47 protein-coding genes (1 of these 47 running past the window's edge) are annotated in these 57,671 nt (G+C 60.9%); 7 read left to right on the forward strand and 40 right to left on the reverse strand.

Features of this window, described 5'->3' with window-relative positions; translation table 11 throughout:
* Positions 1–623: 623 nt before the first annotated feature.
* From IEX40_RS09805 to selD, 6 genes are read right to left on the reverse strand one after another with little or no spacing between them, the layout of a single operon-like run.
* Complete coding sequence (locus IEX40_RS09805) at positions 624–1,472, reverse strand: mechanosensitive ion channel family protein (protein WP_188747767.1); 849 nt, start codon at positions 1,470–1,472, stop codon at positions 624–626.
* 4 nt (positions 1,473–1,476) lie between these two features.
* Positions 1,477–3,021, reverse strand: coding sequence for a PhnE/PtxC family ABC transporter permease (locus IEX40_RS09810; RefSeq protein ID WP_229680687.1), 1,545 nt, complete (start codon positions 3,019–3,021; stop codon positions 1,477–1,479).
* Entirely contained in the window at positions 3,018–3,749 is a 732-nt protein-coding gene (locus IEX40_RS09815; protein WP_188747769.1) for an ATP-binding cassette domain-containing protein, read from the reverse strand. Before IEX40_RS09815 ends, IEX40_RS09810 begins: the two co-directional genes overlap by 4 nt.
* A 20-nt stretch (positions 3,750–3,769) precedes the next feature.
* Positions 3,770–4,630, reverse strand: coding sequence for a putative selenate ABC transporter substrate-binding protein (locus IEX40_RS09820; protein ID WP_373286481.1), 861 nt, complete (start codon positions 4,628–4,630; stop codon positions 3,770–3,772).
* A 43-nt stretch (positions 4,631–4,673) separates the two neighbouring features.
* A complete protein-coding gene (mnmH, locus tag IEX40_RS09825; protein ID WP_188747773.1) occupies positions 4,674–5,780 on the reverse strand; it encodes a tRNA 2-selenouridine(34) synthase MnmH in 1,107 nt (368 codons plus the stop codon).
* The gene (selD, locus tag IEX40_RS09830; RefSeq protein WP_188747775.1) at positions 5,777–6,832 is read right to left on the reverse strand and encodes a selenide, water dikinase SelD; all 1,056 of its coding nucleotides are present in this window, start codon (positions 6,830–6,832) and stop codon (positions 5,777–5,779) included. Before selD ends, mnmH begins: the two co-directional genes overlap by 4 nt.
* Before the next feature lie 172 nt (positions 6,833–7,004).
* On the opposite strand from selD, the gene IEX40_RS09835 reads away from it, so the two are divergent.
* Positions 7,005–8,324 carry a GGDEF domain-containing protein gene (locus IEX40_RS09835; RefSeq protein ID WP_188747777.1) on the forward strand — a complete coding sequence of 440 codons (1,320 nt, stop codon included), beginning with the start codon at positions 7,005–7,007 and terminating at the stop codon, positions 8,322–8,324.
* A gap of 15 nt (positions 8,325–8,339) precedes the next feature.
* On the opposite strand, the gene IEX40_RS09840 is transcribed toward IEX40_RS09835, so the two are convergent.
* The 9 genes from IEX40_RS09840 to IEX40_RS09880 all read right to left on the reverse strand — a co-directional run bounded on the left by IEX40_RS09840 (position 8,340) and on the right by IEX40_RS09880 (position 22,172).
* Positions 8,340–9,326 (reverse strand): diguanylate cyclase domain-containing protein, encoded by a 987-nt coding sequence (locus IEX40_RS09840; RefSeq protein WP_229680688.1) that lies wholly within the window; start codon positions 9,324–9,326, stop codon positions 8,340–8,342.
* Between the two features lie 283 nt (positions 9,327–9,609).
* A complete protein-coding gene (locus IEX40_RS09845; protein WP_188747781.1) occupies positions 9,610–10,194 on the reverse strand; it encodes a 3TM-type holin in 585 nt (194 codons plus the stop codon).
* Complete coding sequence (locus IEX40_RS09850) at positions 10,194–10,733, reverse strand: glycoside hydrolase family 108 protein (protein ID WP_188747782.1); 540 nt, start codon at positions 10,731–10,733, stop codon at positions 10,194–10,196. Before IEX40_RS09850 ends, IEX40_RS09845 begins: the two co-directional genes overlap by 1 nt.
* Before the next feature lie 111 nt (positions 10,734–10,844).
* Positions 10,845–11,930, reverse strand: a complete 1,086-nt coding sequence (locus tag IEX40_RS09855; protein WP_188747784.1) for a tRNA-queuosine alpha-mannosyltransferase domain-containing protein — start codon at positions 11,928–11,930, stop codon at positions 10,845–10,847.
* 94 nt (positions 11,931–12,024) lie between these two features.
* Positions 12,025–13,287 carry a methyl-accepting chemotaxis protein gene (locus IEX40_RS09860; protein WP_188747786.1) on the reverse strand — a complete coding sequence of 421 codons (1,263 nt, stop codon included), beginning with the start codon at positions 13,285–13,287 and terminating at the stop codon, positions 12,025–12,027.
* Positions 13,288–13,757: 470 nt separating this feature from the next.
* The gene (locus IEX40_RS09865; protein ID WP_188747788.1) at positions 13,758–15,482 is read right to left on the reverse strand and encodes a hypothetical protein; all 1,725 of its coding nucleotides are present in this window, start codon (positions 15,480–15,482) and stop codon (positions 13,758–13,760) included.
* 28 nt (positions 15,483–15,510) lie between these two features.
* Positions 15,511–20,601, reverse strand: coding sequence for a diguanylate cyclase (locus tag IEX40_RS09870; RefSeq protein ID WP_229680689.1), 5,091 nt, complete (start codon positions 20,599–20,601; stop codon positions 15,511–15,513).
* 24 nt (positions 20,602–20,625) lie between these two features.
* A complete protein-coding gene (locus IEX40_RS09875) occupies positions 20,626–21,339 on the reverse strand; it encodes a hypothetical protein (protein WP_188747790.1) in 714 nt (237 codons plus the stop codon).
* 11 nt (positions 21,340–21,350) lie between these two features.
* Positions 21,351–22,172: a gamma-glutamylcyclotransferase family protein gene (locus IEX40_RS09880; RefSeq protein ID WP_229680690.1), complete on the reverse strand. Its 822-nt coding sequence runs from the start codon at positions 22,170–22,172 to the stop codon at positions 21,351–21,353.
* 240 nt (positions 22,173–22,412) lie between these two features.
* Here IEX40_RS09880 and IEX40_RS09885 point away from each other — a divergent pair, with 240 nt between their 5' ends.
* Positions 22,413–23,432 (forward strand): deoxyribonuclease II family protein, encoded by a 1,020-nt coding sequence (locus IEX40_RS09885; protein WP_188747792.1) that lies wholly within the window; start codon positions 22,413–22,415, stop codon positions 23,430–23,432.
* A 51-nt stretch (positions 23,433–23,483) separates the two neighbouring features.
* On the opposite strand, the gene IEX40_RS09890 is transcribed toward IEX40_RS09885, so the two are convergent.
* The 10 genes from IEX40_RS09890 to IEX40_RS09935 form a co-directional block, all read right to left on the reverse strand.
* Entirely contained in the window at positions 23,484–25,682 is a 2,199-nt protein-coding gene (locus tag IEX40_RS09890; protein WP_188747794.1) for an alkaline phosphatase family protein, read from the reverse strand.
* A gap of 87 nt (positions 25,683–25,769) precedes the next feature.
* Positions 25,770–26,252, reverse strand: coding sequence for a cupin domain-containing protein (locus tag IEX40_RS09895; RefSeq protein WP_188747796.1), 483 nt, complete (start codon positions 26,250–26,252; stop codon positions 25,770–25,772).
* A gap of 20 nt (positions 26,253–26,272) precedes the next feature.
* Complete coding sequence (locus IEX40_RS09900; protein ID WP_188747798.1) at positions 26,273–26,590, reverse strand: antibiotic biosynthesis monooxygenase family protein; 318 nt, start codon at positions 26,588–26,590, stop codon at positions 26,273–26,275.
* Positions 26,591–26,630: 40 nt separating this feature from the next.
* Positions 26,631–27,026, reverse strand: coding sequence for a VOC family protein (locus IEX40_RS09905; protein WP_188747800.1), 396 nt, complete (start codon positions 27,024–27,026; stop codon positions 26,631–26,633).
* A 271-nt stretch (positions 27,027–27,297) separates the two neighbouring features.
* Positions 27,298–28,788: a glycoside hydrolase family 32 protein gene (locus tag IEX40_RS09910; RefSeq protein WP_188747803.1), complete on the reverse strand. Its 1,491-nt coding sequence runs from the start codon at positions 28,786–28,788 to the stop codon at positions 27,298–27,300.
* A gap of 43 nt (positions 28,789–28,831) precedes the next feature.
* Entirely contained in the window at positions 28,832–29,965 is a 1,134-nt protein-coding gene (locus tag IEX40_RS09915; RefSeq protein ID WP_188747805.1) for an ABC transporter ATP-binding protein, read from the reverse strand.
* 68 nt (positions 29,966–30,033) lie between these two features.
* Positions 30,034–30,903, reverse strand: a complete 870-nt coding sequence (locus IEX40_RS09920; protein WP_188747808.1) for a carbohydrate ABC transporter permease — start codon at positions 30,901–30,903, stop codon at positions 30,034–30,036.
* A 3-nt stretch (positions 30,904–30,906) separates the two neighbouring features.
* Positions 30,907–32,031: a carbohydrate ABC transporter permease gene (locus IEX40_RS09925; RefSeq protein ID WP_188747810.1), complete on the reverse strand. Its 1,125-nt coding sequence runs from the start codon at positions 32,029–32,031 to the stop codon at positions 30,907–30,909.
* A 76-nt stretch (positions 32,032–32,107) separates the two neighbouring features.
* A complete protein-coding gene (locus IEX40_RS09930; RefSeq protein ID WP_229680691.1) occupies positions 32,108–33,379 on the reverse strand; it encodes a sugar ABC transporter substrate-binding protein in 1,272 nt (423 codons plus the stop codon).
* A gap of 46 nt (positions 33,380–33,425) precedes the next feature.
* A complete protein-coding gene (locus IEX40_RS09935; RefSeq protein ID WP_188747812.1) occupies positions 33,426–34,436 on the reverse strand; it encodes a LacI family DNA-binding transcriptional regulator in 1,011 nt (336 codons plus the stop codon).
* A gap of 236 nt (positions 34,437–34,672) precedes the next feature.
* On the opposite strand from IEX40_RS09935, the gene IEX40_RS09940 reads away from it, so the two are divergent.
* The 3 genes from IEX40_RS09940 (at position 34,673) to IEX40_RS09950 (ending at position 37,671) form a co-directional block, all read left to right on the forward strand.
* Entirely contained in the window at positions 34,673–35,695 is a 1,023-nt protein-coding gene (locus tag IEX40_RS09940; protein WP_188747814.1) for a sugar ABC transporter substrate-binding protein, read from the forward strand.
* Positions 35,696–35,781: 86 nt separating this feature from the next.
* Positions 35,782–36,855, forward strand: a complete 1,074-nt coding sequence (locus tag IEX40_RS09945; RefSeq protein ID WP_188747816.1) for an ABC transporter permease — start codon at positions 35,782–35,784, stop codon at positions 36,853–36,855.
* A gap of 15 nt (positions 36,856–36,870) precedes the next feature.
* A complete protein-coding gene (locus IEX40_RS09950) occupies positions 36,871–37,671 on the forward strand; it encodes an ATP-binding cassette domain-containing protein (protein WP_188747817.1) in 801 nt (266 codons plus the stop codon).
* Between the two features lie 89 nt (positions 37,672–37,760).
* Here the strand turns inward: IEX40_RS09950 and IEX40_RS09955 are convergent, their stop codons facing one another.
* The 15 genes from IEX40_RS09955 to IEX40_RS10025 form a co-directional block, all read right to left on the reverse strand.
* Positions 37,761–38,768 (reverse strand): aldose epimerase family protein, encoded by a 1,008-nt coding sequence (locus IEX40_RS09955; protein ID WP_188747819.1) that lies wholly within the window; start codon positions 38,766–38,768, stop codon positions 37,761–37,763.
* Positions 38,768–39,646 carry an SMP-30/gluconolactonase/LRE family protein gene (locus IEX40_RS09960; RefSeq protein ID WP_188747821.1) on the reverse strand — a complete coding sequence of 293 codons (879 nt, stop codon included), beginning with the start codon at positions 39,644–39,646 and terminating at the stop codon, positions 38,768–38,770. Before IEX40_RS09960 ends, IEX40_RS09955 begins: the two co-directional genes overlap by 1 nt.
* Positions 39,640–40,251 carry a 2-dehydro-3-deoxy-6-phosphogalactonate aldolase gene (locus IEX40_RS09965; protein ID WP_188747823.1) on the reverse strand — a complete coding sequence of 204 codons (612 nt, stop codon included), beginning with the start codon at positions 40,249–40,251 and terminating at the stop codon, positions 39,640–39,642. Before IEX40_RS09965 ends, IEX40_RS09960 begins: the two co-directional genes overlap by 7 nt.
* A 4-nt stretch (positions 40,252–40,255) precedes the next feature.
* The gene (locus tag IEX40_RS09970) at positions 40,256–41,182 is read right to left on the reverse strand and encodes a 2-dehydro-3-deoxygalactonokinase (protein ID WP_188747825.1); all 927 of its coding nucleotides are present in this window, start codon (positions 41,180–41,182) and stop codon (positions 40,256–40,258) included.
* 7 nt (positions 41,183–41,189) lie between these two features.
* On the reverse strand, positions 41,190–42,704 hold the full coding sequence (locus tag IEX40_RS09975) for an aldehyde dehydrogenase (NADP(+)) (protein WP_188747827.1): 1,515 nt from the start codon (positions 42,702–42,704) through the stop codon (positions 41,190–41,192).
* Positions 42,705–42,729: 25 nt separating this feature from the next.
* Positions 42,730–44,475 carry an L-arabinonate dehydratase gene (gene araD, locus IEX40_RS09980; RefSeq protein ID WP_188747829.1) on the reverse strand — a complete coding sequence of 582 codons (1,746 nt, stop codon included), beginning with the start codon at positions 44,473–44,475 and terminating at the stop codon, positions 42,730–42,732.
* On the reverse strand, positions 44,472–45,251 hold the full coding sequence (locus tag IEX40_RS09985; protein ID WP_188747832.1) for an SDR family NAD(P)-dependent oxidoreductase: 780 nt from the start codon (positions 45,249–45,251) through the stop codon (positions 44,472–44,474). The genes araD and IEX40_RS09985 overlap by 4 nt, the downstream gene beginning before the upstream one ends.
* Complete coding sequence (gene araD1 / locus IEX40_RS09990) at positions 45,248–46,219, reverse strand: AraD1 family protein (protein WP_188747834.1); 972 nt, start codon at positions 46,217–46,219, stop codon at positions 45,248–45,250. The genes IEX40_RS09985 and araD1 overlap by 4 nt, the downstream gene beginning before the upstream one ends.
* A 13-nt stretch (positions 46,220–46,232) precedes the next feature.
* A complete protein-coding gene (gene mmsB, locus IEX40_RS09995; RefSeq protein ID WP_188747836.1) occupies positions 46,233–47,447 on the reverse strand; it encodes a multiple monosaccharide ABC transporter permease in 1,215 nt (404 codons plus the stop codon).
* A 42-nt stretch (positions 47,448–47,489) separates the two neighbouring features.
* The gene (gene mmsA / locus IEX40_RS10000) at positions 47,490–49,013 is read right to left on the reverse strand and encodes a multiple monosaccharide ABC transporter ATP-binding protein (protein WP_188747838.1); all 1,524 of its coding nucleotides are present in this window, start codon (positions 49,011–49,013) and stop codon (positions 47,490–47,492) included.
* Between the two features lie 103 nt (positions 49,014–49,116).
* A complete protein-coding gene (gene chvE / locus IEX40_RS10005) occupies positions 49,117–50,190 on the reverse strand; it encodes a multiple monosaccharide ABC transporter substrate-binding protein (RefSeq protein WP_188747840.1) in 1,074 nt (357 codons plus the stop codon).
* A 463-nt stretch (positions 50,191–50,653) separates the two neighbouring features.
* Entirely contained in the window at positions 50,654–51,637 is a 984-nt protein-coding gene (gene yjfF / locus IEX40_RS10010; protein ID WP_188747841.1) for a galactofuranose ABC transporter, permease protein YjfF, read from the reverse strand.
* Entirely contained in the window at positions 51,627–52,679 is a 1,053-nt protein-coding gene (locus IEX40_RS10015) for an ABC transporter permease (RefSeq protein WP_229680692.1), read from the reverse strand. Before IEX40_RS10015 ends, yjfF begins: the two co-directional genes overlap by 11 nt.
* Positions 52,676–54,181, reverse strand: coding sequence for a sugar ABC transporter ATP-binding protein (locus IEX40_RS10020; RefSeq protein WP_229680693.1), 1,506 nt, complete (start codon positions 54,179–54,181; stop codon positions 52,676–52,678). The genes IEX40_RS10015 and IEX40_RS10020 overlap by 4 nt, the downstream gene beginning before the upstream one ends.
* A 120-nt stretch (positions 54,182–54,301) precedes the next feature.
* Complete coding sequence (locus tag IEX40_RS10025) at positions 54,302–55,264, reverse strand: ABC transporter substrate-binding protein (protein ID WP_229680694.1); 963 nt, start codon at positions 55,262–55,264, stop codon at positions 54,302–54,304.
* Between the two features lie 189 nt (positions 55,265–55,453).
* On the opposite strand from IEX40_RS10025, the gene IEX40_RS10030 reads away from it, so the two are divergent.
* Positions 55,454–56,416: a LysR family transcriptional regulator gene (locus tag IEX40_RS10030; protein WP_188747844.1), complete on the forward strand. Its 963-nt coding sequence runs from the start codon at positions 55,454–55,456 to the stop codon at positions 56,414–56,416.
* A gap of 159 nt (positions 56,417–56,575) precedes the next feature.
* Positions 56,576–57,671, forward strand: partial view of a methyl-accepting chemotaxis protein gene (locus IEX40_RS10035; RefSeq protein ID WP_188747845.1) — the 5' portion only. The gene runs 923 nt beyond the window's last position; only the first 1,096 of its 2,019 coding nucleotides appear in the window; the start codon lies at positions 56,576–56,578; its stop codon lies beyond the right edge, outside the window.

Raw genomic sequence — 57,671 nt, forward strand, 5'->3', positions numbered from 1 at the left:
ACCGAAATACCAATCACATCTTTGACGGCAGCCTGAAAGCACTCCGTATCAAAATCGTATGATTCGACCAGCGTACCGTCTATGTCAAACATGACTAGATGCACGAACTCTCCCTTGGCTTATAACAGTCCATTTATGAGGTATTTCTACCTCATAATAATTATTAGCAAGAATACCTTTTAATTACCTTATATGAACAGTCAGGTACTCTAACCCCATGATAATTAAAGGGTCTATCACCACTCAACAGACGCTCCGTCATGAAAAAGGTATACCTTTTCCCGTTCAATGCAGTTAAAGGGTATTTATTACGTACCTCATCGCGCGGGAAGAGTCGTGGCGTACAGCGTCGATTGGATATAACGGCAGTGAGGCAACAGCCAACAGGAGCGACACCGTCGATGGGTGTGTATTGTTGAACTGGGCTGCTGAGAAGTGTTCCTGTCATCATCCTGATTCCCGCTTGAGCGGCCGTCCTACCGGCGCAACGATTCCTGTACGGCCACTCCTTGTGACACGCTTATCGGACTATAAAACAGATTGAGCGCTGGTTGCCATAGCGCTGTTGTAGGAAGGGCTAGTGGTCCCCTGCAGTAAATACAGGGGATCGGGGAGAGCGATGATTAAGCTGCGGGCACCGTATTGAGCAGACGTACTTCACGCTGCGGGAAGGGAATCTCGATGCCCTCGGCCTTCAGCGCGTTGAACATCGCCAGGTTGGCCTTGTAGAGCAGGTCGTAGTAGCGCTCGGTGGGAAGCCAGATGCGGATGCCCAGGGTGATGCCGCTCTCGCCGAACGCTTCGATACCCACCTGAGGCGCGGGTTCCTGGCAGATCTCGTCGCTAAATTTGACCAGCGTGGATTTGAGCAGGTTGCAGGCGTGCTCGGGGTCGGCGCTATAGGCGATGTCGATGGAGACTTCGGCCAGGGTATTGGCGTGGGAATTATGGATGATCTCGCCGACCACATGCTTGTTCGGGATCGAGATCTCGACGCCATCTTCGTTGGTCAGCAGGGTATGCGACAGGTGCACCTCTTTCACCTGGCCGGTGACGCCCTGCACGCTGATAGTGTCGCCGACCACGTAGGGGCGCGTCAGCACGATGGTGAGACCGGCACTGTAGTTGGAGAGCAACCCCTGTACGGCCAAACCGGCACCCAGGCCGACAGCACCGATCATCGCCAGCAGCGGGGTGACGCTGATGCCCAGCTTGCCGAGGGCCACCACAGCGACCATGGCGATAATCAGTATCTTCACGCAGCTGGCAACAAAACGGCTCAGCGTGATATCCAGATTATGACGCTGCATCAGCGCCAGCGACCAGTTGGATACCTTGCTGGCGACCCATAGCCCCAGCAATAAAATAATGATCGCGCCGACGATCTGGAAGCTGTATGTGACGAAGAACTCGACCACCAGGTTATAGATCTCCTGCACCTGTTCCAGCTCCTGCTTTACCGACTCATCCATTCTCTTACTCCAGTTTCAAACACGACATATCCTGTTGCCGAGCCGGCTCCGCGTGCGCATGGCGACGCAGCCGGCGCGATACACTATCAACCAGCACATTAAGCAGCGCCGTCACCGCGATCAGCAGGAAGGCGCGGTCATAGTGGATCTCCTCGAACGCCGAGTCGATATAGAACCCCAGCGTAGTGATACCGAGGATGCCCATGATCGCACTTTCGCGCAGGATCACCTCCCAACGGTAGAACAGAAACGCCAGCATCGCCGGGAAGCGGCGCGGCGTTTCGATATAAGCGTAGCGTACCAGCCCACGCGGGTCGTCGGGGCGGTCACTACGGCTGCCCCGCTCGGCATCGCTGGCGTTAGCCACCAGAAACGCGATCAAACCGCCATTGTGCAGCGCCAGCGCCAGTACCGCAGGCAGCCCCGAGGGGCCGAACAGCAGCAGGAAGACAAAGGCGAGGATCATCTCCGGGGTCGAGCGCAGCACCAGCAGCAGAAACCGCCCCGGCCAGCGCAGCAGCGGACCGGCCATTGAGCGCGTCGCCAGGGGGTAGATCAGCAGGACCACCAGCGCCGTCAACACCAGCGCGATCTGCGTCAGCAGCAGCGTCTGCACCAGCCCCGGCCACACCTGCTCACTCAGCATCTCGCCATACCAGCTCAGTGCACCGCCTAGATCCCCCTCGCGCAACGCCGAGGGCCAGATATCCTGGCCGACGAACTGCCAGAGGTAGCCGCCGTTGCTGAAGCCCAGCGTTTCCGGCAGCAGCCAGATCGACAGCGCCAGATAGAGCGGAATTAACTTTGGCCGTACCCAGAAACGGATGCAGGCGATCAGCAGCACGAAGGCCCAGAGCAGCGCACCGGCTTCGGCGTACTGGCCCTGCTTGAACGCGGTCTCCAGGTGGAAGCCCAGCGTCGGCAGGCCAATAAAGCCGAGAATGGCACTGGAGCGCAGCGCGCACTCGAAGCGGTAGCGAGTATAGCTGAGCAGCGCCGGCCAAGACTGGGAGATCAGGGTGTAGACGTAGCGTTTGACCGGATTCAGCCCAACCGCCAGCGTCAGCCCCGGATCGCGGGACTGCTGCTCGAAGATCTCGGCGAACACCTTGGCGAACACGCCGGCAAAGGGCACCAGGATCGCCAGCAGCCCGGTGGTCGCGCTCAGCCCGTAGAGCTGCATGAAGATCAGCCCCCAGAACAGTTCGTGTACCGAGCGAACCGCCGCACAGAGCACCCGCACCGCGCGCCAGTGGAACAGCATCGCCAGCCCCAGCCCAAGCGGCGCCGCGATCGCCACCGCCAGCAGCGCGAAGGCGACGGTCTGGCCGAGCGCTTCCAGCAATACTCGGGGTTCCTGCCAGGCGGGCATCAGGATCCCCTGCCCGACGCGAGCCAACTCCTGCCAGGGATCCACCGGGTAGATGGCCAGATCGGCACCGATCAACGCGAGCAAAGCAACCGCGACCAGCAACAGGCAGACCCGGTTCAGGTTCAGGACACTGGATTGAGCAGCGCCGGTGAACAGCGAAGGCGCGCGGGCGGTCATGACTTGACCATCGCCCAGCCCTGAAGATCTTCGGGCGGCGGTTCGGGATGGGGTGAAGGCTCCTGTTGGTAATAGGCGTCCAGCCCCTCTTCCGACAGTTCGCCGGCCGGACAATCGCAGCAGATGCGCCCATCGCGCATGACGATGATGCGATCGAAGTGGTTCAGCGCGAGCTGGCGGTTGTGCAGGCTGACCACCGCCGTTTCGTGCTGGTGCAGCAGATGTTCGAGCAGCAACCTGGCCTGCAATGGATCCAGCGAGGAGACCGGTTCATCACCGAGAAATACCGGCTGCTGACGGTACAATGCGCGGCCGATCGCCACCCGTTGGCGCTGACCGCCGGAGAGCCGGTCCACCGATTGCCAGAGTTTCTCCTCCAGCCCCAGTGTCTGCACCAGCTCTGCTACTGCCTTCCGGTGCGCCGCGAGTGGCCGCACCAGGTTCCACAACGCCGGCAGGGTGCCGACCCGCTCCAGCGCACCGATAAAGATGTTCTGATAGACCGACAGCAGGTCGACCAGGCCGCCGGATTGCGGCTGTAAAGCGGTCTGCTCCGGCCGCTGCTGGAACAGCAGGTGCAGCAGCGTGGTTTTGCCCGCGCCCGACGGCCCCACCAGCGCCACCTTTTCACCCGCTTTAATCTGCAGGCTGATGTTGTCCAGCACCCGATGATCGCCATACACCAGCGACTGACCGGAGAGTTGAAACAGCGTGTGTTGCTCGCTCATCCAGGCTTTTTCTTCCAAGCTTATTCGTCCAGCAGGCCGATCGCTTTTGCCGTCGCTTCGATCGGACCATAGTCGTCATTGCTGGCCGGTACAAAGCTCTCACGTGGGAAGCTGGCCAGCAGGTCCGGATCCTTCATATTGAGCAGCGCTTCGCGCACCTTGACCTTGAACCCCTCACCAAAGTGCTGATCCACGTCGCCGCGCACGGTCCACTGGTAATCCGGATAGGTCGGGGTGGTCCAGATCACTTTGACCTTGCTGGTGTCGATCTTGCCCTCGGCCAGCTCGGTCTCCCAAACGGCGTAGTTCACCGCACCCACCTGGTAGGCGCCGGACTGCACCTGGGCAATGGTGCGGCTGTGATCGCCGGAGAAGCCGACCCGCTCGAACACCGCTTCAGGCGCCATACCGAACTGCTCGCGCAGGTAGAATTCCGGCATCAAGCGACCGGAGGTCGAGCCCTTGGAGCCGAAGGTGAAGGTCTTGCCCTTCAGCGCATCGCTCAGGCTGTCGGCCGCTTCCAGCCCGGTGCTGGTATGGGCGATAAAGTAGCTCTTGAAGAACTGATCCTCGTAGCCCTGAGCCAGCGCCTCGGAGTCGGGCACCAGGCGGCGTGCCTGCACACCGGACAGACCGCCGAACCAGGCCAGCTGCACCTGATTGTTGCGGAACGCGGTGATCGCTGCGGCGTAGGATTTCACCGGAATATACTTCACCTCCACACCCAGCTGCGCACTGAGGTAGTCGGCCACCTTGCCGAAACGCTGCTGCAAACGGGACTCATCAGCATCGGGGATGGCGGTAAAGACGAAGGTTTCTGCGTGCGCCAATGCCGGCAATAGCAGCAGGCTCAGGGCCAAAAGGCGGCGAATCAGTGACATCATTGCTCCTTGATTATGTCTAATTGAATCAGTGTATTACTGTTTACTCTCGAACCGATGCCAGATACTCCCGTACCGCATCGCGATCGCCACGGAAGACGACCCGCTCCTCGCGCTTTTCCAGCTGGTAGTCGTACATCGGATCGTAGTAATCGACCAGCATCGCCAGAATCCAGTCCCAGTGCCGATCGGGACTCCCCTGGCGATGCTCGCTCAACGCTACCTGCATCAACTCGGAGATCTCCTTGTAGCGAACGCCGCCCAGACGCTTGCGCACGCGGTACAGCGACTGGGTCAGGTCATCGGCGAACGCATCGAAGCCCGCCTCTTCACCCAGTGTCTGACGCCACTCATCCAGCTTGTTGAGGATGTAGTTGCGGTAGCTGTGCTCGACCCGCTCCTCCAGCGATACCTCCAGCACCACCAGCGGGCTCTCGGTCATTCGGCGCTGCAACGGCAGCGGCATGCTGCAACGTCCGACCAGCCGACCCTCATCCTCCAGCACGATGGCCGCACCGGCCTGCACGGCAGCACTGTGCTCCACCTTGAGCATCGCCACCGCCAACCCATTTTCGAAGCTGAGCTGGGTCGGCTGACCGCCCGGACGGCGGCCAAAGCTGGAGCCGCGATGGTGTGCCAGCCCCTCCAGATCCACCGCGTTGGGCAGCTGCTCGACCATCTCGGTCTTGTTACAGCCGGTGCGCCCGCCGAGCAGCAGCATCGGTCGCTGCTCGCATATCCGCTCGAACTCACGGATCAGAAACTGGCGCATCGCCTTGTAGCCGCCGCGGATGCGCGGGTAATCACAGCCCGCTTCGCGCATCCACTGCTGACAGATCTGGCTACGCAGGCCGCCGCGCCAGCAGTACAGGTAGCCCTCGGGATGGGCGTTGGCGAACTCGACCCAGGCCCGTACCCGCGCCTCTTTGACCTCGCCGCTGACCAGCTGGTGGCCGAGCTCGATCGCCGCCTGCTGCCCCTTCTGCTTGTAACAGGTGCCGACCTGAGCTCGCTCTTCGGTGGTCATCAACGGCAGGCTGTGGCTGTTCGGAAACGCGCCCTTGGCGAACTCTATCGGCGAGCGGGTATCGATCAGCGGCACATCGTTCAGGAACAGCGGCAGAAACTCGCTGCAATCGGCACGGCTCACAGGCTAACCTCACCCCGTACCCGGATGTACTGTTCACCGTCGGCCGGGCTCAACACGCCTATCGCCTGGTGACACACGCCCTGCTCTGCCAGCAGCTGTTCCAGCGCATCGGCATGCTCGGGGTTCACCGCGATCAACAGTCCGCCGCTGGTCTGCGGGTCGCACAGCAGGTGCTGCATCGCCTCCGGCATCGCGGCCAGCTTGTGGCCGTAGCTGTCCAGGTTGCGTAGCGTGCCACCCGGTACGCAGCCTTGCGCCAGGTAATGTATCGCCTCCGGGATCAGCGGTACGCTGCTGGCATCCAGCTCCGCTTGCAGCACGCTGCCCTCACATACCTCCAGCAGATGCCCCATCAGACCGAAACCGGTGACATCGGTGATCGCGGTGACGCCCTCAAGCTGAGCGGCCAGGGCACCAACGCTGTTGAGCTGACACATGATATCCCGCGCCAGGTGGGTATGTTCAGGCTTCAGTTTCTTCTGCTTCTGTGCCGTGGTCAGGATGCCGATACCCAATGGCTTGGTCAGGTAGAGCTTGTCGCCCGCCTGTGCCCGATTGTTCTGCTTGAGCTGCTCGCGGGTGGTCAACCCGGTGACCGCCAGGCCAAAGATCGGCTCCGGGGCATCGATGCTGTGGCCACCGGCCAGCGGAATGCCGGCATCGGCGCAGGCCTTGCGCCCACCCTCGACCACCTGTTGCGCGACCTCGGGCGGCAGCTGGCTGATCGGCCAGCCGAGGATCGCTATCGCCATCAGCGGTTTGCCGCCCATGGCATAGATATCACTGATCGCATTGGTCGCGGCGATACGACCGAAGTCGAACGGATCGTCGACGATCGGCATGAAGAAGTCGGTGGTACTCAGCACCACCTGTCCATTGCCCAGATCGTAAGCCGCCGCGTCATCCTTGCTGCTGTTGCCAACCAGCAGATTCGGCGCATCGGGCACCTCCAGCTGGGAGACCAGAATGCGATCCAGCACCTTGGGCGATATTTTGCAGCCACAGCCCGCACCGTGGCTGTACTCGGTCAGACGAACGGGGGTTTCGGACATGCCTGTGTATCTCCAGCATTAACTCAGGGGTGAGAATGATACGAAGTGACGAGCGATTTGTCAGTGAATCCTGACACCGACAATGTAATATAGGGCGCTGTAAACGGGGTTCAGGCAAGCGTACACCATGCATCGCGACTATATGCAAAGCGGCTCTATGCAAAGCGACTATATGCAACGAGATTATAGTCATCTGGTCCACATCCAGTCCCACGACGAACTGGCACTCTATGAGCTCATTCCCGATGTGGTGTGGATCTTCGATCTCGACAAACACGGCTGGTGGTGGGGCAACAGTGCGGCGCTTAGCTTTTGGGGCCTGGACACCCTTGAGCAGCTGATCAACAAGGATCTCTCCGGCGATACCCAGGGCGCCCGCGACCGTACCCTGCAAACCTTCGAGCTGGCGGCCAAGAACGGCCTCACCGTCGACCCCTGGACCACCTATCCCAACGGCAAACCGAAGACCCTGTACATGCGCCATCGGGCCGTATTGGTCGGGCCCGAGCGGCACCGCGCGATCATCGCCTACATCAACGAGGAGGTGAGCCTGGGTGAAACGCCGGAGAATCTGCTGCTGGTGGAAGCGATGCGCTACACCACGGTACTGGTCACCAGTTTCACCCTTGACGGCGATATCGTGATCGAAAACCCCGCGGCAACCGAAGCCTACAAACATATCGACCGACAGCCCCTCCCCGAAGGCCGCTGTTGCTTTGCCGCCCGTTTTCTCGATCCCCTCGAGGGCGAGCGCAGGCTCGCGGAAGCGCTGGCGCAGAAAGGTGGACGCTGGACCCATCTGATGAACACAGGTTTGGGGGTACGCCGCCACACCCTGGATATCCGCATGACCCGCCACCCGTTAAGTGGTGAGTTCCTCATTCTCGTCGCCGAATACGATGTAACCGATCTGCACACGGCACTGGACGAGGCCCAGCGCGCGCAAAGCGAACTCCAGCATCTGGCTCACCACGATGCGCTGACCGGTATCCCCTCGCTTCACTACCTGTCCGCCAGCGCGCGGAACCTGCTTGCCCACGCCCAGCGCAACGGGCGCAAGGCAGCACTGTTGTTCATCGATCTCGACCGTTTCAAGGAGGTGAACGACCTGTGGGGGCACGGAGCCGGCGATCAGGTACTGGTTGAGATCTCCAAGCGCCTGTCACGAAGCGTGCGTCGGTCCGATATTGTCGCCCGTATTGGCGGTGACGAGTTTGTCATTCTGCTCAACGATATCGACGACGAGCAGGACGTAGAGATCATCTGCCAGAAGGTTATCACGGCGGTACGACAGCCGGTGCCGATTACGCTGGAGGATAACCCTGATCTGCAGGCCAGCGTCAGCACCAGCATCGGCGTCGCGCTTTATCCGGATCACGGCCGGGAGTTGGAAAGCCTGATCAAGGCAGCAGACCACTCGATGTACGGGGTCAAGAAACGCGGCAAGAATGGCTACGCTTTTGCAGACACCCTCGGAGCAGGTAGCCGATAGTGTAAAGGCGCGGTATCAGATCGCTTGGTGCAATGTGGTTCCACACTTGTGTTGGCGTTTGATCGCATACATCCGCCGGTCGGCGGCATCGAGTAAACCGCTGACATCCGTCCCATCCTCGGGATAGTTGGCGGCCCCGATACTGGCATGCATGTGATAGACCCGGTGCTCAAACTGGAAGGGTGTTTCGATCATCTCGTACTGGCGTTGGATAGCGGCGTCAATCCCGTCGGGCAGCTCAACCGGCTTCAGCAGCACACCAAACTCGTCGCCCCCCAAACGGGCGACGGTGTCCGAGGATCGAGCCCCGGCCCTGCTGCGGATGGCAAACTCCTTTATAACGGCATCTCCAACTCTGTGACCGTAGGTATCGTTGATCTTCTTGAGGTCATCCATATCGATCATCAGCACACCCACAGGACGTTTATCGCGAGTACCCAGCGCGATGGCGCTGCGCAGGCGGTCGAGAAACAGCGCACGATTCGCCAAACCCGTCAGGCTGTCATGGGTCGCTTTGAAGAAAAGGTCATCACGACCGTATTTGGTGGCGTAGAAGATCGTCGCGCCCACCAGTTCGGATAAAAGCCCCAGCAGGGTCATCTGCGGGGTAGCGAACTGGCCGGGTTTTCGCGACAGCGCCTTGAGTACGCCGACGGTTACATCCTTGTATTTCAACGGCACCAGGATCATCGAGCGCGCGCCGATCTGACGGCAGTACTCCCGGTTCACTCGCGGGTCCAACTCTGCGTCGTCACAGCGCAGGGTCGCACCTGTCTCGACACATAACCCGGAAAGACTGCTCTCGCGGCACAGTTTCAACCCCTCGCGTGACCGCGCTATTCCGGACGCTGCGCGATAGACGAGGTATTCATCTTCGATCAACTCAATGACCGCACCGTCTGCACCGGTAAGCGATAGCGCCCTGTCGACGACCAGATCCATCACCTCACGCAGATCGAGCCCGATCTTGGCGATGTCAGTCTGCAGTTTGATGATTTCCATCAAGCTCGCTTGAGAAGGCATAAGACTACCCTCTTCGCGTTGATAATATCCGGCCGTAAACATAACCTCCCTATCCTGAAGACACAGAGGCTACGAAGCATTCCCTGCTGCGATGTACCATTCAAGTATAAGCGTTCACTGCTTTAGTACATTCGTGGGAAAGCGCTGAAAATCGGCTTACATGAATAGAATTCCTGATAAAACAAGCACTTGTATCTCAAGCGTTACAACGCGACTAGACAGCAGAGCGATTGTGTTAAAAAGTTGAAACGAAAATGCCCTGTCACTGCATCTCCCGCTCTTTCAGCCACTGCTCAACCACTTTGTTGTTAAGGATTGCTTCACCTTTCATGACCGCCGTATCAAAAATTTTTGATTCGGCACTCTCCTGTTCATCCGCAAGTTGGCGGAATTCCCGCTTCATCGCGATCAATTCCTTGGCAGCGGTGACGGCATCTTTTCGCAGCTTCAAATCCTGCGCCTTCAACTGCATGCGGCCACCAAAATAGAAGCTGATGATCACGCTTAACAGTGCCCAATAGCCCGGTGGCATCAACTCAAAGGATTTGGCGATCAGCAAAAACCGCTCCGGATCGATCGGTGCCAGCACGAAGAAGCTCAATACCGCCACCGTCAGCAATGGGCGCGGCAGTCGATTCAAGCCATCCACCAGAGAGTCCCACCAGGTGCGGTGCAGGCGGTTATGAAACTCAGCGGAAAACTGCTCCAGCGATGCGCGATCCCTTTCGACATCAGCCAGTTGCTGTTCATGTAGTCGCTGCCCGCGATTCTCCCTGTTCTCGACAAAGACTTCGGCAACCTCTTTTCCGCCACTAAAGATATCGGTAATGAAGTTCCACCAGGCCATCAGGCAAGCTCCTTCTCAAACTCGTTCACACGATTCATCCAGCCTTTCAGGAATACGCTCTGAGATGGACGAGATTCCACTATCACCCGATAGAAATTTCGTCGCTCCTCGATCAGTGCCTTGAGCAGAACACTGCCCATCTCCCGCTCGGCCCAGCTAGCCGCACGCCGGGTATTGGGCCCAACAGCGCCATCCTCGGATAGCCTGGGACTGTACCGAGCCTGGTTGCACACGCTTTGCAGAAAACGCACGGCGCGACGTGGCCCGTGGTTGACCGCACTGTCGAACAGGAAGGGTTGAATGGGATCGGGCAGGGTATTCAGACTGGGCGCTATGTAGTAGTTGCGCTCGTATATCTCGCGCGCCACGTCAACCGCCAGGGATTGTACTTCGGCGGCGGTGACCGCACGTCCGTAATAACGGGACAGGGTGGACTGGGTGATACCGAACTTGGTCGGGCCGCCGCGATCGTCGGGATGGTCCACATAGCCGCCTTCGCGGATCAGAATATCGTCGATCATCTCCTCAACTGTTTTCACCGCCACCTCCTGTGCGCCTTTCTTCTTGGATTTATGTCGCCTTTCAGCGTCATTTAAACAGGGAGAATAACGAAACCGGGCGCTACAGTGAAGACAGTGGCGGATATGGCACTAATCCCGCTTCAGCGCCATCGCCTCAGCCCAGGCGGGCCTCATGGATCGCCAGCTCAAATGGGAGATATCGGAAACATCCAACGCCACCCCCTCCACTTTTCGCTGCGCCAGCTGCGCGACCATCTGCGACAGCGATCGGCTCTCATCCACCTCGGCATAACGACAGTCGTCCGGAAACAGCTCGGGGTAGGCCAGGCGATCGGGCACCACCGGCCGACAGCCCGCCGCCACCGCCTCCAATACCGCGATCCCCTGGAAATCGTGCAGGGCGGTGGAAAGCACCACATCCGCCCGCTGCAGCAGCCGCCGGTACTCGCCGATCCCGTCGATATGCCCCCAACAGCCCAGCTGACCAGACTGTGCAAGCCGTTGGTGCAACTGCTCGAACACCGGAGGTGTGGAGCGAAACTGCTGCCCCACCACATGCAACCGAAACGGCACCTGCGCTGCCTGCAGCTCGGTGACGGCCGCCAGCAGCAGCTCCGGTCCCTTATCGAACTCCCAGCGATGGTTCCAGACCATCTCCAGCGGCCCGGTCACCGGCTCATGAGGTAAGAAGGCAACGTCGGGCAGGGGCACATGAAGCACCTGGGAACGGGCGCGGATCTGATCGACCAGTCCCGGCGGGACCTGATCCGGCAGTTTGCGCAATAAGGCGTCGGCACCGGACAGCAGGGTGTCGCGGTTATAGGCCGAGTTGAACAGCACCCTGTCGGCGCAGAGCGCGTTATACAGGTTGAGGATCTGGGGCTCGACGCTGCGGTACTCCCGGCCTGATTCCGGGTAGTCAAACTGATTCTCGTGGAAGTACACCAGAGTCGGAGTCGCGGCCAGCGACGGCACAAACCCGCGCAGTGCGCTCAGGTCGACCATCGAGGTGGCGATTACCAGATCATAGGGTTGGCTCAGCCGTTCTCGCTCACCGAATGCCCAGCTCAGACTGTTGCCGCGAATACGCCAACTGAAATAGCGCGCCGGCAGCGAGAGTACAGTCCACTGATGCTCGGGGAACGCATTTACCAGCCCCTGCCGCCAATAGCGGTGGCTTACCGCGTCATAGGCCGATAAAAGAAGAATCCGCATGCTCACCCCAGCTTCCACCATCCAGATAACTCGGAGCGGAGTCTATCAGGAGTGAACCGAAGGCGTGACACCGAGGCGAACGATTATTCTGCGATCAGCTGTCCGGCTCATAGATGCCACAGGCGATATAGGCATCGTTGCCGAGCTTTTTGACAAAGCTGTGTTTCGGTTCCGCCCTGCCGGTGTGAGGATTCATGAAGCTGTAGCTGTACCATCCCTGTCCCTGTGAGCGGGCGGTTTCAACCAAAGGCGGGCACAGCGGCTTGCCGTCCGCATCCTTGGACTGGGCCAGATTCTTGCCGACCAGATCGCTATTGCCGCCGTGAGCCAGCATGACACCGTTAAAATCCTGCACCAGCACGTAAAGTTCGCCCTGCACGAACTCGCCTGCGGGGTTGTTGAACTCGGCCAGCGCCTTCTCTCGCCCATACCGCTGTACGTATTCATACGCCCTGTGCACCAGTGCCTCCGCGTCGGCTTTGGTTACCAGGCGAAACTGACCGATCAGGTGTTTCATCTCTTTCGCCGAGCTGGACAGCCCGGTGACGATCTGGCCATTACGGTTGACGTTGGTGGCGGTCTCATCCATCAATTTCGCCACCTGGTGCAGGCTGTTGGACAGCTCCTCTGTGGTGGCGGTGGTCTGCCTGGAGGCAACGGCGATCTGCTCGATCTCACCGACCAGCGAGGCGATATGGCTCAAGATATCGCTGAGCGCAGTCTCGGACTTTTGCGCCTCCTCGGCGCCGCTCTGCACAATACCGACTCCCTGCTCCATTGCCACGACCGCGTCGTCGAGCTCCAGCTGCATCGCTTCGACGGTTTGGCGTATCTGCTCGGTCGCCTTTGCAGTCTTCTCCGCCAGCTCACGCACCTCGCCGGAGACCACAGCAAAACCTCGCCCCTGGTCACCGGCTCTGGCCGCCTCAATCGCCGCATTGAGGGCGAGCAGATTGGTTTGCGAGGCGATGTTGCTGATCAGGTCGATAATCTGACCAATTTCGCCGGAGCGCTCGCCGAGCTTGCGGATTACACCAGCCGACTCGGTGACGATGCCGGTGGTCTTATGCATCGTCTCGATCGTCTTATTGACGATAACCTGCCCCTGAAGTGCCACCTGGTTGGCTTCACGGGAATTTTCCGACGCGCCGGTACAGTTTCTCGCCACCTCAGCCGCGGCGGCCGACAGCTGCTCGCTGGCGGATGCCGACATATTCAGTTGGTTGACGATCTCATCGGTGGCATGATCGATACGGTTTAGATTGGCATCCAGGCCCTGCGCCGAATGCGCCAGCAGGACACTGCTGTGTGAGAACTGGCTAAGGGTCTGCTTGAGCTTGTCGATCGCTCTGCTCAAATCGGCAGCGTCCCCCTGCCCATCGTCTGCGGAGATCGAGCAAGTAAGATCGCCTCGAACCAGGCGTTCGACCATCGTTTTTAGTGCGTGCTGCGATCCCCGCTTGCCGCCATCTTTAAACCGGTAGCCGACAATGGCCAGCAACACCAGGCCCCAGGCAATCGAACTGATTGCGAAGGCATCAGGGATACTTCTCGAGTCAGGCGGGACAATATAGATCTGATAGGCCAGGAAGCACCAAGCCGTGATGGACGGGACGATAGCGAGCGCGATTAAGGGTCTCTTCGACAACATACATTCCCCGGGGACAGGCCCTATTTTTTATAATTCTTGGTGAATGTATATAACCACAACAGTTTTGCTACGTAAACATTGCAGATAAAAACATGATTAGACTTCGGCAAGCCGTGTAGATCAGACCGAACAAGCAGGCGCTACCCGCTGAGAATCTGGGGCAGCGCCTGCTTGAATCAAGACTGCAAGAAACTGACCTGGAGAGCATCACCTACGATGGCGAATGTCGGCTCCACGCCATCCAGGCTGTTGCCAGCGAACTGCGCCGCGCTGAAGCTGGAGAGGTTGGCGTTGGTCAGCAGGGTGTAGGGCGTATTGAAGGCGAATCCGCCACCCTGTTTTTTCCAGAACGAGAACACGACCCGGCTGGCGTTGATCGAGAGCGCCCCGGATACGTTGAGCCCGGTCGCCTCGCCGCCAAGCTGAACAGAGAGGATACCGCCGCTCAGATCGAGTTCACCAATGGTCAAACCGCCATTGTGATTACCGATATCCAACTCCCCGTTGCCCAGCAGCTGCACGCTGGCCGTTCCGCCCGACGCCTCATCGTAGAATGCGATCTTGCCGCCATAGCCGCCGTTAGTGCCACCGTAAGCGATCAGCCTGGCATTGCCGGCAGTCGATGCACCGGAGAATACCGTATAGCCGCCGGCTGCCCTGTCGGAATAGCCACCGAGGTTGAACAGCACAGCGTCGCCGGCGGTGGGCAGGTTGCTGCCTGCGCAGCCCTTGCCGTACACCGAAAATTCGGTGAAACCGGCAGCGGCCTCTGCGCCCTCAGCCGGATGGTTCCAGATACTGGCGTTACCGGCGGTGGGGAAGTATTCCGTAGGCAGGTTGATGGAGAAGATCGTATGGCCGGCGCTGGACTTGCTGGCGATAGCACTTCCGTAGTTGACGATGCAGGCATTGGCCCCGGTCGGGGAGCCGTAGCGGGCACTGAACTCCAGGTGGCCGCCACCGCCCTGTTCGCCCTGGCGCGCGCCGTAGTTGATATAGGTGCCGTTACCTGCGGTAGCCCCCTGGGTGTTCATGTGCGGCGGATTGTTGTTGAAGCTGGTCACGCCACCATAAGCCCCGGCAACAGGGGCCGCGAAGTTATGAAAACGTCCCTGGCCGCCGGTAGCCGTCGCATCGAACGCCACGTCGCCGCCGTTGGCCTTTGCGTGAGTACCGCCCCAGTTGTTGTAGACACCGTAGGCCGCCGTCGAATTGCCGTAGAATTGGGTGTTGCCGCCATCGCCGCCGGACACGGTGCCGCCCACATTGGTGAAGCTGGCATTGGCCGCTGTCGCGCTGTCGTGAAACACCACATTGCCGAAGGTATCGCCGTCGGCACCAAGCGAGCCGTAGATGGTAAAACTGGCGTTATCCGCAGAGGAGGAATCGCAGAACGCCACCTCGCCACCGACGGTGTTGTGTTCCGGCGGTGCCCCGGCGCCGGTCCAGACCTTGAACCAGGCTGAGCCGGCCGTCGCTTTATCGTGGAAGCAGATCACACCGCCACCGTAGCCCTGTTCCGATTCGGGTCCGGCGCAGTAGTAGGTATCATTCCCCCCGGCCGATGCCGAGTTGATGAACTGCAACTGCGGGTTCCTGAAGCCGCTGCTGGTAGAGGCGACGATAAAACTCTGCTGTTGTCCCGAACGGTTACTGACCCCGGCACCGGCGATGGTCAGTGCTGGGGTAGTGCAGGGCCCAAAAGTGAAGGTATAAGCTGAGGCGTCCTCGGTAAATTCGATCGCCTCAATCCTGGCGTTACTTGTCGCAGAGAAGCTGATCGCCGTCTGCGACGAGCTCCCAAATGCGGCACTTTGCGTTGGTTCCCCGGTAGGCGTCCAGTTGGCTGCCGTGTTCCAGTCGCCGCTTTCCGGCTGTGTATTCCAGGTCGACGTGGTCATCTACTCCTCCTGAGTTTGCTTGGTATTGTTATTTTGCAATCGCTGAATCGTCAGGTACCGAATGCACCTGGTTGCGTCCCATCCGTTTGGCCTGGTAGAGCGCCACATCCGCTGCACGCAGCAGGCGTTCCGCGCCACCCTTGGTTTCGGGCACCGCGGTGGCAACCCCGACACTGACGGTGACAACACTGCTCGCCGAGGAGTGGGCATGGCTGATAGCCCTTGCCTCCACTCCGCTACGAATCTTCTCTGCCACCAGCGCACCACCCTCGGGGCCGGTATCGGGCAGGATAACGATGAACTCCTCACCACCGTAGCGGGCCACCAGATCGGCCGGCCGCTGCATCTGGTTACGCAGCGTTTCGGCCACGGCCACCAGGCAATCATCGCCTGCCTGGTGGCCGTAGTTGTCGTTGAACGCCTTGAAGTGATCCACGTCGAGCATGATCACCGTCAGCGGCTTCTTCTCCCGACGCAGGCGCACCCAGACTTCCATCAGGTAGTTGTCGCCTCTCCTGCGGTTGGCAACGCCAGTCAAACCGTCGCGCTCGGCCAGCCCCTGCAACTCCTCATTGAGCTGTTCCAGTCGAGCGGTTCTTTCGGCGACCTTCTCCTCCAGCGTACGGGAGTACTCCTGCACCTGTTCGTACAGGCGTGCATTTTCAATCGCCACCGCCGCCTGGGCCGCCAGCAGCCGTATTACTTCCACCCGCTGTTTGTTGAACACACCGCTGGCCAGATTGTTTTCCATGTACAGGGCGCCTTCGAAACGCTCGCGGCGGATCGGCACGCAGAACACCGACACCGGCCGACGACTGACCACGTAGGGGTCCTGCGTGAACTGTCCCTCGCACGCCGCATCGTGCAAGACCACCGCTTCGCCGTTGTGCAATACCTGGCTGATCAGGGTCACCGGAAGAGGCACCCGGCCACCTTCGGTATCGGCAATCAGTGAATGGCCGGGAATGCCCTCTGTCGACACCCCGTGTTCCGGCAGCTTGGCCGCCTCGACCAGCAGACGTCCGTCATGGCGCACCACCAGACAGCCCCACTGGCCACCGGCGTTCTCAAGCAAAATATGCATACTGGTCTGGAGTAACCGGTCGATAACGATTTCACCGGAGATCTCCCGGGAAGCCTTCATCACCGACGCCAGATCAAGATCGCCAACGGCGCCCCTCTGGACCGCCACCTCGGCGGTGGCATCCAGTTCACGCAGTACAGGAAACTCGCCTGCCAGCATTTGCACCTTGCGATGAGCGCCCCAGCGGTCATACAGCCGGAAGGCGCCGCGTAGGTAGCCCTCTGCAGAGCGACGTCGGCCAAGCCCCAGTAGATAGCGGGCAGCACACTCGCAAGCGGTGGCCTCGTCACGCAGGAAGCCGCTTTCACGAGCCGCATCGATGGCAGCATCGTAACGCTCCAACGCGCTCTCCTTGCAACTGTCGAGCCGCTTCAACTCTGCCTCCATCAGGTATTGCAGGTGACGGAAGTTGGCTTCGCAGTTATCCGCCAGTCCTGTCATCTGCGCGAGATCCTGCTCCAGCCTTTGCCGCGTTTCGGCCTGCTCCTCTGGCAGCATCTGCGGAGTTTGTCTCGCCAGGGTCAGGAATGCGACGATCCGGAACCGCGTCAGTTGCGGCAGGGACATGGCCGACTTGATCAGCTTATCCTGAGCACGCACATGCTCGAGCGCACGCTCGTAATCGCCGTACAGCAGGCAGATCTCTGCACTGTAGATGTGGTAGTTGGCGATACCGGTCATGAAACGCCGCTCCCGCATACCGGCAAGGCAACGCTCCTCGTCGAAGCTGTCATCGCTCAGCGTGAACGGGTCGTGAGTCAGGCCCAGCAGATTGCGTTGCAGCTGCAAAAACAGCGTGCCCGAATCCAGCGAGTCCTGGTAGGCGCACTCGCGCACGATCTCCAGGTTTTCGGCGTGCTGTCGATGGGCTGTCTCCAGGTCCAGGGTCGGATCCCAGATCACGCAGTCCTGGGCGCTGTAGGCGAGGTAGAGCAGATCGCCGCTCTGGTAGCCCGCTTCGATCCCCTTGCGGAACCAGGGGGTCAGGCTTGTCCAGTGGTTGCTCCAGTGGTGTACAAACATGGCATAGACATAGATCACCCGCGCCCTCAGAGCCAGGTCGTCAAGCCGTTCATTGATCGCCAGGCCGACCTTGGCGTACTGATAACCCAACGCCGGCTCTTCCAGCTCGCCACACAACAGCATGCCGTAAGCGGCGTAGGCAAAGGCGGATTCCGGGCAGTTGCCATGCTTCAACGACAGGTTGACCGCCTTCAACACCAGGTAGGGAAAAAGGTTGCCACTGGCTGACAGGAACGCCGCCGCGAAGATCTCGTTCAGCAGCCGCATCGCGGTCAGGGTGGCGGGATCCTCTACCTGAGCGGCATCCACCAGCTCATCGATACTGCGCGCGCCCAGATACTCCACCACCCATCTGCGCTCCGCCGCGATATCCTCCAGTGTGGGTCGGTCGGTGAACTGCACACCAAGCATGACCAACCCCTCGATGGCGGACAGGATCGAGTCCTCCATACGTCCCAGAGTCGCATACTGGCGGGTACGGGTGGCGAGGATATTGGCGCGTTCCAGGTCCGAACCGGCATGCTCGAGCATCACATCGATCCAGCCGTCCGCCTCCTCCGTACGTCCGGTGAGATAGGCGCACTGCTGAGTCTCTGCCGCCAGATCGCGCATCAGTTCCGGTGTTTCCCGCCAGGGGTCTGTCGGCAACAACTCGGCCGCCACCCGCAGATAGTTCAGTGCCGCCTCATAAGCGGAGGAGTGCTTGGCGCGCACACCCGCCCGCAGGTTCAGTTTGGCCAGGTGCTGCCGCTCGTCCGCGGACTCGATCAGCGGGCGCCCCTCATTGAAATGGCCGACGATCTCGATCAGCCGCTCATCCGGTACTTCTCGACCAACGTGCTGCAACATCAAGCGACCTACGGAGAGATGCACCTCCCGCAGCTGCTTTACATCGATCAAGGCGTAAGCTGCCTGCTGTACGCGGTCATGCTGGAAACGATAGGTTGGATTCAGCGCCAGTGCTGCTCCGTCCGCTCCCTCCAGTTGCGTACCGACCAACCGATAGTCACTGTGCAGCGGTAAAACCGCGTGCTGTTTGAGGGCCGGCAGCAGCGCTGCAGCGGTTTCATCGACGGAGTGTTCATAAGTCACCGACAGTGTGTGCAGATCGAAGGTACTGCCGATGCAGGCCGCCAACTGCAGCACTCGCTGGGTGTCGAGGTTTAACCTGCGCAGGTTGGCCACCATGAACTCGACCACATCACTGCTGACGCTGGACCAACGCACCGCATCCAGATCCCAGTCCCATCGCCCGGTGAGCGAATTGGGAATCAGCGAACCCTCCTTGTACAACTGCCGCAGCAACTCGTTGGTAAAGAAGGGATTACCCTGGGCCTTGTCGTAGATCAAGTCGCTGAGCGGCCGCGCCTCGTCCACATCCCGGTAAAGAGCATCGGCCACCAGGTGCGCCACCGATTCCCGGTTCAACGGGCCAAGGGGAAGCTGGCGGATCTCTTTTTGTTCCTGCAGTTCGTCGAGCAGTAGCCGCAGTGGATGCCCCACACCCACCTCGTTACTGCGAAAGGCGCCGATCAGCAGCAGATGGCTCAGTTCATGGGAGGTCACCAGACGACGCAACAGCTCCAGCGTTGGCACATCGCTCCACTGCAGGTCATCAAGGAACAGCACCACCGGGTGCCCCTCTCCGGCAAACACGCGCAGAAAGCTGGTTAAAACAATCTGCAAACGGTTGCGCGCCTCGGCGGGCGGCAGATCAGCCACCGCGGGCTGAGGGCCGATGACAAGCTCCAGCTCTGGCACCAGATCCAGCACCAACCGGGCATTCGGTGCCAGCGCATCGAGCAATTGTAGTCGCCACTGCGCCAGCGCCTCCTCCGGCTCTGCCAGCACCTGCTGGACCAGCCCGCGGAAGGTGGCAGCAATCGCCCTATAGGCCTCGCCACGCTGAAACTGGTCGAACTTGCCCTGCACCAGGAAGCCCCGTTCGCGCACCAGGGGACGGTCTATTTCGTTGACCAGGGCCGATTTACCGACACCGGAGTAACCGTGAACCAGGCAGACTTCGGTGTTCCCTGCTACCGCCGCCTCAAACAGCCCGAGCAGCTCTTGCAGTTCACGCTCACGACCGTACAGCGCCTGGGGTACCAGGAACTTCTGCACCACATCCTGCTCACCCAGCTCAAACGGCTCGATCTCGTGGCCCGCGGCGAGCAGGTCGGCACAGCGTGCCAGGTCGTGCATCAGTCCGTCAGCGCTGTGATAGCGTGCATCGGGACTCTTCGCCAGCAACTTCAGCACGATAGCCGATACCGCCTTCGGCACCCTGGGTGCGATCTCGTGCGGTGCAGGTGGCATACGGCTGATATGGCTGTGCACCCACTCGAGCAGGGTGTCGGCCTGGAATGGCAACGTTCCGGTCAGCAGTTCGTACAGCAGTACACCGAGAGAGTAATAGTCCGAGCGATAATCCAGATCCCGGTTCATGCGTCCGGTCTGTTCCGGCGAGATATAGGGAAGCGGACCTTCTAGCCGCCGCGACATCTGTACCGCCTGGCGCTCCTGATCCAACTCGGAGGCGATTTCGAATCCGGCCAGCGCGATATCGCCACTGGCGGGATCAAACAACACATGCGCGGGCGTCAACGCCTTATGCACGATATCCTGGGTATGGATTTCCCCGAGAGTGCGCACCAGCCGGAGCGCTATATCCAGCACTTCATCCAGAGGAAGCCCTTCGCCGCTGCGCTTGCGCAACTGTGCCTGGAGAGAGCTTTCGAACAGCTCACCGACCAGGGCCAGGTTGCCGCTGCCGTGAGGCAACACGGCATGCACCTTGAGTACACCCTCGACCTCCGCCAGGCGCTGAGTAATCAGCCCTTCACGGCGAATCCCGGCTACCTGCTGGCGGTCGGGATATTCGGTATCCAGGGTTTCAATGGCCAGCTTGGCACTATCGCTGAGACGCCGTGCACGATACACGACGCGCCCTTCGGCCCGGCGTATAACTGCGCCGATCTCGTAACCGGGTAACTGCAATCCGGTCTCCAGCACGTTCTACCCCCTGGGTCCGGTGTCTTAAACGCCGAACATTCGGTTGAACGTGGCGAGGTAATCCTCGTGCGCCGTATCGCGCAGAGGTTCACCATGGCCGCACAGTGCATGTTTGAACGACAAAGATTTGAGGCGGGTGAAATCGTCGCCCTGGGGGGCGGCAGCCTGGGCCCAAACCGGGCCCAGATTGGCAGGTGTAAAGAAGCCCATGTTCTGCATCAGCTCTCGTGACGAGTTGGAGAAATACTCATCGGGGCTGAGCCAGTTCTGCAGCGCGTCGCAGGCAATGACGATACCGCCAGCTCGATCCAGGCGCAGAATCCCTTCCGGCAGTTGGGTGGTCTGGAACTGGAACAGGCTGGCATCCGAGATCGGTAACGGGCCATCCGGGGTCAGCGTACGTGCCTCCAGGCCCGCCTCGTGCTCCATACCGGGCATCGCCCAATATTGCGCGCCATAGCGCTGCACATAGAACTCATCATCGCGTCCGTGCAGGCAGCCGAGGCGAACAACATCGGTGACCCGTCCCAGACGATCCAGCTCCGCCAACCCCTCGTCGTTCAGCCGCACGCTGTTGACGAGAATGAGCCGCTCGCCGTCGCGCACCACGGTCATGTTGCGGCTAAACTGCCAGTCCATACCCTGCAGCACGGTCTCCATTGCGCCGCTGACGAAAAATACGTCGGGAAAGACCTCTTCGACACTGCCATGGGATAGAGCCGGTGGAAACTGATCCATATTTATGATCCTTACGCCTTGCTGTAATCAAAGCGGCCCACATAGCGATACTCTCTGGCATACTCGTTGAGATAGCTGTTGAGGTATTGCAATTGAGCCTCGTTGAGGCGTCCGTGCCGGATATCATCCATAGATTCATTACCGTCGCTACTATCCAACCTTTTGAGGTGAAACAGCGTCATGTCGCGTCCGCCGAAAAAGCCCTTCAAAAACTCATGCAGCGGGCGCGCCTGCGACATATCGAAAACCGCACCGTAGAGTGCCGTATATAAGGGGTGCTGCGCCAGCGAGCTATTATCGAAAAGCGGATAGTCTCCGGGGGGCGGCACGAAAGGCGGATAATCGTCTGGGTTGTGGATCGGGTGTGCCATCAGGTCGCGCACATAACCTGCATCTAAACCAGCTTTGCCTGCACCGTCGACGAGGATATTGAGATAGCGCTGACAAGGCAGGCAGCTGTCGTCGATGAACTGGGGCATACCGACATAGGTCAACGCGGTCAGTCGTTCGCCTTTGACCGGCTCCTCTACCTCGACCTCAACGCTGATACGATCATAGCCGTGACCATAGGCTTCGGTGGCATCCAGCGGCGCCAGTGCCTCGTCGGGGCAGTCGTGGAGAATTCCAAGCACCCTGTCATCAGGATCATCCGAGCGCTCTATATTGCCGACCCCACCTTCATGACGAAAGAAGTGCTGCACGTTAAAGCGCAGGCGCCACCCATGCAAAACCGCGCGCCGGGACGCCAAAGGCTCCACGCCCTTAGCCCGTAGCGAAGTGATGCTCATGTTGGAACCGAAGCCAAAATAGCGAAACATTCCGTTATCAATCACCGTCCGATGGAAACCGCGCCGCTTAAAGCGCTACCGACCAAACCCACAACAATACCCGGATCATACCCGAATTCAACATTTTGGCTTATGCCAGAGATCAAACCGCCTTGGCCCACTCAAACGCGGAAGCAGCCTATTAGGTTTGTCGGCAGGATCCGCTTTATATTGATACCCATCGCCATAATTACATGATTTGATAGGATTCCTGTTTCAACCAATAGGGATGGAGATGGATATCTAATGATCACGGCACAAGATCAACAGGGAAAACCGGTCGACTGGTGGTTCATCTATAAAACCCCGGAGCACACAGGCAGAGCGGAGAACCAGGGCTTCGATTTCCTCTATTTCGACCCGAATGCCGAGACGCTGGCGCTCTCCCCGGAGGGGCTGAACCAGGATAACCAGGCGTTGGGGCACACGCTGTCCGCCATCTTCAATACGCCGGAGAGCGCAGGCTACATCAGCTACAACGACGAGCATGTCGTCAAGGCGTCGAACAGCTCCGAAAAGGGTCACTGCAAGGGGATCCTGGCGTTCGACAAAGCCAGTGACTCAGCCCTCTTCCTGCTGCACTCCACACCACGCTTCCCGGCCAGCAATGAAAGTACGCTTCCGGCAGACGAGGAGATCTACGGCCAAACCTTTATCTGCATCACCCTGCCCGACTACCAAACCGCCAATGCCATCGCCGAGCAGATGTTGAGCCAGCAAAACCCGCAAATACTGGCCGAGAGTTCGCGTATTCCCCGCTCCCTGCAGGCGGATGAACCGCTATCGCGCCTGTTCCATGGCAGCGGGGTGGACGAGTCGTCGGAACCCTCGACGCTGAAATTCAACTCTCGCGGTGGCCAGGCGTTTACCCTGATCGCCAAGAGCCGGCTCTGGGGCAAGGACTTCTGGCTGGATCTGATTTCGCCAGAGTTGAACTGCGACCTGATCGTTGAAACCTGGCGACGCGGCGCGGTGACACCGGAGCAGGACGGCCTCTCCAAGGAGTTCGACGAGGACACCCTGAACCTAAACTTCAAGATCGACCCGTCGCTGAGCTACGAGTGGCACTACACCAAGGATCACGCCAAGTGGGCGGTGGCGCTGAAAAACAGTACCAATGCACTGCCCTGGGTCTGCGTCGCCGATCTCAACCGCATGGTGTCACAGGAGAAGCGTGGCGGCGCCAGCCTCTGTTTCCAGCAGCCGCGCCTGTGGCAGGCATTGCGGGACGCCGAAGAGAAACTGCACCAGCTGGCACAACCCTGAGCTGCACTACCGATACATGAGGAGGGCACCTATCCGGTGCCCTCCTCGCGTCTATTTCCCGGTTGCCTCGCCCGCCGACGGAAACGACTTGTCATAGGGTGGCGTCAACGTCGGCGCATCGCTCCTCGATTCGGTAGCCTGCAACACCGCCTCGAAGGTAGGCGCCACCTCCATACGATCGCCAAGCGCCCACAGAGACTTGGGTACACCGAACCAGTGCAGCAGCGTGGCGGCAAAGGAGGTGGAGTCGAACGGAATCTCGCCCTCGGCCCTGAACACTGTCTGCTGTTTAATCCAGGGTGAGACCATGATCGTCGGTACCCGCGGCCCCATCAGGTCGTAGGCGAAGCCGTCGTTGATGTCATGGGGCCAGGGTTTTCTGGCATAGGGCGGTGCCACATGGTCGTATATGCCGTTGTTCTTGTCGAAGGTGATCACCAGCAGGGTTTCATCCCAACCCGGCCCATTCTTGATCGCTTCATAGATATCGTTCAGCGCCTTCTCAGCCGGCACCAGGTCCGCGCCCGGATGGTATGAGGTGGCGCCGGAAGGCGCGATCCAGACCGGCTCCAGGAAGCTGAAGGCCGGCAGCGTGCCGGCCGCCGCATCCTGCTTGAACTGCTCGATATCGGCCAGATATTTGTCGGCATTGGCATCCACCGTCGGTATCTGCCCCTTCAGATAGAGCTGATAGGTGAACACCTCGTCCAACCACTTAATCGAGTCGTAGATCTTCCAGTCACTGATCCCCTGGCTCCAGAGTACCTTCCAGATCGACTGGCGGTGTGGCGAATCAGGCCAGTACTTGTAGGCGTTTCCGCCTTCCCAGGTGCCGAGCTTGTCAAAGGCCGAACCGGTGACCGAAAAGGCCCGGTTAATATCGGTGCCACCGGGCACGGAGCTGAACCAGCGGTCCGATATGGCGAAACTGCGCGCCAACCCGTTCAATACCGGCAATTGCTCCGGGCTGAAGGTTTCCATCACCTGAGGATTGGCGTTATTGAGGATGAAACCGCCCATATCCGGCTGCAGACGCCCCCAGTAGCCGGGTGACTCGGCAAACATCTGCTGCAGGCTATCGGTGGTATCGTGGAAGGGGTCCTGGTTCAGCGCAATCAGGTCGTACTGATCGCTGAGCTTGCCGCCCTGGAACTTGCTGACGTGAACCTTCTTTTCACCATCGAAGTTGAAGTTCTCGGTGCTGGCGCCATCGAACGGCTCGTGCGAGCCGATGTAGTGGCAGCCCTGGTCACCCTTCTCATACAGCCAACCGCATACGTTATCGAACGAACGGCTCTCCACCATGTAGTAGACCACATGCTTGATCTTCGAGCGCATGAAGTCGATGGTGCCCGGCGTCTGCGCCTTGTCCGCCTGAACCGGGATACGCGGCTGGTAACCGGTCAGCACCGCATCGGCACCGATATCGGACGGTAACTCGCCCTCCCTCAACGGCCCCACCAGCACATCCTTATGTTCTGGATCGAACGCCCAAAGCCTGTACCTGCCCTGTGCCGCATTCCACTCCAGCACTTGAGCGCCGAGAGCGGTCAGCTCACTGCTCTCGTCGATCTTGTCCCAACACCCCTCCTGCACTGCGGGCAGCGAGAGTGGCGGGTGCTGCTGTGGATCGAAGCTCCACAACCGGAACTGTTTGCGGTCCGGCAGCCGGTCCAGCACATAGTTGCCAATCGGGATCAGCGTATGCCCCTGCTTGATCAACGGAAATCCGCCCTGGCCGGTATAGGGGTAAGGTAGCGGATCAGCGTTGCCGGGCGTCGCCGGCTTGGGATCCCACTGAGGGTCGAAATTCCACAACTCGAAGGTGCCGCGCCCCTTCGCCGGAATCAGGCTCAACACGAAACTGGCCATCGGAATCAGGTCCAGATGCTGGTCTTCGTCAGGGTTGTCGCTGTAATAGGCGCGATAGCCCCAGAACTTTTTCTTCTCCCAAAAGCCGCTCTGAACGACCGGTGCGTTCAGCGGATCCGCCGCCTCCGGGTTGAAATCCAACAGCTTGAAGTTGAATCCGGGCTCGCCCCCCTGCTCGCACAGCGGGCTCCACTGCAGGAGATACCCCCCTACCTGAGCGATGCGATAGGAGTGGTCGAATGTTGCCGGGGTATCCGGTGACACCGGCGTCAACAGTTGCTCGGCATCAGGATCGACCCGATAGAGCCGGTAGACATCTTTGCTTTGGCTACGACAGATCAAAAAAACATAAGGCGATGTACTGGGGTTGTTTGGCATCGAAAGTCCCTTGTTTTTATCGGTTTTTGGGCCAGTATAGGCCGGGGTTCACTCTATTCCATGTAAAACAGATACTTCGGGCAACCGCTACACCTTCTTGCCGGCAACCGGCGTCTCGATGTCAGCCATATCGACCAGATTCCAGGGCAGCCCCTTTTGCCGATAGATGCGTTTGTTCAGGTTTGGATAGTCGCCCACGTCCTGGTCCAGACGCTGGCCGACCACGATGCAGCGCAGAACATCTGTGCCGTTGTTGAACAAGGTATGGGCCTCACCTCCGGCGCGATAGCCGATAAAGTCACCGGCACCGACCTGGTGCTCCTCACTGCCGATCCGGGCCAGCGCCTGCCCCTCCAGGATGTAGACGCACTCATCCTCGTGGTAGTGCTTATGAAACTCTGTAGTCTCGAAACCGGGCTGTACCTCAATTATATGGAAGCCAAATCCGGTCAGGCCTGTCAGATCGCCCAGCGACTTATTGTTCCTTTGTGCGTTCGAGTTGAGGAAGTGGGTCTTCTCAAGCCCTTCGTACTCCTCGATCTCCTGTCTGGTGACAATATACTTATCCATGAAAATCCCCTGTCGATCGGCTACGCGCCGTAGTCCCGTTCCACTTTCGCAATCCTGGTCCTGAACGCAGAGTACCATTGCTCACGCCCCAGCTTTTGCGCCAGTTGATGCTCCAGATTGGACTTCCAGTTTCTGATCGATTCAAGGTCCGACCAGTAGGACACCGTAATCCCCACCTCTTCACGCGCAGACTCGACACCTAGAAAACCTGGCTGCCTAGACGCCAACTCGACCATTCTGGCGGCCATTTCGCTGTAGCCGTTATCGTCTTCGGTGCGAACAGAGGTAAAGATAACCGCGTAGTAGGGAGGCTCGGGAGTTTGGGCAATAAGCGACATCGGATTATGGTTCCTTTGGCCTGTGGGGTTGGTATCAGCGCTACTCCGGCGTATGGCAGACCGCCTCTACATTGTTGCCATCCGGGTCGATCAGGAAGGCGCCGAAATAGTGTTCATGGTAGTGGGGTCGCAAACCCGGTGCGCCGTTATCCTTACCGCCGTGGGCCAGCCCCTGTTGATGGAACGCCTCTACGGCAGCTCGATTCGGGGCCGAAAAGGCAACATGCCGAGGCGTGTAATGCACCTTCGCTTCGATCACCCAGAACGCGGGCTGGCCCGCCGGACCGAAAGCACACATGCGGCGGGTCGGGAAATCGGCATCCCACTCAGCCACCAGTTCCATCTGCAGCGAGTAGCCCAGCGGCTTGAACGCCGCCTCGTAGAAGGCTTTGGTTGCCGGAAAATCGATGGTGTAGGTACTCAGATGGTCGATCATGACTCACTGCTCCTTGTGTTTTTGGTGGAGTGTACGCCTCAAGGGGATGGGTTAAAAAACCTAGTGCCACCAACCGTACAGAAACACCTACCGCTTCCTACGGCGCGAATAGGTTTCAGTCTGTATCGGATTGTGTTTGCGGGCAAGCCAATCGCCTGCAACTGAACGATGAAAGAAGTTAAAAGTGGTCGTAGATGATGCAGCAAAGACGGCTCCACCTGGAGCCGCCCTTGGATAGAGGCGGTTTATAACCGGTTACAGAGCTTTACGATCAGGCCTTCAGCGATTGAATCTCCAGTCGGTCCACCAACACCTCTCCCGCGGTAACCACCAGTGTCGTGCAATGCCCTGCCGAATTGAGCAGGGTATCGAACTGGATGCTGGTCAGTGAATAGAGGCCATCGTTGACCAGCAGTTCGAGGCTGCCGTGCTCGATAAACCACTCCAGTTGAATCGCATCTCCCTCGCCCAGGGCAAGAGTAAAGTCGTGAGGATAGTAGCGGTCGAATCGCACATTGCCGTTTTCGCCCTGGCGTTGGTGGCGCAGGCGCAGGCCCTGGTCGTTACGCTGCAGGGTCAGCTCCGGCAGGTTTGAGGGCAGCAGGGATAGTTCGACCTGGCTCTCAGGGGCGAGTCTCAGATTGAGACGGCCGCGGGTTGGGCCGGATTGCGCGGTCAGTTGCAGTTGCTCTCCCCGACTCAGAGGGGTCGGTTCGGCGCTCTGGGGAGCAGGGTCAAGGACGCTGTTCAGTTCCGCGGCAAAACGCTGCGCCAGTCGCACGCCCTGTTCGTTGGCGACCAGGCGCAGTTCGCGCGGCAGGCTCATGGCCCCGCGCCAGCCGTTTTCCGGGATCTGGTTGGCATAGAGCCAATTGTTGAGCCAGGCGATGGCGATGCGGCGGCCGTCGGGTGCATCGGACCAGCTCTGGATGGCATAGAAGTCGCGGCTTTCGTCCATCAGCAGCACCTGTTCCGGTGCGTTGTCGTTGTGGAACCGCTCGCCGTCGAAATAGCCGACAAAGTACTGGGTGAAGGAGCCCCAACTGTCGTCGCCGGCGCCGACGCCGACCACCAGCACCCAACGACTGCCTTCACCGCCGATGACCGGCAGTTCGAACAAGTCCGGGCACTCCCAGGGGCCGGGAGTGTGTCTGCCCTGCCCTTCACCGAACTCACTGGCCAGCGTCCAGTCGAGCAGGTTCGCGGATCGGTAGAAGCGGATCGACTGACCGCAGGCGAGCGCCATGATCCAGGCATTGGAGTCGGCGTGCCAGATCACCTTTGGATCGCGGAAATCGCGGAAGCCCGGTGGTGCGATGATCGGGTTACCGGCGTATTTGCTCCAGCTTCGGCCCCGGTCGCGGCTGTAGGCGATGCACTGCTCCTGCTCGTAGTCCTCCGGGCCATCGCCGGTGACACGGTGAGCAGTGTAGAACGCCAGCAGGCCGGGCTTGCCGTCGAACAGACCGCTGGTGTCGTTATGATCGACGATGGCGCTGCCGGAGAAGCACATGCCCCCTTCATCCGGGAACAACGCGGTATCCAGGTGCTGCCAGTGCAGCAGATCGGTGCTGACCGCATGGCCCCAGTGCATCGGCCCCCACTCCAGTCCGTGCGGATAGTACTGATAGAACAGGTGGTACTCGCCATCGAAGTAGACCAGGCCGTTGGGATCGTTCATCCAGCCTTGTGGTGGCGTAAAGTGTAGCGTCGGGCGCACCGGCGTCACGGCCGGTGCAGCCTGTTGTGCTGCAAGCGTCATAGGGTATCCAGTAAGTCTAAACCTGTGGTGTACGTCTTGTTCCTCAGCCAACCTGCGCCTGCAGTTGCATTGGCGCCTTCTCCGGCACGGGTTTGGCGCTGCGCAGGCTCTTGCCGTTGCAGTCGAACAGATGGCAGCGGTCCAGGTTGAAGCTTAGATCGCAACGCTGTCCGGGCTGGATCTTGCTCAGCCCTCCCGCCTGCAGGATCAGCTCCTTGTCGGCGTAGCGGGCATAGACGTAGGTGGTACCGCCCAGATGTTCGACCACATCGACATCGACGCCGATCGGCACCTCGCCGTTGCTCTCCTCCTGCAGATGCTCGGGACGGATGCCGAGCTTGACCTTGGTCATTGGCGGCGCGTTGCTGATATCCGCCTCCAGTTCCACTTCACGGCCGCAGGGCAGGCACAGTTGCAGGCTGTCGCCGCTCTGGCCGGTCACGTTGCACTCAAAGAAGTTCATCCGCGGCGAGCCGATGAAACCGGCGACGAACTCGTTGACCGGGTTGAGGTAGAGCTCCAGTGGTGTACCCACCTGTTCGATGTTGCCCGCGCGCAGCACGACGATCTTGTCCGCCATGGTCATCGCTTCGGTCTGGTCGTGGGTCACGTAAATCATGGTGTTCTTGAGCTGGGCGTGAAGTTTGGCAATCTCCACCCGCATCTGTACGCGCAGCTCGGCATCCAGGTTGGAGAGCGGCTCGTCGAACAGGAACACCTTGGGGTTGCGCACGATGGTGCGGCCGATCGCCACGCGCTGGCGCTGGCCGCCGGAGAGCGCCTTGGGCTTGCGATCCAGCAGCGCCTCGAGCTGCAGGATCTGCGCGGCCTCGTCGACGCGGCGCTTGATCTCCGCCTTGGGTTTCTTGGCCATCTTCAGGCCGAACGCCATGTTCTCGCGCACGCTCATGTGCGGGTAGAGGGCGTAGGACTGGAACACCATCGCCACGCCACGACGGGAGGCCGCCACGGAGGTGACGCACTCGCCGTCGATGTGCAGGTCGCCCTCGCTGATCTCCTCGAGCCCGGCGATCATGCGCAGCAGCGTGGATTTGCCGCAACCGGAGGGGCCGACGAAGACGACGAACTCGCCATCCTGGATATCCAGGTCGATGCCGTGGATGGTTTCCACCTCGCCGTAGCGCTTGAATACGTTGGTCAGTTTAAGATCTGCCATTTTTATTCTCCCGCCGGTCGCCTGCTTGTACGGGACCGGCTGTATCGATTCACACTCGTAAATTCAGGTCAGCCCTTGATGCCGGCACCGGCCAGGCTGCGCACGAACATCTTCTGGAACGCCAGGAACACCGCCAGCACCGGCAGGGTGACGAAGGAGGCGTAGGCCATGATCTCGCCCCAGCCGACCTGTCGGCCGAAGAAGATCTGGATGCCGGGCATCACCGGGCGTGCGTCTTCGCCCTGCACCGCCATGATCGGCCAGATGTACTGGTTCCACATCAGCAGGAAGTGCAGGATCGCCACGGTGGCAAACACCGGCCCGGACATCGGCACGATGATGTGGCGGTAGATCTGGAACGGCGTAGCGCCATCCAGTTCGGCAGCCTCGTCGAAATCCTTCGGGATATCACGAAAGAACTGGTAGAACAGGAAGATGAAGAAGGAGTTGGCCACGAACGGCAGGATCTGCACCTCCAGGGTGTTGAGCCAGGAGCTCTTCAGTACCATCACCCCCTGCTCCCAGCCGATGGTGGGCAGCTTGGAGACCAGCAGCAGCAGCGGCACCACGATCGCCTCCAGCGGGATGATCATCAGCGCGATCACCGCGGACAGCACATACTTGCGCCCGCTCCACTCCATCCGCGACAAGGTGAACGCCAGCAGGCTGTTGACGAACAGGCCCAGCACCACGGTGGCCGAGGTGATCAGCACCGAGTTGCGGAAGTAGAGCAGAACATCGCTCTTGGCGAACACCTGACGGTAGTTCTCCAGCGACAGCTCGCCCACCGGCAGGATCGCGCGGATGCTGTAGAGGTCGGCAAAGATCTCCTGTTCCGGCTTGAGCGATGAAACCAGCATGAACAGCAGTGGGAACAGGAACACGTAACCGATGGCGAGCAGCAGCAGGTACCAGCCCAGTTTTTTCAGTTGAGTCATCGCTTAGCCCTCCCGCTTGTCGAAGTAACGTTTCTGCAGCAGCGCAATCACCAGGATCACCAGGAAGAAGATCACGCTGATGGCGGAGCCATAGCCGATATCCTGCTCGCGGAACCCCTTGGTCACGGCGTGGTACATCACGGTGGAGGTGGAGCCCTGGGGGCCGCCGCGGGTCATCACGTCGACCTGGGTGAAGAGGCCGAACGCCTGGATGGTGGTGCTGATGATGACGAACACGGTGGTGTTCTTCAGTCCCGGCAGGGTGACGTGCCAGAACTTGCTCCAGGTACCGGCGCCATCCAGCTCGGCCGCTTCATACAGATCGGCGGATATCCCCTGCAGACCGGCGAGGAAGATCAGCATCTGCACGCCGGCGGCCTGCCAGGCGGACATCAGCACGATGGAGGGCATCGCCCACTGCGGGTCGCCGAGCCAGTCGATCGGCCCGATCAGGCCGAAGGTCATCGCCTGCAGGTAGTGGTTGAACAGGCCCAGATCGCGGTGGTAGAGGAAGCTCCAGACGATCGATACCACGACGATGGAGGTCACCACCGGCGAAAAGAATATGGTGCGGAACAGGTAGATCCCTTTCAGTTGGCGGTTGATCAGCAGCGCCAGCCCCAATGCCATGCCGCACTGCAGGGGCACCACCAGCAGCACGAACTGCAGGGTGTTCAGAAAGGATTGGATAAACAGCGGATCCTTCGCCAATACCACCAGGCGCTTATCGCCCAGCTGCCAGCTGGTCAGTTCCTTGTAGCCCTCATAGGCGGGATCCTGACGCAGCAGGGTACGCAGCCGCGGATAGGTCGGCTCGCCGTCGGCGTCTCGCTGCACCTCGCCATTGTCCGTTACCGGCTCCTGTACCAACCAGTTCACGCTGAGCAGGCGGTCGTAGTTGCGCATGCCGACCCATTCGGTCTCGTTCGGAGACAGCAGGCGCTGGTCGGTGAAGGACATCGTCACCGCCATCAGGAACGGCAGGATCAGGAACATGAACAGCCCCAGCAGCGCCGGCGTGCTCAACAGGAAGACGTAACGACGCCTGGGCGGTCGGTAGGGCTCAGCCGCACGCTCCGAGGGGGTCGGCAGTGCAGTGCACTTTAATGCTGAAGTATCCGCATTCATGGGGTAGGTCTCACTATTGATCGCTTGAATCCGCCGCCCCTCTTCCAGGGCGACGGAGGTTTAACGACCGTTTTTATTAGTTGAAGCCATAGCCTTTGTTGTCGGCTATGTTGCGCTCGATGGTATCGACCGCCTCATCCAGTGCGTCCTGCACATTGGCGCCATCCTTGATGTTGCGCGCCATGGTCTCGAAGGTGCTGGAGATGATCGGGTATGCCGGAGTCGCCGGACGCAGCTTGGCGTAGGCGGCCGAGTAGTCGTAGAAGAAGCGCCAGTCGCCGCCCTCGCGGTAGTGGTTGGTCATGCGTGCCGCAGCAGGAGTGGACGGGATCATGCCGGTCACTTCGGACATCTCGGCTATTTCGGAGGGCTGCAGGATAAACTCGACGAACTTCGCCGCACCTTCCGGGTTGGCGCAGGACTTGGTCACGCCCCACTGCCAGGAGCCACCACCTACGACCGGGCCATGACCGAAGTCCGGTACCGGCATCACTACCAGATCCTCGCCCCAGCGCTGCGAGTGGTTGCCCATCTCCCAACTGCCGACGTAGTCAAGCGCCGAGCGGCCCTGGATGAACGCCTTGTCGTCGCTCGGATTGCGGTCCACGTAGCCCTTCTCGAACAGGTCCTGGAAGAACTCGCCCCAAGCCAGCCCCGACTTGCCGTTCAGCACGCCCTCGGCTGCGAGGTAGTTGGCGCGGTCGATCTGATCGCCGCCGAAACTCTGCAGCATTGGGGTGTAGCCGTAGGAATACCACTCGCCGGTCCAGCCGGTACGCATCGACAGTGGATAGGGGTATTCGCCCGAGGCTTTCAGCTTGGCAAGCGCGTCAAGCAGCTCCTCCTTACTCCAGGGCTGCTCCATGGTGGCCTGACGGATGCCGTATTTATCCAGGATCGACTTGCGGGTGAACAGCGCCAGTGCCACGTCGAACTGACCTACAGAGTAGACCTGGCCCTTGTAGGTACCCTTGGCACTGTCGATCAGGCTGTCCAGCGCCTCCTTGGAGACCAGCCCCTCAAGCGGGCGCAGGTAGCCGGACCAGGCGAAGTTCGGCACCACCGGCTGATCCATGTCGAGGATACAGGGCAGTTCGTTGGCCAGCGCCGCAGCGGTAACGGTCTCGGTGTAGGAGCCTTCCGGAATCATCTCGGCTACCACGCGCCACTTGTCCTGAGACTTGTTGAAGCGATCAATGGCATCCTTGCTGACCTGAATCTCCGCGATATTGCTGGTCTCGTGGCGCCAGAGCTTGATCTCCGCCGGCGCAGCAGAGGCACCGACAGCGGAAACTGACAACGTTGTCATTACAGCGTAAGGCAGAAGAGAGAGGTAGGTGTTTTTCATCGTATGTCCTTTATTGTTATTTTGCCTTGTGAATGTGTACAGCGTTTCAGGCTTTCAGCCGATGCGACTCACGCACAATCGGTGAAAAGGGTATCAACCGGGTGCTCCTGTCATCCATCCGGTTGAACAGACAACGTAGCGCGGCTCGGCCCATTTCGAGATGCGGCAGCTCCATCGTCGTCAGGCCAGGAGTCAGGCCCGGCGCGATCAGGCGCTGGTTGTCAAAACTGGTAACGGCCAGGTCGCGACCGACCTGCAAGCCAAAGCGTGCAAGCAGGAAATAAACCTGCATCGCGAATTCGTCCTTGCCACAGACCAGCGCCGTGGGGCGCTTGTCCAACGCCATCAGACTGCCGACGGCAGACTCGACACAGGCGGACTCGGCAGGCTCATCGAAACGCGGCTCACCCCGCACGATCAGTTCGGCATCGAACGCGATACCCGCCTCGTCGAGCGCACGACGGTAACCCTCCAGGCGCTTCTGTGCCGCCACGATCTGCGGGTTCAGCGTGATCATGCCGATGCGGGTGTGCCCCTGCTCTATCAATAGCCGGGTCGCATCGTAACCGGCCTGCACCTCATCGGGCACGAAAGTGGGTAGCACCGCTTCGGTGGTGAAGCAGTTCACCAGCACCGACGGCACCTGTAGCATCTCTTGCGGCAGCTCAATCTCGCGGTGGTAGTAACTGGCGTAGACCAGCGCCTCGACCCGTCGCTCCAGCAGCATATCGATGGCGCGCTGCTGACGCTTGCGATCATGCTCTATATTCACCACCATCAGCACCTTGTCGTGCTCGCTGGCCACCTCCTGCGCGCCGAGCAACAGCTCGCCGGCATAGGGCTGGGTGACCACTTCGTCGGAGATAAAACCGATCACGCCCGACTTCTGGTTACGCATCATGCGGGCGGCACTGTTGGGGCGGTAGCCCAGAGCATCGATGGCTGCCTGCACACGCTCACGGGTCTCCTCGCGCACGCCGGCGTCGTTATTGATCACCCGGGATACGGTTTTGAAGGAGGTGCCGGCATGTTCGGCTACATCTTTGATCGATACCATCACAGAATCGCTCGATGAATGACAACGTTGTCGAACATTAATCCAATATCGACAACGTTGTCAAATCCTACTCACCTTAAACATGAGATTTTCTTCATCTGCACTCTATTTCAATTGTTAACAAAAAAAATCTTTGCCGACATTCGCCGTTCATTTCCCGGTCATTTAATCGATCCTACCCAGCGGCCAATCCGCTGCAAAACGCTCGATAAAAAATAAAACAACGGGAGTTCCACATGAAAAAGAAAGTGATCGTTTCCGCGCTGGCACTGGCCGGTGTTCTGTGCACCCCTCTTGCGTCAGCCGCCGACAAGCCAATCGTCGGCCTGATCACCAAAACCAACACCAACCCTTTCTTCGTGAAGATGAAAGAGGGTGCGGTGATGAAGGCGGAAGCCAACGGCATCGAGCTGCGCACCTTCTCCGGCAAATTCGATGGCGATAACGAATCTCAGGTACAGGCGGTCGAGAACCTGATCGCCGCCGGTGCCAAAGGGATCCTGATCACCCCGAACGACTCCGCCGCCATCGTCCCGGCCATCGACCGTGCCCGTGCCGCCGGCATGCTGGTGATCGCGCTGGATACCCCGCTCTCCCCGGCTGATGCAGCGGACGCCACCTTCGCCACCGACAACTTCAAGGCCGGTGAGATGATCGGTCAGTGGGCGGCGGCACAGCTGGGCGACAAGGCTGCCGATGCCAAGATCGCCATGCTCGACCTCAACACCAGCCAGATCAGCGTCGACGTGGCGCGCGACCAGGGCTTCCTCAAGGGCTTCGGCATCGACCTGGCCGACCCGAAGAAGATCGGTGACGAGAACGATCCGCGTATCGTCGGTAACGACGTGACCCAGGGCGCCGAAGAGGGCGGCCGTCGCGCCATGGAGAACCTGCTGCAGAAAGATCCTGGCATCAATGTCGTATACACCATCAACGAACCGGCCGCTGCGGGTGCCTATGAGGCGCTGCGTGCCGTCGGTCGCGACAAGGACGTGCTGATCGTCTCTGTCGACGGTGGCTGTCCGGGCGTGGATAACGTCAAGGCCGGTGTAATCGGCGCCACCTCGATGCAGTTCCCGCTGCGTATGGCGGCAATGGGCGTAGATGCGGTGATGAAGTTTGCTGCCTCTGGCGAGAAGCCGAAGGCCTCCGAGGGACTGGACTTCGTTAACACCGGTGTTCAACTGATCACCGATAAGCCGGTCGACGGCCTGGAGTCCACGAGCGCACAAGAAGGTCTGGATATCTGCTGGGGCTAACACCCAGCCTGCGCTGACGTGACCACGTGCGGAGATGGGGACTCCTTCATCGTCCGCACGTTCATTAACCCAACAGGAGACCTCTCATGGCAAGCTCCAACGCCAAACCTGCAACAGCCGAGCATGAGCTGGTCGCAGCCTCCGCCAGCGGCGACTTCGCGAAGTTCACAGCGGAGAAAGAGCCGCTGCTGACGCGTATTCACCACTTCTTCCACCGATACCCTACTGCAGCTCCGGCCATCGTTCTCATGATGGCGATACTGGTGTTCACCAGCATCGTCGGAGAGCGCTTCCTGCACCCGTTCAATATGTCGCTGATCGTGCAGCAGGTCACCATCATCGGCATCCTCGGCATCGCCCAGACCCTGATCATCCTCACTGCCGGTATCGACCTGTCGGTCGGTGCCATCATGGTCCTGACCTCGGTGATCATGGGCCGCTTCGGCGTCGAGTTCGGGCTGCCGCCGGTTCTGGCGCTGGGACTGGGCCTGTTCGCCGGTGCTCTGGCCGGCTATATCAACGGCCTGCTGGTGACCCTGTTCCGTCTACCGCCCTTTATCGTCACCTTGGGCACCTGGAACATCTTCTTCGCGCTCAACCTCTGGTACTCCGGCAGCCAGACCATACGCTCCCAGGCGATCGATGCCGCCGCGCCGATCCTGCACTGGACCGGTCAGAGTATTGAACTGTTCGGCGCCCGTCTGACCTACGGATCGCTGATGATGCTGGTGCTGTTCGTGATCGTCTGGTACGCGCTGAACTGGACCGCCTGGGGCCGCCATGTCTACGCCACCGGCGATGACCCGGCCGCTGCTCGCCTGGCCGGTATCCGGACCGACAAGATTTTGCGCTCCGTCTATATCGTTGCCGGCTTCTTCTGCGCCGTCGCCGCCTGGGCTCTGATCGGCCGCATAGGCTCCGTCAGCCCGCAGGCCGGGATGATGGCCAACCTGGATTCCATCACCGCGGTAGTGATCGGTGGCTGCTCCCTGTTCGGTGGCCGCGGCTCGATCTTCGGCACGCTGATCGGCGCACTGGTGGTGGGTGTGTTCCGCAATGGCCTGGCACTCTCCGGTGTGGATGTGCTGTGGCAGGACTTTACCGTGGGACTGCTGATCATCATCGCGGTCGGTCTCGACCAGTGGATTCGCAAGGTCTGATTAGGAGAGTGTGACATGACGACTGATACTCAGAAAATCGTGCTCAAGGCCAGTGGTCTGGTCAAGCGTTACGGCCACGTCACCGCTATCGACGGTGCCGAATTCGAACTGCGCGAAGGCGAGATCCTGGCCGTAATCGGCGACAACGGTGCCGGCAAATCCTCGTTGATCAAGGCGCTTTCCGGCGCGCTGGTACCCGATGCCGGGGAGATCCTGCTTGACGGCGAACCGGTGCACTTCAAGAGCCCGATGGACGCCCGCAAGGCAGGCATAGAAACCGTGTACCAGAACCTGGCGGTGTCGCCGTCGCTGGATATCGCCGACAACCTGTTCCTTGGCCGCGAAAAGCTCAAGCCCGGCATCCTCGGCAAGGTTTTCAAGATGCTCGACCGCAAGGCGATGCACGATGAAGCCAAGGCCAAACTGTCGGAACTGGGCCTGCTGACGATCCAGAACATCCACCAGGCGGTGGAAACCCTCTCCGGCGGCCAGCGCCAGGGGGTGGCCGTGGCCCGCTCCGCCGCCTTCGCCAAGCATGTGGTGATCATGGACGAGCCTACCGCCGCGCTGGGGGTGAAGGAGTCGCGCCGGGTACTGAACCTGATCAAGGATGTGCGCGATCGCGGCCTCTCCGTGGTACTGATCAGCCACAACATGCCACACGTATTCGAGGTAGCCGATCGCATCCATATCCACCGTTTGGGACAGCGCGTGGCTGTGGTAAAACCGGACACCCACAGCATGTCGGACGCGGTGGCGATCATGACCGGCGCGATGGACCCGAACGACCACCCGGCGGGGGCATTTGCGGCCTGAGTATCCCCTGCTCAGGAGAAGAGTCTGCACCATGAAAACGGTTTGGCGGCCCCTCGAGGCCGCCTTTTTTCGGTTTGCTGCCGAACAGTCTACGGCTCACGCCTGCCCGTGCCAAACCGCCACTCGATCAGATGCTCGTAGCGCTCGCCCGGCAACAGCCGTGGAGAGGGAAAACCGGCACGGTTCGGGCTGTCAGGGTAGGTCTGTGGTTCCAGTGCGATCCCGGCGGCCGGGTGCAACGGCTGATATTCGCGGCTAGTCAGAGCAGGGCTGAAATGCCGCGACAGGTAGAACTGCACCCCCGCTTCAGTAGTGGACAACTCCAGGCTGCGTCCGCTGCTCGGGTCCGTCAGTCGCGCCACCGGTCGCATTTGCCCACGGCGACTGTCGAGGCAGAAGTTATGGTCGTAACCGCCACACTCCGATAGCCGCTCGCCAATCGTTCTCGGCGTTCGAAAATCAAATGCCGTACCTGCCACCTGAGCAACCCCCGGCAGCGGAATCAACTGGTCGTCCACCGGCAGGTAGCTCTGCGCCTCGATCTGCAACAGGTGATCGGCCGCACTACGGCTGAAGTCGCCGGTCAGGTTCCAGTATGCATGGTTGGTCAGGTTAACCAGGGTTGGACGGTCGCAGGTCGCGGTTATTTGGCACTGCAGTCGATCCTCGTCGACAATACGGTAGATCACCTGCGTCTTAAGCGTACCGGGGTAGCCCTGATCGCCATCGGGTGAGGTCAGAGAAAAGGTGACCGAGCGGGAATCGACGGCAAGGGCCTCCCAGTTTCGTCTGTCGAAGCCCTCCGCACCTCCGTGCAGATGGTTGTCTCCCTCGTTCACACTCAGTTGCAGTGGATGGCCGTCCAGTTCGCACCGTGCCCGAGCTATGCGATTGGCATAACGGCCACAGATGGCACCGACGTAACTGTCCTGGGCCGGGTAGTCCTCGACCCTTGGAAATCCCAGGGCGATATTGGTTTCGCTGCCGTTGGGGTTGCGCAGATAGAGCGCCAGCAGACGGGCGCCGTGGTTGCAAAACAGGGCCCGGAACAGACCGCTGCGCAGTTCGGCGAGACCAGGCTCCCGATCTTGATTCATCAAAGTATCACCCTCGGCTCCGCCCGCCCCCTGACCTCGGTACCGACGATAAACGTGCGCCCGGCTGCGGGTTGACCGAGTAGAACCTGATTCGATAGTCCCTCACGCGCCGAGGTCACGAACAAGCGGCTGAAATCGACGCCACCGAAGGCGGGACAGCTGACCTGAGTGGCCGGAAAGGCGATAGCCGTTACAAACCCTCCATCCGCGTCGTAACAGGCGACTCGCGAGGCACCCCACTGTGCGTTCCACAGCCGCCCCTCGCTGTCGACCACGGCGCCATCCGGGTTCACCCCGTCACGCCGGCAGTCGATAAACAGCTCCGGCTCGTCTGCGGGCCAGCCGTGCTCCGCGTCCAGCGCCAGGCGCCAGATCGCCCCTTTCGCGGTATCGGCAAAGTAGCCGTGGCGCCCATCCGGCGAGAAGCAGATCGCATTGGGGATGGTCAGCGGCGCCAGCAGCCGTCTCAGCTCGCCTCGATAGTAGCGGTAGATCGCACCGGCATTGGGCTGTGCCGCCTTGCCCATGGTGCCGATCCAGAAACCGCCCCAGGGGTCGGCGCGGCCGTCGTTGGAGCGGGTCAGCGGGTTGTCGGCCTCGAGCGGGCAAACCGGTTGGCGCGCGCCGGTGTCGATATCGAAACGGAAGAGTCCGCTCTCGCTCGCGATCAGCAGCGTATCGAGGTCGACCCAGCCCGCCGCCGACACATGTTCGTCGAACTGCCACTCGTCGGTCAGCCCCTGGTCGTTAAGGGTCATCAGCCTGTTACCGAGGATATCGAACCAGAACAACTGCTGCCGCTGCGGGTGCCAAAGTGCGCCCTCCCCCAACGTACAGGCCCGCTCGTCGTAGGTTTTAACGCCGGTCTCTTTCACCATCTTGTCAGCTCCCGATCGTAGGTGGCCACCATCCGCGCCGCGTCCGCCACCACCTCTGCCACAGGCTTGCCCGGCCGATAGAGCGCGGAACCGATGCCAAAGCCGTTGGCCCCGGCTGCCAGCCACTGGCCGAAATTGCCCTCGTCCACACCGCCGACCATCAGCACCTGCGCATCGGGGGGTAGTACGGCGCGGATCGCCTTCAGCCCATCCAACCCCATCATACAGGAGGGAAACACCTTCAACGCCTTGGCTCCTGCGGCCAGGGCGGAAAAGCACTCGGTCGGCGTCAATACGCCGGGATAGACGTCCAGTCCCAGTCGAGCGCTTTCCTCCATCACGGTCGGATCAAAGTTGGGGGCGACGATGAAACCGCCTCCGGCATCGGCCACCTGCCGGGCGTTTTCGGCACTGAGCACGGTACCGGCACCGATCTCGGCATCCTTGCCGAAGCTGCGGGCCATGCCAGCGATGCTGCGCAGCGGGTCCGGCGAGTTCAGCGGCACTTCGATGCGGGTGATGCCCGCGTCGATCAGCGCGGCTGTTACCGCCCCCGCCTCTTCGGGGCGGATCCCCCTGAGGATGGCGATCAGGTTGCGTCTCATCGGGTTAACTCCTGTTGTCGGTGACTACCAGGTCAAACACCTGCTTCAGCCCATCCAGTGTGGTGCGTTGCGTGTTCAGGGCCCGCACCTCGATATCCAGCGCGTGTAACGCCTCCAGATAGAGCCCCGGCAGGCCGATGTTGCCGACCAGGGTGATCTTCCGCCCCTGCCAGAGGGTGCGTGCCGCCGCCAGTTCGGCACCTATCAGCAGTCCGGATAAACAGGCACGGCCGTTTGCAGCAGTCTGGCCTTGCAACAGCCCCTGCGCCCGCAGGCCAAACAGCTCCGCCCACACCTGTTCCGGGTGGTCGAACGCGTGCCGGGCGGCATCGACAAAGACGTTGTTGTCCCAGGCATCACTGCTATCGGCGTCGGGCAGCAGGCTGTGCCGCAGTACCGAGGATTGCGACAGCAGCGCATACAGCTCACCAGTCATGAAGGTGCGAAACGCGATTACCCGCCCCTCCTGCAATTCCGCCCATTTGCAGTGAGTACCGGGCAGACAGACCAGGCCGCCATAGCCGGGTTGTGCCGCCAGCACCCCGGCCAGTTGGGTCTCCTCGCCGCGCATCACATCGGCTGGCCTGCTCTGGCTCAGCCCCGGCACGATCAGCACCCGCAGTCGCGAATCGACTACCGGCGCCTCGACCAGCCGTTCGACCGAGAGCGGCCGACAGGGGACCGAACTATAGGGTGTTTCGATCCAGCCCTGACGCGCCCCGGCCATGCCGCAGGCGATAACGGTTGTTCTTTTTTCGGGCGTCAGCCAGGGTTCCACCAATTCCAGTAAGGCCGGTTCGAACTGCTCCGGAGCCAATCCTGCCGCGCCCTGGGCCGAATCGACCCGTTGCAGTATGCCGCCGTCGCGAGAGCGGGCCCAGGCACGCAGACGGGTGCTGCCCCAGTCGACGGCGATCCAGTCGATACTCAACGCGCTATCACTCAAACAACTGCAGATCGGCGGGCAACAGCTCCACCGGCAGGTTCTGATAACAGACCGGACGCAGGAAGCGGCGGATCGCCATGCTGCCCACCGAGGTGGCACCGAAGTTAGTTGAGGCGGGATAAGGGCCACCATGCACCATCGCATCACACACTTCGACTCCGGTGGGGAAGCCGTTGGCCAGCACCCGTCCGGCCTTGCGTTCCAGCATCGGCATCAGTTGCCGCGCCTGGTTGATGTCGCCCGCATCCAACTGCAGCGTGCAGGTCAATTGTCCTTCGAGCGCGGCTGCCACCTGCAGCATCTCATCGAAATCAGCCACCTTGACCACCAAACCCAACGGGCCGAACACTTCCTGGCTCAGAGTAGCGTCGCGCAGCCAGGCGGCACCGGTGGTAACAAACAGATAGGGGGTGGCGTCACGGTTATCGCAGGGGCTGCCCACCCGCTGCTGCACGCCGGCCGAGTCCTGCATATGGCCAACGCCTTCGCGATAGGCCTGGGCGATGCCATCGGTCAGCATGGTCTGGGCGCCTACCTCCGCCAAGGCTCCGGTTACCGCCTCGATAAAGGCATCGGCCTCCTCGCTGTCGATCAGGATCGCCAAGCCCGGATTGGTACAGAACTGCCCGGCGCCCATGGTCAGCGAAGCAACCCACCCCTCGGCAAGTTCGCCGCCGCGTCGGACCAACGCTGTCGGCATCAGGAACATGGGATTGACCGAGCCCAGCTCGCCGAAGAACGGGATCGGTTCCGGGCGCTGGGCGCAGAGATCGAACAGGGCACGACCGCCGGTCAGACTGCCGGTAAAGCCAACTGCCTTTACCAGTGGATGCTGCACCAGCGCCTGGCCCGCGTCACGGTTACCGCTCTGGATGAAGGAGAACACCCCCGGGTGCAGTTCGAGCGCACGGCGCGCGGCATCGATCGCCTGCGCCACCAGCTCGCCGGTGCCGGGGTGAGCGGAATGCCCCTTTACGATCACCGGGCAGCCGGCGGCCAGTGCCGACGCGGTATCGCCTCCGGCCACGGAGAACGCCAACGGAAAATTGGACGCACCGAACACCGCCACCGGACCCAGCGGGCGCTGCATCAGGCGCAGGTCGGGACGCGGCATCGGTTGGCGCTCAGGCAGCGCGGCGTCGTGCCGTCGATCCAGGTAATCGCCGGCCTCGATATGGCGGGCAAACATCCGCAACTGGCCAACGGTGCGACCGCGCTCGCCGATCAGCCGCGCTTTCGGCAGGCCGGTCTCCTGGCAGCCGATCTCGGTGATGGCATCGCCAAGTGCATCGATCTCGTCGGCGATCCGGTCCAGAAACGCGGCCCGTTGCGCCCGGTTTGAATAGCCAAAGGAGGCGAACGCGGCTTCCGCCGCCCGTGCCGCTTGCTCCACCTCCGTCGGTGTACCGACGGAGAAGGTGCGTACCGGCCCGGAAGCCGGTATCAGATCGAATGTCTCGCTGCCGCCCGACCAGTGACCGGCGATCAGATGTTGACCTGTCAGCATTGTCCTACTCCCACAGTTATTAAATTCAGTGACTGTCCCGCGGCACCGGTGCACCCCGGCAGCCACGTAGAAAATCGAAATCGGCTCCGGTATCGGCGCCCTGTACATGATCGAAGAAGAGCTTGGCGTAGCCGCTCTCCGGCGCCTTGACCGGCGACTGCCAGTCCGCCAGCCGGGCGGTCAACTCCTCGTCGGAGATATCCAGGTGCAGGCGACGATTGGCCACGTCCAGCTCGATGAAGTCGCCGTTGCGCACTACCGCCAGCGGCCCGCCGGCGGCGGCTTCCGGCGTCGTGTGCAGCACCACGGTGCCGTAGGCGGTGCCGGACATGCGGGCATCGGAGATACGCACCATGTCGGTGATCCCCTTGCGCAGTACCTTAGGCGGCAACCCCATGTTGCCCACCTCGGCCATGCCGGGATAACCCTTGGGTCCGCAGTTCTTCATCACCAGGATGCAGCTCTCGTCCACATCCAGCGCCTCGTCGTTGATGCGCGCCTTGTAGTCGTCGATATCCTCGAACACCACGGCGCGGCCGCGATGCCGCAGTAACTCGGGAGTCGCCGCCGAGGGTTTGAGCACTGCACCGCCCGGCGCCAGGTTGCCCCGCAGCACAACGATGCCACCGCTTGAGGTCAGCGCCTTGTCCACCGGACGGATCACATCCTCGTTCCAGTTGCGGACCTCCTTCACCTCGTCCCAAATCGCGCCGCCGGAGACGGTCAGCGCCTGCTTGTGCAGCCGACCGCCCTCGCCCAGCATCTTGAGCACCACCGGCAGACCACCTGCGTAGAAGAACTCCTCCATCAGGTACTTGCCCGAGGGCATCAGGTTGACGATGGTGGGAATCTCGCGGCCAAGGCGGTCCCAGTCGTCCAGTGTCAGATCGACACCGATCCGTCCGGCGATCGCCAGCAGGTGAATCACCGCGTTGGTGGAGCCGCCGATGGCGCCGTTGACGCGGATCGCGTTCTCGAACGCCTCGCGGGTGAGGATATCGGAGGGCTTGAGATCATCCTTGACCATCTGCACGATGCGCCGCCCCGACAGATGCGCCATGACGCGGCGACGGCTGTCCACCGCCGGGATGGCGGCGTTGCCGGACAGCGCCATGCCCAGCGCTTCGGCCATGCTGGCCATGGTGCTGGCGGTACCCATGGTGTTGCAGCTGCCGGGCGAGCGCGACATCGCCTGCTCCGCCTCGAGGAAATCCTCGGTGCTCATCTTGCCCGCCTTGATATCCTCGGACATCTGCCAGAGCGCGGTGCCGGAGCCAACCCGCTCGCCACGGAACCAGCCGTTGAGCATCGGCCCGCCCGAGACCACGATGGCGGGAATGTTGGCGCTGCAGGCACCCATCAGCAGCGCCGGGGTGGTCTTGTCGCAACCGGCCAGTAGCACCACGCCATCCAGCGGGTTGGCGCGCAGCGCCTCCTCCACATCCATCGCCGCCATGTTGCGGTACATCATCGCGCTCGGGCGCAGCGAGCTCTCGCCGGTGGAGAACACCGGGAACTCCAGCGGCAGGCCGCCCGCCTCGTAGATGCCGTGGCTCACCCGCTCGGCAAGATCGCGCAGATGGGCGTTGCAGGGTGTCAGCTGCGACCAGGTGTTGCAGATACCGATCACCGGCCGACCGTCGAACAGGTCCGCCGGCAGCCCCTGGTTCTTCATCCAGCTGCGGTGGTAAATATGGTCGCGGCTGGTGCCGCCGAACCACTCCTGCGACCGCAGTTTGCGCGGCCATTTTGCGGGCGTGAACTCGCTCATACCCAGCCTCCGTCGACAATAAAGTTCTGCGCCGTGCACATCGCCGAAGCATCGGATGCCAGGAACAGCGCCATCTGTGCGATATGCTCCGGCACTAGCGGCCCCGGCAGGCACTGGCTGCGCTTGATCAGTTCGCGGGCCTTGTCGTCGACCCAGAGCTTGAGCTGCTTCTCGGTCATCACCCAACCCGGCACCAGGGTGTTGACCCGGATGCCGTCGGCACCGAGATCCCGCGCCAGGCCACGGGTCATGCCATGCACTGCCGCCTTGCTTGCGGCATAGACCGGATAGCCGGCTGTCGCCATCATCCAACCCACAGAGCCGAAGTTGACGATCGAGCCCCGCCCTGCCTGACGCATCATCGGCGCCGCCGCCTGGGCAGCGAACATCTGGTGCTTGAGGTTCACCGCAATCAGCTCGTCGAACCTTTCGTAGTCGATCTCGTCCAGTGAGTGGCGCACATCGTTGGCGGCGTTGTTGATCAGTACGGTGATCGGCCCCTGGCGGTCGGCGATCTCGTGAATGGTGCTTTGGTAGCTACGCATCTCGGTGATATCGCAGGGGCGGAACAGGGTTTGATACCCGTCGGCGTTGAGCCTGGCTTCGAGCACCCGGCCCGCCTCGGTATCGATATCGACAAAGGCGGTATACGCACCCTGGCGGGCAAACGCCTCCACTAGCGACTGGCCGATACCGGTGGCACCGCCGGAGATCAGCACCGAGCGCCCCTCCAGATCGGGATAGATCGCCTTAAGATCGGCAGCTCTGTTGCTCATAACGGCGTTACCTCCAGGTTGTGGACGCTTTCCCGTGCCACCGGGTTGCGCAGGGCAAGGCCCAGTTGCGGTGCGTCGATCTCAAGGATATCGCCCGGCTCCACTCGCACCCCGTCGGCGAACGACAGGGTAGCGGTGCCGAACATATGCACATGCAGATCTCCGGGCTCACGGAACAGCGCGTATTTGAAGTGGTGATACTCCAGATTGGCGAGGGTGTGGGACATATTCTCCTCGCCGGACAGGAACGGCTTCTGCCAGATCGCCTCACCGTTGCGCAGGATGCGTGAACTGCCCCTGATATCCTGCGGCAATTCGCCGACCAGCAGTTCAGGACCGAACGAGGCCGGACGCAGCTTGGAGTGGGCCAGATACAGGTAGTTGATCCGCTCGGTGACGTGATCGGAAAACTCGTTGGCGAGCGCAAAGCCGATACGGAACGGCGTGCCGTCGGCGCCGATCAGGTAGACACCGGCGATCTCCGGTTCCTCGCTGCCGTCCAACGCGAACTCGGGCGACACCAGCGCATCCCCCGGTGCCACGGCGGCAACGCCGGTACCCTTGTAGAACCACTCCGGCTGCACACCGCTCTCGCCGGGGCCGGGTTTGCCGCCTTCGAGCCCCATGCGGAACATCTTCATCGAGTCGGTCACCCCCTCCATATCGCCGGCGCTGTGCATCGCGTCGCGGGCGGAAGCGGAGCCCAGGTGGGTCAGGCCGGTGCCGGTCAGGAACATATGCGCCGGATCGGGATGGCGCACCGGACAGTCCAGTCGTCCGTCGGCGGCCAGCGCCGGCAGGTCGACCGACTCGCCGAAGCCCAGCCGCGCCACGGTATCGGCCAGGCTCAAGCCTTGGCCTATCGCCAGCAGCGCCAGTTCATAGCTGCTGCTCACACCGCGAATCAACCGTGCTTGTTCGCCTTCTCGCCAGATGACACCACCGCTCTTGAGCTGGGAAAGATACATGACTACGCCCCCTTCAGCGTTGCTTGGTCTTGTTGTAGACATCGAAGATCACGGCGGCGAGCAGCACCAGGCCCTTGATCACCTGCTGCCAGTCGATGCCGATACCGAGGATCGACATGCCGTTGTTCATCACACCCATGATCAGCGCACCGACCACAGCGCCGATCACCTTGCCCACACCGCCGGACATGGAGGCACCGCCGATAAACACCGCCGCGATCACGTCAAGTTCGAAAGCAAACCCCGCCTTTGGCGTCGCCGTGTTCAGGCGGGCGGCGAAGATCAGCCCGGCCAGCGCCGCCAGCATCCCCATGTTGGCGAAGGTCAGGAAGGTCAGCCTTTCGGTGTTGATACCGGAGAGCTTGGCCGCCTTTTCGTTGCCGCCCAGCGCGTAGATGCGACGGCCGATGGTGCTTCTGTTGGTCAGGAAGGTGTAGACCGCGATCAGCACCGCCATGGTGATCAGCACGTTGGGCAGGCCACGGTAGGTCGACAGCAGATAGGCGATATAGATGATCGCCGCCGCCACCAGGCCGTTCTTGGCAACGAAGAACGCAAAGGGCTCATCATTGATACCGAATTTCAGCGAGCGGGCACGGGAACGGGCCGCCAACAGTACGATCGCGCCAGCCGCCAAAACGCCGAGCAGAATGGCGGTGATATTGGGCCGTTCATCGCTGAACAGATCGGGCACGAATCCGGTGCTCAGCAGCTGGAAACCGCCCGGGAAAGGACCGACCGACTGCCCTTCCAGCAGCGCCAGGGTCAGGCCGCGGAACACCAGCATGCCGGCCAGGGTGACGATGAACGAGGGTATCTTCCAGTAGGCGACCCAGTAGCCCTGAGCGGCGCCGATCAGCAAGCCGCAGACTAAACAGATCGGCACCACCAGCCAGGGCGACATGTGCCAGTTCACCATCATCACCGCCGCCAGCGCACCGATGAAGCCCACCACCGAGCCCACCGACAGATCGATGTGCCCGGCCACGATGACCAGCAGCATGCCGATCGCCATGATGATGATATAGCTGTTCTGCAGGAACAGGTTGGTCAGGTTGACCGGACGCATCAGCGTGCCGTCGGTCAGCACCTGGAACAGCAGCATGATGACGACCAACGCCGCCAGCATGCCGTAATCGCGCAGGTGACCGGCCAGATAGGCTTTGATCGACGGCCCGGTCGGCTGCTCGTCGACCGAGGTTTCGATGGATGTTTTGGCTTGTTGCATAGTTATTATCTCCGCGCACATCTTGTAAAGAGCATCTGCCGATCAGGCGTTGACGATCATCGCCATAATCTTCTCCTGGCTGGCTTCGTGGCCGGCCAGTTCTCCGGCAAAGGAGCCCTCGTTCATCACGTAGATGCGATCGCACATGCCGAGCAGTTCAGGCATTTCGGAGGAGATCATGACCACCCCCTTCCCCTGATCGGCGAGCTGATTGATGATGCTGTAAATCTCGAACTTGGCGCCGACATCGATCCCGCGGGTCGGCTCATCCAGGATCAGTACCTCGGGCTGGGCGTAGAGCCACTTGCTCAACACCACCTTCTGCTGGTTGCCGCCGGAGAGGTTGACTACCTTCTGGAACACGCTCGGCGTGCGTATGTTGAGTGCCTCTCGGTACTCTTCGGCCACACGCCGCTCCTGGGTGTCATCGATGACCCCGTGCTCCGACACGCCGCCGAGATTGGCCAGGGTGGTGTTTCTGAGAATCGTCTCGTCGAGAATCAGCCCCAGCTCTTTGCGATCCTCGGTTACGTAGGCGATGCCGTTGTCGACCGCCTTTTTCACCGTCGACAGATCGACCTCCCGCCCCCTGAGGCGAACCGTGCCGGAGATATTGCGTCCGTAGCTGCGTCCGAACAGGCTCATCGCCAATTCGGTGCGGCCAGAGCCCATCAGCCCGGCGATCCCTACCACCTCACCGGCGGCCACCTTCAGACCGATATCGTGGATCACCTGACGCTCGGCAGACTCCGGGTGCCAGACGTTCCAGCCCGACACTTCGAGCAGGGCCTCGCCGATGGCGGGCGTGCGTTTCGGATAGCGGTGCGCCATGTCGCGGCCCACCATGTCGCGAATGATGTCGGCCTCGCTGATCGCCTGCTTATGGCAATCCAGCGTGGATACCGAGGTGCCGTCACGGATCACCGTGATGCTATCGGCAACCCGGCTGACCTCGTTCAGTTTGTGTGAAATCAGGATCGACGAGATCCCCTGTGCCTTGAACTCCAACAGAAGATCGAGCAGCTTGGCGCTGTCATTCTCCTGCAGTGCCGCGGTCGGCTCGTCGAGGATCAGCAGTTTCACCTCCTTCGACAGCGCCTTGGCGATTTCGACCAGTTGTTGTTTGCCGACGCCGAGCTTCTCGATCAGCGTCGAGGGGTGTTCACTCAACCCGACCCTCTTCAGCAGCTCGCCGGTGCGCGAGTAAGTAGCAGGCCAGTCGACCACCCCCCGCTCAGCCAACTCATTGCCGAGAAAGATGTTCTCGGCGATCGACAGCAGTGGTACCAGCGCCAGCTCCTGGTGAATAATGATGATCCCCTCCCGTTCGCTGTCGACTATGCCGCCGAACGCCATCGGGCGATCCTCGAAACGGATCTCGCCGTCGTAGCTGCCGTGATGATAGACACCGCTGAGCACCTTCATCAGCGTCGACTTGCCGGCCCCGTTCTCGCCGCACAGGGCATGAATCTCGCCGCGCCGCACTTTCAGGCTCACGTTGTCCAACGCCTTCACGCCAGGAAAGGTCTTGGTGATGCCGCGCATCTCCAGAATGGTATCGTGCATGGAATTCGTCCGCTTGACCGCTCCTGCGCATCCATGCGCTCGCGGCATACCGCACATCCTGTACATGAACGGGCTCGCTTCGGCAGGCCCGCAACTGGGTCGCTTACTGAGTGTTCTTGACCTGTTTCAGCGTGTAGTAGCCGCTGTTCACGACCACCGGCTGCCAGTTGGAGGCATCCACCGGAACCGGCTCGAGCAGATAGGAGGGCACCACCTTGACGCCGTTGTCGTAAGTAGAGGTATCGTTGATCTCCGGCTCGCTACCCTTCAGCAGTGCATCGACCATGCCGACGGCGACACCGGCCAGTTCACGCGTGTCCTTGAATACGGTCGAATACTGCTCACCGGCCAGAATCGATTTCACAGAGGGCAACTCGGCGTCCTGACCGGTGACGATCGGCATCACCATATCGGCGGAACCGTAGCCGACACCCTTCAGCGAAGAGAGGATACCGATGGAGAGGCCGTCATACGGAGAGAGCACGCCGTGGATACGCTTGTCGGTGTAGTGCGCGGAGAGCAGGTTATCCATACGCGACTGGGCGAGTGCACCGTCCCAACGCAAGGTACCCACCTTGTCCATACCCATCTGACCGGAGACGATCTTGACCTCGCCGGAATCGATCAGCGGCTGCAGCACTGACATGGCACCGTTGTAGAAGAAGTAGGCGTTGTTGTCGTCCGGCGAACCACCGAACAGCTCGACATTGTAGGGCGGCTGGAAGCGGGTTTTCAGACCGTTGACCAGCGACGTCGCCTGCTGCACGCCGACCTTGAAGTTGTCGAAGGTGGCGTAATAGTCGACATGCTCGCTGTCGCGAATCAGGCGGTCATAGGCGATCACCTTGATGCCCGCGGCATTGGCGTTCTCCAGCGCGTTGGACAGAGTGGTGCCATCGATCGCCGCGATTACCAGCACATCCACCCCCTTCACGATCATGTTCTCAACCTGGGCGAGCTGGGTCGGGATATCATCCTCAGCGTACTGCAGGTCGGTCTTGTAACCGGCCTTCTCGAACTGCTCAACCATCGAGTGACCATCCGAGATCCAGCGTGAGGAGGAGTTGGTCGGCATCGCGATGCCGACATAACCGCTTGCGGCAGAAACGGCCGCACTCGCGGTCAGAAAGGTGGAGCCCAACGCCAGAGTGGCGACAATCTTCTTTATACTTCTCATCGGTTTCTCCCTGTTCGCGGCGTCTCCACCGATCGGTCAATCCGAACCGGCATACGGATTCCGCTGTTATTTTTATCTAGAAACTGAGCCAGCCTTGAGTGTCCGTTCGTCGCCTCCGCCGCGATATCCACGCCGAAAACCGGTCAAGACCGAGTCGACACTCAGGGGTTGAAGACAGAATGCGCCCGAAGAGCATAGCGATCAAATGAAAACTTAGGCGAATGACATACCATAAATGATATGCAAAAGAGAGAAGCATCTCTTATGTTGTGCAACACGCGGTCTCGGAAAGGCGATATGGGGCTCGTTTGAGGGAAATCGGTACACCACCCCTCCTGCGCCTCCATGCGCCGGCGGTATACCGTACATCCTGCACAAAACCGGAGCATAAACAGAGGAGCACGAGTAGCCCTACTCCCCTACCCTCTTAGGCTCCAACAAATGTGAGACTGATTGCATCGGTTTACGCGCTCTGAACTTCAGCACGCACCCCGGAAAAGGAGCGCGTGATCACCCGCTGCAACACGATAAAGCCGAACAGCAGTACGCCGATCATGATCTTGGTCCACCAGCTGTTGAGCGAGCCGTCGAACGCGATCAGGATCTGGATCACGCCCATGATCATGCCGCCGAAGAAGGTCCCGGCGATAAAGCCCATGCCGCCGGTCAGCAGCGTGCCGCCGATCACCACCGCCGCGATCGCGTCGAGCTCTACACCGGTCGCCGCCAGCGGGTATGCCGAGGCGGTGTAGAAGGCGAACACCACGCCGGCCAGCGCACTGAAGAAGCCGGACAACGCATAGACACGGATCAGCGTATGTTCCACCGGGATGCCGAGCAGCTGTGCCGAGTGACGGTCGCCGCCGATGGCGTAGACGTTGCGACCGAAGCGGGTGTAGTGAGCGATCAGGATGCCGACCACTACCGTCGCCAGCATCAGCAACGCCGAGGCGCTCAGCCAGCCGCGTCCCGGTAGCGGCAGCTTGAAGTCACCGACCGCGCCGACGAACGGGTGATCGATCGGCACCGAGTCCAGGTTGATGACAAAGCAGATACCGCGCAGGAAGAACATGCCGGCGAGGGTGACGATAAACGGCTGAATATCGAACTTCGCCACGATCACCCCCATGAAGGCGCCGAATGCGGTGCCGATCACCAGCGCCACCGCCACTGCCGCCAGCGGGTGAAAGCCGAAGCCGGTGACCAACTCGGCGATCAGCACGCCGACAAAGGCGATCATCGAGCCCACCGACAGGTCTATGCCGCCGGAGAGGATGACGAAGGTCATCCCCACCGCGGTGATAATCAGGAAGGCGTTATCGGTCAGCAGGTTGCCGAGCACGTAGGTGTCGCTGAACGCACGATGTTCGTAGATGCCGTAGCCGTACAGCAGCGCCAGTACCGCCACGGTGGCGAGAATTGGGTAGAAACGTTCATTAATCTTCATGCTGCCTCCTACGCAGAACCGCTGCCATTGAGCGCCTGAACTCCGGTGCCTGCATCAGCAGCACCAGCAGCACCACGCCGGCCTTGACCACCAGGGTGTACTGGCTCGGCAGGCCGGACAGCAGGATCCCCGTGGTCAGCGATTGGATGATCAGTACACCGATCACCGTCGCCCCGAGATAGAAGCGCCCGCCCATCAGCGCCGCGCCGCCGAGCACGACCGCCAGGATCGCGTCGAGTTCGAGCCAGAGCCCGGCATTGTTGGCATCCGCGCCACGGATATCGGCGGCGATGATGATGCCGGCCACGGCCGAACACACCCCGGATATCACATAGGCCAGCAGCGTGATGCCACGCGAGTCGATCCCGGCCAGGCGGCTGGCGCGGGCATTGCCGCCGACCGCTTCGATGAACAGCCCCAGTGCGGTTTTACGCATCGTCAGCCAGAGCGCCAGTATCACCGCCGCGGCGATCAGCACCCGCCAGGGGATGCCAAGCAGATAGCCGCTACCGATCGCCTCGAAGAACTCGCCGTGGAAGGTGACAATCTGACCGCCGGTGATCATCTGCGCGATACCGCGCCCGGCCACCATCAGGATCAGCGTGGAGATGATCGGCTGAATCTCCAGATAGGCCACCAGCACGCCGTTCCACAGACCGCACAGCACGCCGCTGCCGACCGCGGCCAGAATGATCAGCCAGGGCGGCAGCTCGGTCTCGCTGATCAGCACTGCCATAACGGCGCCGGAGATCGCGATCACCGAACCGACCGACAGGTCGATGCCGCGGGTGCCGATCACGATCGCCATGCCGACCGCCACCAGCGCCGCAGACGAACCGCGATGTACCACGTCGATCAGCGACCCGTAGAGATGGCCGTCGACAACACGAATGGAGAGAAAATCGGGCGATACCACGCCCATGCAGAGGATAATCAGCAGCAGCGCGCCAAGCGGCGCGAACCACTGCCGCTGCATCAATGCTCTAGGCAGACCCTGACGGTGCTGCACCGATGCTTCGGACTGCGTATGTAAACTGGTCATTGCGCTATCGCCTCGATGATATTGTCCTGAGTGATCTCGTCACCGCTCAACTCGGACACCTTTTTCCTGTCACGCATCACCGCCACCCGGTCGGCGAACACCTCGATCTCCTCCAGCTCAGACGAGGCGACCAGCAGCGCCAGCCCCTCGGCACACAGCGACTTGATCAGTTGGATAATGTCGGCGTGGGCCCCCACATCGATGCCGCGAGTGGGCTCGTCCAGCAGCAGGAACAGCGGTTTCGACACCAGCCAACGCGCCAACACCACCTTCTGCTGGTTGCCACCGCTCAGTTGGCCGACCGGTTTTTCGCTGTCCGGCGTGGCAATACCCAACGCGGCGATCATCTCGTCCGCCAACGCCTGCTGCTCACCCCGCGAAATCGGTCGTAGCCAGCCGCGCCGCCCCTGCAGCGCCAGCATGATGTTTTCGCGCACGCTCAGTTCGGCGACGATGCCGTCCTGTTTCCGGTCCTCCGGACAGAGCCCGAATCCTGCGCGGATGGCGTGCCTGGGGGAGCGCAGCGAGACCGGTTCGCCATCCAGCAGCACCCGACCGCTGTCGGCCTTGTGCACACCGAAGATCAACTCAGTCAGTTCTGTCCGCCCCGACCCCAGCAGCCCGGCCAGACCCACTATCTCGCCACCGGAAAGATCGAGCGAGACCGGGTTCAGCATCCGCTTCCTGCCCAGCCCCTCGACCTGAATCCGGTGCGTCAGACCGGCAAACTGCTCGCTGTCGCGACGCCGGTGGGCGCTGATCTCGGCCAGCTCCCGTCCCAACATCTGGTTGATCAGATCGACCCGATCCAGCTCGGCGGTGACGAAGGTGCCGACCCGCTGCCCATTACGCAGCACGGTGATACGGTCGGTCACGGCATAGACCTGATCGAGAAAATGGGTGACGAAGATAATGCCCAACCCCTTCGCCTTCAGTTCCCGCATGATGCGGAACAGCGTCTGGATCTCATCGCTGTCCAGACTGGCGGTGGGTTCGTCGAGAATCAGCACCCGCGCCTCCAGCGATACCGCACGGGCAATGGCCACCAGTTGCTGAACAGCCACCGAATAGGAGCCCAACGCCCGGTTGACGTCGATCTCGAGCCCCAGCGTCTTGAGCGCCTCCTTGGCTTGCGCGGCCGTTTGCTTCCAGGCGATCAGCCCGCCCCTGCGGACCTGACGCTCCAGCATCAGGTTTTCCGCCACCGACAGGGTCGGAATTAGGTTTACCTCCTGAAACACGGTGGAGATCCCGAGTGCCTGGGCCTCGCCGGGATGATCAGGTGCTATAGCCCTGCCCTCGAGCAGCACCTCGCCCTCATCACGGGGGTGAACGCCGGTGATCACCTTGATCAGGGTGGATTTGCCGGCACCGTTCTCGCCCAGCAGGGCATGGATCTCGCCGACTGCGAGATCGAAATCGACGCCCTGCAGCGCCTTCACGCCGGGGAATACCTTCCCCACGCCACGCACCGACAACACGGGCTGCGTCATATCCGCCATCTTGTACCTCTATCTGCCGCCATGACCGGAGGAGTGCGGCGGACACCCCCTTCGTAACGCCCGCCGCGCGAGGAATCGGCGACCCGCCCACGCGGGCCGCACTATCCCCAACTGCTGGCCTCAACTGCTGCGCTTCTTGTACTCCTCGGCAGCGGTGTCCGGTAGATAGAGCGGACCGTTGGCCTTGATCCACTTCGGCACCTCCCTCCCACTCTTGGCGGTCTTGATCGCATCGAACGCCGGTCCGCCCAGGTGCGGGTTCAGCTCGATGGTGGCATTGGTATCGCCATCGGCCATCGCCTTGAAGATATCGGGCACGGCATCAATCGATACCACCAGAATATCCTCGCCCGGCTTCAGACCCGCCTCCTTGATCGCCTGCACCGCGCCGAGCGCCATGTCATCGTTATGCGCGTAGACCGCACAGATGCTCTTGCCGCCGTTCTCGGCCTTGAGGAAGCTCTCCATCACCTCCTTGCCGCCGGAGCGGGTGAAGTTGCCCGACTGCGAGCGGATGATGCTGAGGCTGGGGAAGTTGCCGATAACGCTCTCGAACCCCTCCTTGCGATCGTTGGCAGCAGAGGAGCCGACCGTACCCTGCAGTTCAACCACATCGCAGACACCGTTGGTTTCGGCCGCCAGCCAGGCCGCGGCCAGCGCCCCCTCCTGCACGAAGTCAGACGCCACCTTGGTCAGGTAGAGGGATTCGTCGGCATCGACCCCACGGTCGATCAAGACCACCGGAATGCCAGCCCCCTTCGCTTCCTTGAGCACCTGGTCCCAACCGGTTTCCACCACGGGGGCCAGCAGGATGCCATCCACGCCCTGGGCGATGAACGAGCGCACCGCCTTGATCTGGTTCTCCTGCTTTTGCTGCGCATCGGAGAACTTCAGATCGATACCGCGGCGCTCGGCCTCTGCCTTGATCGATGCGGTTTCGGAGGTGCGCCAGCCGCTCTCGGAGCCGATCTGGGAAAACCCGATCAGCATCTCCGCCTGCGCCGTGGCCGACAGCCCCAGAGCGACAGCCATTGCCAGGGTGGAACAGACCCGTGTTTTAAGGTGCTTCATTGAGTAGCTCATAAACATCTCCTTGGTCACGGATTCGACACCGGCCCCTGTTGTCGCCGGCTATCAGCTCCGTTTTTTATTTTTTTTTGTGTTTCAACCTAGAGAGCCCGATGGCCCATCAACAACCTAGGCGCCTGCTTTATAACAAGCAAATAGAAATAATGACTTGCCACATACCATTATCGGTATAATACTGCGGTTATGAAAATCGACCTTTCCAAACACCTAAAAATCAATCAGCTACGCCTGATCGCCGCGATAGCGGAGTACGGCCAACTGAGCATCGCCGCTGACGAATTGGCGGTCACCCAGCCCGCCGCCTCGCGCATGCTGGCCGATATCGAACACACCATCGGCGCCAAACTGTTCGAACGCCACGCCAAAGGGATGGAAGCGACGCTGATCGGCCGCTCAGTGGCCCAGCGTGCGCACAACATGCTGGTGGAGCTGCGCGACCTGGCCCGCGACGTGGAGGAGCTGCAACGAGGAGAAGGCGGTGCCGCCACGGTCGGCGCCGTCACCGGTGCGGCCGTAGGCTACGTGATCCCGGCCGTGCGTCAGCTCAAGGCGGTGTCACCCAAGGCCGACATCCATGTCAACGTGGATACCAGTGACGTGCTGCTGCGCGATCTGGCCGCGGGCAAGAACGACTTTGTCCTCGCCCGGATCATCCCGGGCGTCGATGCCAACGAGTTTGAGGTCCACCCGGCCAAATCGGAGGATGTGCGCCTGGTGGTGCGGGAAGACCACCCGCTCGCAAATGCGAAAGAGGTGTCCCTCAAGGAGCTGACCGGCTATGAGTGGGTGATCCAGAGCCACCGGGTACCGATGCGCGATGCGATCAACAACGCCTGCCTGGCCGCCGGTATCCTGCCGCCTGACAACATCATCAACTCCACCTCGCTGCTGGTGATGATCTCGATCCTGGTCTCCTCCTCGGCCATCGCTCCGCTGGCCAGCGAGGTCACCGACCTGCTGATCGGACGCCAGGTGGGCGCGCGGCTGAAGGTGCTGCCACTGCGCGAGCCGATCCAGATGTCGCCCTACTACCTGCTGCAGATGAAGGGACGCCAGCTATCCCCGCTGGCCGCCCGGCTGCGTTCGCTGGTGTCGGAGGAGCTGAAGCGGAATAAGGGTGAGCAAAAATCTGGAAGTGAAAATTAACCTACGCGGTTCGGAGATATCGTCACAATACCCGAGTTATGCTCTCAACAAATTTCTTGATTTAGCGGCTCATCGATCGTAAATAGAGCACGCGCCTTTTTCTAAACAAGCGATCAAACTTCCTCCTCATACAATCCATATAAAACCAAGGACAGGTCTATGCTCAGAAAATCAGTAGCCACTCGTTTGATACTCGTTACATCACTCGCCATTGCTGTGGTGTTCTCACTCAGCGGTTGGCTGGTAACTCAGAAAATCGGTGACCGTTCGGTCGATCTCGCCCTCGCGGAGATGGAGAACCGAATCGATACCATCGGCAGTACCATCCACGCCTATGATAATCAGCTACACCTATCGGCAAATGCGCTCTCGGCGGTTTTCGGCGAGCTCTTCCCCGGCAGATTTTCACTCGATACCGCGCAAAAGGTCGACGTGGCCGGTCAGCAGGTGCCGCTGATATTGAGCCAAGGTCAGGCGATTGCAGGTGACTATTCCCAGGTCGACCGCTTCGCCAGTGCGACGGGCGGTAATGCCACCATCTTCGTCCGCCGTGGCGATGACTTCGTGCGCGTGGTTACGTCGGTCAAGAAACAGGATGGTTCACGCGCTGTCGGCACGCTGCTTGACCATCAGTCACCGGCGTACGCCACCAACCTCAAGGGCGAGGCGTTCACCGGCAAGGTGACCCTGTTCGGACGCCAGTTCATCACCAATTACACCCCGATCAAGGACCCGAGTGGCGCCGTGATCGGTATCCGCTATATCGGCATCAGTTTTGAGGAGTCGCTGCAGGGCCTGAAGCGCGAACTGGAGTCAGTACGCATCGGGCAGCAGGGGCAGCTATTCGTCATCGACGCCAAGCACGGAGATAATCAGGGGCGCTTCCTGATCCACCCGACACTAAAGGATCAGAATATCAGCCACAAGGAACAGGGGGCCTTTATCGGCCAGATGCTGCAACAGGGCAGCGGCTCCATGACCTACCAGTGGGCAAAACCAGGCGCCCAAGAGTCGGAAACCTGGCAGGCATGGTTTGCGACGGTACCAGAGCTGGACTGGGTGGTCGCTGTCGCCCAACCCAGCTCGGAGCTGCATGAGGTCAAGGATTGGCTGGCCCTGCAGATTCTGCTGTCGACCCTTGTCGTCATACTGGTTGCAGCGCTGCTGATCGCTCTGGCCGTAAAAAGGATGATTGCGCGCCCGTTGGAGCAGACAGTCCATTCACTGGATCGCATTGCTGCGGGCGACTATTCGC

The sequence above is a fragment of the Marinobacterium zhoushanense genome (assembly GCF_014641945.1).
Classification (GTDB): Bacteria; Pseudomonadota; Gammaproteobacteria; order Pseudomonadales; family Balneatricaceae; genus Marinobacterium_D; species Marinobacterium_D zhoushanense.

Bases quoted from the DNA above. Each gene is read 5' to 3' on its own strand.
- IEX40_RS09930 (WP_229680691.1), bottom strand. From the start codon at position 33,379: ATGAAAAACACCTACCTCTCTCTTCTGCCTTACGCTGTAATGACAACG.
- IEX40_RS10015 (WP_229680692.1), bottom strand. From the start codon at position 52,679: ATGACCAGTTTACATACGCAGTCCGAAGCATCGGTGCAGCACCGTCAG.
- chvE (WP_188747840.1), bottom strand. From the start codon at position 50,190: ATGAGAAGTATAAAGAAGATTGTCGCCACTCTGGCGTTGGGCTCCACC.
- IEX40_RS09815 (WP_188747769.1), bottom strand. From the start codon at position 3,749: ATGAGCGAGCAACACACGCTGTTTCAACTCTCCGGTCAGTCGCTGGTG.
- IEX40_RS09965 (WP_188747823.1), bottom strand. From the start codon at position 40,251: ATGAGACGCAACCTGATCGCCATCCTCAGGGGGATCCGCCCCGAAGAG.
- araD1 (WP_188747834.1), bottom strand. From the start codon at position 46,219: ATGTATCTTTCCCAGCTCAAGAGCGGTGGTGTCATCTGGCGAGAAGGC.
- IEX40_RS09975 (WP_188747827.1), bottom strand. From the start codon at position 42,704: ATGCTGACAGGTCAACATCTGATCGCCGGTCACTGGTCGGGCGGCAGC.
- IEX40_RS09950 (WP_188747817.1), top strand. From the start codon at position 36,871: ATGACGACTGATACTCAGAAAATCGTGCTCAAGGCCAGTGGTCTGGTC.
- araD (WP_188747829.1), bottom strand. From the start codon at position 44,475: ATGAGCGAGTTCACGCCCGCAAAATGGCCGCGCAAACTGCGGTCGCAG.
- IEX40_RS09910 (WP_188747803.1), bottom strand. From the start codon at position 28,788: ATGACGCTTGCAGCACAACAGGCTGCACCGGCCGTGACGCCGGTGCGC.
- IEX40_RS09855 (WP_188747784.1), bottom strand. From the start codon at position 11,930: ATGCGGATTCTTCTTTTATCGGCCTATGACGCGGTAAGCCACCGCTAT.
- yjfF (WP_188747841.1), bottom strand. From the start codon at position 51,637: ATGAAGATTAATGAACGTTTCTACCCAATTCTCGCCACCGTGGCGGTA.
- IEX40_RS09865 (WP_188747788.1), bottom strand. From the start codon at position 15,482: ATGACCACGTCGACCTGGAATACACAGCCGGAAAGCGGCGACTGGAAC.
- IEX40_RS09955 (WP_188747819.1), bottom strand. From the start codon at position 38,768: ATGAATCAAGATCGGGAGCCTGGTCTCGCCGAACTGCGCAGCGGTCTG.
- IEX40_RS09925 (WP_188747810.1), bottom strand. From the start codon at position 32,031: ATGAATGCGGATACTTCAGCATTAAAGTGCACTGCACTGCCGACCCCC.
- IEX40_RS10020 (WP_229680693.1), bottom strand. From the start codon at position 54,181: ATGGCGGATATGACGCAGCCCGTGTTGTCGGTGCGTGGCGTGGGGAAG.
- selD (WP_188747775.1), bottom strand. From the start codon at position 6,832: ATGTCCGAAACCCCCGTTCGTCTGACCGAGTACAGCCACGGTGCGGGC.
- IEX40_RS09900 (WP_188747798.1), bottom strand. From the start codon at position 26,590: ATGTCGCTTATTGCCCAAACTCCCGAGCCTCCCTACTACGCGGTTATC.
- IEX40_RS09915 (WP_188747805.1), bottom strand. From the start codon at position 29,965: ATGGCAGATCTTAAACTGACCAACGTATTCAAGCGCTACGGCGAGGTG.
- IEX40_RS09820 (WP_373286481.1), bottom strand. From the start codon at position 4,630: ATGTCACTGATTCGCCGCCTTTTGGCCCTGAGCCTGCTGCTATTGCCG.
- IEX40_RS09985 (WP_188747832.1), bottom strand. From the start codon at position 45,251: ATGAGCAACAGAGCTGCCGATCTTAAGGCGATCTATCCCGATCTGGAG.
- IEX40_RS09940 (WP_188747814.1), top strand. From the start codon at position 34,673: ATGAAAAAGAAAGTGATCGTTTCCGCGCTGGCACTGGCCGGTGTTCTG.
- IEX40_RS10030 (WP_188747844.1), top strand. From the start codon at position 55,454: ATGAAAATCGACCTTTCCAAACACCTAAAAATCAATCAGCTACGCCTG.
- mmsB (WP_188747836.1), bottom strand. From the start codon at position 47,447: ATGCAACAAGCCAAAACATCCATCGAAACCTCGGTCGACGAGCAGCCG.
- IEX40_RS09840 (WP_229680688.1), bottom strand. From the start codon at position 9,326: ATGGAAATCATCAAACTGCAGACTGACATCGCCAAGATCGGGCTCGAT.
- IEX40_RS09890 (WP_188747794.1), bottom strand. From the start codon at position 25,682: ATGCCAAACAACCCCAGTACATCGCCTTATGTTTTTTTGATCTGTCGT.
- IEX40_RS09905 (WP_188747800.1), bottom strand. From the start codon at position 27,026: ATGATCGACCATCTGAGTACCTACACCATCGATTTTCCGGCAACCAAA.
- IEX40_RS09805 (WP_188747767.1), bottom strand. From the start codon at position 1,472: ATGGATGAGTCGGTAAAGCAGGAGCTGGAACAGGTGCAGGAGATCTAT.
- IEX40_RS09885 (WP_188747792.1), top strand. From the start codon at position 22,413: ATGATCACGGCACAAGATCAACAGGGAAAACCGGTCGACTGGTGGTTC.
- IEX40_RS09835 (WP_188747777.1), top strand. From the start codon at position 7,005: ATGCAACGAGATTATAGTCATCTGGTCCACATCCAGTCCCACGACGAA.
- IEX40_RS09845 (WP_188747781.1), bottom strand. From the start codon at position 10,194: ATGGCCTGGTGGAACTTCATTACCGATATCTTTAGTGGCGGAAAAGAG.
- IEX40_RS09875 (WP_188747790.1), bottom strand. From the start codon at position 21,339: ATGGATCAGTTTCCACCGGCTCTATCCCATGGCAGTGTCGAAGAGGTC.
- IEX40_RS09810 (WP_229680687.1), bottom strand. From the start codon at position 3,021: ATGACCGCCCGCGCGCCTTCGCTGTTCACCGGCGCTGCTCAATCCAGT.
- IEX40_RS09960 (WP_188747821.1), bottom strand. From the start codon at position 39,646: ATGGTGAAAGAGACCGGCGTTAAAACCTACGACGAGCGGGCCTGTACG.
- IEX40_RS09945 (WP_188747816.1), top strand. From the start codon at position 35,782: ATGGCAAGCTCCAACGCCAAACCTGCAACAGCCGAGCATGAGCTGGTC.
- IEX40_RS09895 (WP_188747796.1), bottom strand. From the start codon at position 26,252: ATGGATAAGTATATTGTCACCAGACAGGAGATCGAGGAGTACGAAGGG.
- mmsA (WP_188747838.1), bottom strand. From the start codon at position 49,013: ATGCACGATACCATTCTGGAGATGCGCGGCATCACCAAGACCTTTCCT.
- IEX40_RS09920 (WP_188747808.1), bottom strand. From the start codon at position 30,903: ATGACTCAACTGAAAAAACTGGGCTGGTACCTGCTGCTGCTCGCCATC.
- IEX40_RS10025 (WP_229680694.1), bottom strand. From the start codon at position 55,264: ATGAGCTACTCAATGAAGCACCTTAAAACACGGGTCTGTTCCACCCTG.
- IEX40_RS09935 (WP_188747812.1), bottom strand. From the start codon at position 34,436: ATGGTATCGATCAAAGATGTAGCCGAACATGCCGGCACCTCCTTCAAA.